General features: G+C 61.9%; 61 protein-coding genes and 2 pseudogenes (1 of these 63 running past the window's edge). 21 read left to right on the top strand and 42 right to left on the bottom strand.

What is annotated here, in order from left to right; genetic code table 11:
* Window positions 1–197: 197 nt before the first annotated feature.
* Window positions 198–338, top strand: a complete 141-nt coding sequence (locus HNH97_RS10285; RefSeq protein ID WP_171790817.1) for a hypothetical protein — start codon at window positions 198–200, stop codon at window positions 336–338.
* A 128-nt stretch (window positions 339–466) separates the two neighbouring features.
* Here HNH97_RS10285 and HNH97_RS10290 read toward each other — a convergent pair whose 3' ends face one another.
* The 3 genes and pseudogenes from HNH97_RS10290 to HNH97_RS10300 all read right to left on the bottom strand — a co-directional run.
* Window positions 467–1270, bottom strand: coding sequence for a hypothetical protein (locus HNH97_RS10290; protein ID WP_171790818.1), 804 nt, complete (start codon window positions 1268–1270; stop codon window positions 467–469).
* Window positions 1224–1730: a DUF488 domain-containing protein gene (locus tag HNH97_RS10295; protein WP_171790819.1), complete on the bottom strand. Its 507-nt coding sequence runs from the start codon at window positions 1728–1730 to the stop codon at window positions 1224–1226. Before HNH97_RS10295 ends, HNH97_RS10290 begins: the two co-directional genes overlap by 47 nt.
* Window positions 1731–1822: 92 nt before the next feature.
* A pseudogene (locus HNH97_RS10300) lies at window positions 1823–2077 on the bottom strand (IS5/IS1182 family transposase); the annotation flags it as partial.
* Window positions 2078–2086: 9 nt separating this feature from the next.
* On the opposite strand from HNH97_RS10300, the pseudogene HNH97_RS17955 reads away from it, so the two are divergent.
* Window positions 2087–2410 (top strand): annotated as a pseudogene (locus HNH97_RS17955) (hypothetical protein); the annotation flags it as partial.
* A gap of 539 nt (window positions 2411–2949) precedes the next feature.
* Here the strand turns inward: HNH97_RS17955 and HNH97_RS10305 are convergent.
* Window positions 2950–3183 (bottom strand): hypothetical protein, encoded by a 234-nt coding sequence (locus HNH97_RS10305; RefSeq protein WP_227744373.1) that lies wholly within the window; start codon window positions 3181–3183, stop codon window positions 2950–2952.
* Between the two features lie 286 nt (window positions 3184–3469).
* Here HNH97_RS10305 and HNH97_RS10310 point away from each other — a divergent pair, with 286 nt between their 5' ends.
* Window positions 3470–4027 (top strand): hypothetical protein, encoded by a 558-nt coding sequence (locus HNH97_RS10310; RefSeq protein WP_171790820.1) that lies wholly within the window; start codon window positions 3470–3472, stop codon window positions 4025–4027.
* A 43-nt stretch (window positions 4028–4070) separates the two neighbouring features.
* Here HNH97_RS10310 and HNH97_RS10315 read toward each other — a convergent pair whose 3' ends face one another.
* Together HNH97_RS10315 and HNH97_RS10320 are read right to left on the bottom strand one after the other, a co-directional pair.
* A complete protein-coding gene (locus HNH97_RS10315; protein WP_171790821.1) occupies window positions 4071–5162 on the bottom strand; it encodes a glycosyltransferase family protein in 1092 nt (363 codons plus the stop codon).
* Window positions 5163–5228: 66 nt separating this feature from the next.
* On the bottom strand, window positions 5229–5414 hold the full coding sequence (locus HNH97_RS10320) for a hypothetical protein (RefSeq protein WP_110912571.1): 186 nt from the start codon (window positions 5412–5414) through the stop codon (window positions 5229–5231).
* A gap of 316 nt (window positions 5415–5730) precedes the next feature.
* Between HNH97_RS10320 and HNH97_RS10325 the strand changes: the two genes are divergently transcribed.
* The gene (locus HNH97_RS10325; RefSeq protein ID WP_146220640.1) at window positions 5731–6207 is read left to right on the top strand and encodes a hypothetical protein; all 477 of its coding nucleotides are present in this window, start codon (window positions 5731–5733) and stop codon (window positions 6205–6207) included.
* A 90-nt stretch (window positions 6208–6297) separates the two neighbouring features.
* On the opposite strand, the gene HNH97_RS10330 is transcribed toward HNH97_RS10325, so the two are convergent.
* The 3 genes from HNH97_RS10330 to HNH97_RS10340 form a co-directional block, all read right to left on the bottom strand.
* Entirely contained in the window at window positions 6298–6567 is a 270-nt protein-coding gene (locus tag HNH97_RS10330; RefSeq protein WP_110912573.1) for a hypothetical protein, read from the bottom strand.
* 299 nt (window positions 6568–6866) lie between these two features.
* Window positions 6867–7037 (bottom strand): CsbD family protein, encoded by a 171-nt coding sequence (locus HNH97_RS10335; protein ID WP_110912574.1) that lies wholly within the window; start codon window positions 7035–7037, stop codon window positions 6867–6869.
* Between the two features lie 134 nt (window positions 7038–7171).
* A complete protein-coding gene (locus HNH97_RS10340) occupies window positions 7172–8569 on the bottom strand; it encodes a sugar porter family MFS transporter (protein ID WP_171790822.1) in 1398 nt (465 codons plus the stop codon).
* A gap of 240 nt (window positions 8570–8809) precedes the next feature.
* Here HNH97_RS10340 and HNH97_RS10345 point away from each other — a divergent pair, with 240 nt between their 5' ends.
* Complete coding sequence (locus tag HNH97_RS10345) at window positions 8810–10111, top strand: DUF6056 family protein (protein WP_338085470.1); 1302 nt, start codon at window positions 8810–8812, stop codon at window positions 10109–10111.
* A 113-nt stretch (window positions 10112–10224) separates the two neighbouring features.
* Here HNH97_RS10345 and HNH97_RS10350 read toward each other — a convergent pair whose 3' ends face one another.
* A complete protein-coding gene (locus tag HNH97_RS10350; protein WP_244949394.1) occupies window positions 10225–10512 on the bottom strand; it encodes a hypothetical protein in 288 nt (95 codons plus the stop codon).
* Window positions 10513–10671: 159 nt separating this feature from the next.
* Between HNH97_RS10350 and HNH97_RS10355 the strand changes: the two genes are divergently transcribed.
* Window positions 10672–10857 carry a hypothetical protein gene (locus tag HNH97_RS10355; RefSeq protein ID WP_110912577.1) on the top strand — a complete coding sequence of 62 codons (186 nt, stop codon included), beginning with the start codon at window positions 10672–10674 and terminating at the stop codon, window positions 10855–10857.
* A 90-nt stretch (window positions 10858–10947) separates the two neighbouring features.
* On the opposite strand, the gene HNH97_RS10360 is transcribed toward HNH97_RS10355, so the two are convergent.
* The 4 genes from HNH97_RS10360 to HNH97_RS10375 all read right to left on the bottom strand — a co-directional run bounded on the left by HNH97_RS10360 (window position 10948) and on the right by HNH97_RS10375 (window position 14684).
* Complete coding sequence (locus HNH97_RS10360; RefSeq protein WP_171790824.1) at window positions 10948–11250, bottom strand: hypothetical protein; 303 nt, start codon at window positions 11248–11250, stop codon at window positions 10948–10950.
* Window positions 11251–11434: 184 nt separating this feature from the next.
* Window positions 11435–12463: an alcohol dehydrogenase AdhP gene (gene adhP, locus HNH97_RS10365; RefSeq protein WP_171790825.1), complete on the bottom strand. Its 1029-nt coding sequence runs from the start codon at window positions 12461–12463 to the stop codon at window positions 11435–11437.
* Window positions 12464–12578: 115 nt separating this feature from the next.
* Complete coding sequence (gene metC / locus HNH97_RS10370) at window positions 12579–13805, bottom strand: cystathionine beta-lyase (protein WP_110912579.1); 1227 nt, start codon at window positions 13803–13805, stop codon at window positions 12579–12581.
* A gap of 24 nt (window positions 13806–13829) precedes the next feature.
* Window positions 13830–14684 carry a sulfurtransferase gene (locus HNH97_RS10375; protein WP_171790826.1) on the bottom strand — a complete coding sequence of 285 codons (855 nt, stop codon included), beginning with the start codon at window positions 14682–14684 and terminating at the stop codon, window positions 13830–13832.
* 116 nt (window positions 14685–14800) lie between these two features.
* Between HNH97_RS10375 and HNH97_RS10380 the strand changes: the two genes are divergently transcribed.
* The gene (locus HNH97_RS10380) at window positions 14801–15874 is read left to right on the top strand and encodes an AI-2E family transporter (RefSeq protein ID WP_110912581.1); all 1074 of its coding nucleotides are present in this window, start codon (window positions 14801–14803) and stop codon (window positions 15872–15874) included.
* Entirely contained in the window at window positions 15871–16575 is a 705-nt protein-coding gene (locus tag HNH97_RS10385) for an endonuclease/exonuclease/phosphatase family protein (RefSeq protein ID WP_110912582.1), read from the top strand. The genes HNH97_RS10380 and HNH97_RS10385 overlap by 4 nt, the downstream gene beginning before the upstream one ends.
* On the opposite strand, the gene cls is transcribed toward HNH97_RS10385, so the two are convergent.
* Window positions 16566–17984: a cardiolipin synthase gene (gene cls / locus HNH97_RS10390; protein WP_171790827.1), complete on the bottom strand. Its 1419-nt coding sequence runs from the start codon at window positions 17982–17984 to the stop codon at window positions 16566–16568. The two genes, HNH97_RS10385 and cls, sit on opposite strands and share 10 nt — an antisense overlap.
* Window positions 17985–18174: 190 nt before the next feature.
* Between cls and HNH97_RS10395 the strand changes: the two genes are divergently transcribed.
* Window positions 18175–18528, top strand: coding sequence for a YraN family protein (locus HNH97_RS10395; protein ID WP_244949395.1), 354 nt, complete (start codon window positions 18175–18177; stop codon window positions 18526–18528).
* Window positions 18529–18545: 17 nt separating this feature from the next.
* Here the strand turns inward: HNH97_RS10395 and HNH97_RS10400 are convergent, their stop codons facing one another.
* From HNH97_RS10400 to purB, 10 genes are all read right to left on the bottom strand, one after another.
* Window positions 18546–18878 (bottom strand): hypothetical protein, encoded by a 333-nt coding sequence (locus HNH97_RS10400; RefSeq protein ID WP_171790828.1) that lies wholly within the window; start codon window positions 18876–18878, stop codon window positions 18546–18548.
* Between the two features lie 157 nt (window positions 18879–19035).
* Window positions 19036–19371, bottom strand: a complete 336-nt coding sequence (gene grxD / locus HNH97_RS10405; protein ID WP_110093803.1) for a Grx4 family monothiol glutaredoxin — start codon at window positions 19369–19371, stop codon at window positions 19036–19038.
* Between the two features lie 52 nt (window positions 19372–19423).
* Window positions 19424–19657 (bottom strand): BolA family protein, encoded by a 234-nt coding sequence (locus tag HNH97_RS10410; protein WP_003620177.1) that lies wholly within the window; start codon window positions 19655–19657, stop codon window positions 19424–19426.
* A 28-nt stretch (window positions 19658–19685) separates the two neighbouring features.
* Window positions 19686–21896, bottom strand: coding sequence for a phosphoribosylformylglycinamidine synthase subunit PurL (purL, locus tag HNH97_RS10415; protein WP_171790829.1), 2211 nt, complete (start codon window positions 21894–21896; stop codon window positions 19686–19688).
* On the bottom strand, window positions 21893–22594 hold the full coding sequence (gene purQ, locus HNH97_RS10420) for a phosphoribosylformylglycinamidine synthase subunit PurQ (protein ID WP_171790830.1): 702 nt from the start codon (window positions 22592–22594) through the stop codon (window positions 21893–21895). The genes purL and purQ overlap by 4 nt, the downstream gene beginning before the upstream one ends.
* The gene (locus HNH97_RS10425) at window positions 22591–22980 is read right to left on the bottom strand and encodes a Rap1a/Tai family immunity protein (RefSeq protein ID WP_110912585.1); all 390 of its coding nucleotides are present in this window, start codon (window positions 22978–22980) and stop codon (window positions 22591–22593) included. The genes purQ and HNH97_RS10425 overlap by 4 nt, the downstream gene beginning before the upstream one ends.
* The gene (gene purS, locus HNH97_RS10430; protein ID WP_110093807.1) at window positions 22977–23222 is read right to left on the bottom strand and encodes a phosphoribosylformylglycinamidine synthase subunit PurS; all 246 of its coding nucleotides are present in this window, start codon (window positions 23220–23222) and stop codon (window positions 22977–22979) included. Before purS ends, HNH97_RS10425 begins: the two co-directional genes overlap by 4 nt.
* Window positions 23219–23983, bottom strand: coding sequence for a phosphoribosylaminoimidazolesuccinocarboxamide synthase (gene purC / locus HNH97_RS10435; RefSeq protein ID WP_110093808.1), 765 nt, complete (start codon window positions 23981–23983; stop codon window positions 23219–23221). Before purC ends, purS begins: the two co-directional genes overlap by 4 nt.
* Window positions 23984–24108: 125 nt before the next feature.
* Complete coding sequence (locus tag HNH97_RS10440) at window positions 24109–24876, bottom strand: NRDE family protein (RefSeq protein ID WP_110912587.1); 768 nt, start codon at window positions 24874–24876, stop codon at window positions 24109–24111.
* 54 nt (window positions 24877–24930) lie between these two features.
* Entirely contained in the window at window positions 24931–26283 is a 1353-nt protein-coding gene (gene purB, locus HNH97_RS10445; protein WP_110912588.1) for an adenylosuccinate lyase, read from the bottom strand.
* Between the two features lie 208 nt (window positions 26284–26491).
* On the opposite strand from purB, the gene HNH97_RS10450 reads away from it, so the two are divergent.
* The 4 genes from HNH97_RS10450 to HNH97_RS10465 are packed head-to-tail and all read left to right on the top strand — an operon-like array spanning window position 26492 to window position 30126.
* Window positions 26492–27091 (top strand): YjbE family putative metal transport protein, encoded by a 600-nt coding sequence (locus HNH97_RS10450; protein WP_110912589.1) that lies wholly within the window; start codon window positions 26492–26494, stop codon window positions 27089–27091.
* A complete protein-coding gene (locus tag HNH97_RS18295; RefSeq protein ID WP_265176049.1) occupies window positions 27088–29115 on the top strand; it encodes a lytic transglycosylase domain-containing protein in 2028 nt (675 codons plus the stop codon). Before HNH97_RS10450 ends, HNH97_RS18295 begins: the two co-directional genes overlap by 4 nt.
* Window positions 29115–29576, top strand: a complete 462-nt coding sequence (locus HNH97_RS10460; protein ID WP_171790831.1) for a phosphatidylglycerophosphatase A family protein — start codon at window positions 29115–29117, stop codon at window positions 29574–29576. The genes HNH97_RS18295 and HNH97_RS10460 overlap by 1 nt, the downstream gene beginning before the upstream one ends.
* A 43-nt stretch (window positions 29577–29619) precedes the next feature.
* Window positions 29620–30126 (top strand): CinA family protein, encoded by a 507-nt coding sequence (locus tag HNH97_RS10465; RefSeq protein WP_171790832.1) that lies wholly within the window; start codon window positions 29620–29622, stop codon window positions 30124–30126.
* Between the two features lie 96 nt (window positions 30127–30222).
* Here HNH97_RS10465 and HNH97_RS17965 read toward each other — a convergent pair whose 3' ends face one another.
* The 13 genes from HNH97_RS17965 to HNH97_RS10530 all read right to left on the bottom strand — a co-directional run bounded on the left by HNH97_RS17965 (window position 30223) and on the right by HNH97_RS10530 (window position 44122).
* Window positions 30223–30555: a hypothetical protein gene (locus tag HNH97_RS17965; RefSeq protein ID WP_227744369.1), complete on the bottom strand. Its 333-nt coding sequence runs from the start codon at window positions 30553–30555 to the stop codon at window positions 30223–30225.
* Window positions 30556–30589: 34 nt separating this feature from the next.
* Window positions 30590–31078 (bottom strand): type II toxin-antitoxin system RatA family toxin, encoded by a 489-nt coding sequence (locus HNH97_RS10475; RefSeq protein WP_110912592.1) that lies wholly within the window; start codon window positions 31076–31078, stop codon window positions 30590–30592.
* Entirely contained in the window at window positions 31078–32070 is a 993-nt protein-coding gene (gene lipA, locus HNH97_RS10480; protein WP_171790833.1) for a lipoyl synthase, read from the bottom strand. Before lipA ends, HNH97_RS10475 begins: the two co-directional genes overlap by 1 nt.
* Before the next feature lie 170 nt (window positions 32071–32240).
* Complete coding sequence (lpdA, locus tag HNH97_RS10485) at window positions 32241–33653, bottom strand: dihydrolipoyl dehydrogenase (protein ID WP_171790834.1); 1413 nt, start codon at window positions 33651–33653, stop codon at window positions 32241–32243.
* Window positions 33654–33663: 10 nt separating this feature from the next.
* Entirely contained in the window at window positions 33664–34956 is a 1293-nt protein-coding gene (locus tag HNH97_RS10490; RefSeq protein WP_171790835.1) for a pyruvate dehydrogenase complex dihydrolipoamide acetyltransferase, read from the bottom strand.
* Between the two features lie 12 nt (window positions 34957–34968).
* Window positions 34969–36330 (bottom strand): pyruvate dehydrogenase complex E1 component subunit beta, encoded by a 1362-nt coding sequence (locus tag HNH97_RS10495; protein WP_171790836.1) that lies wholly within the window; start codon window positions 36328–36330, stop codon window positions 34969–34971.
* Window positions 36331–36336: 6 nt separating this feature from the next.
* Entirely contained in the window at window positions 36337–37296 is a 960-nt protein-coding gene (pdhA, locus tag HNH97_RS10500) for a pyruvate dehydrogenase (acetyl-transferring) E1 component subunit alpha (RefSeq protein WP_390670744.1), read from the bottom strand.
* 135 nt (window positions 37297–37431) lie between these two features.
* A complete protein-coding gene (moaC, locus tag HNH97_RS10505) occupies window positions 37432–37929 on the bottom strand; it encodes a cyclic pyranopterin monophosphate synthase MoaC (protein WP_171790838.1) in 498 nt (165 codons plus the stop codon).
* Window positions 37926–38777: an indole-3-glycerol phosphate synthase TrpC gene (gene trpC, locus HNH97_RS10510; RefSeq protein WP_171790869.1), complete on the bottom strand. Its 852-nt coding sequence runs from the start codon at window positions 38775–38777 to the stop codon at window positions 37926–37928. Before trpC ends, moaC begins: the two co-directional genes overlap by 4 nt.
* 31 nt (window positions 38778–38808) lie before the next feature.
* Window positions 38809–39909, bottom strand: coding sequence for an anthranilate phosphoribosyltransferase (trpD, locus tag HNH97_RS10515; protein ID WP_110912599.1), 1101 nt, complete (start codon window positions 39907–39909; stop codon window positions 38809–38811).
* Window positions 39910–39915: 6 nt separating this feature from the next.
* A complete protein-coding gene (locus HNH97_RS10520) occupies window positions 39916–40518 on the bottom strand; it encodes an anthranilate synthase component II (RefSeq protein ID WP_110912600.1) in 603 nt (200 codons plus the stop codon).
* A gap of 86 nt (window positions 40519–40604) precedes the next feature.
* Complete coding sequence (gene trpE, locus HNH97_RS10525; RefSeq protein ID WP_171790870.1) at window positions 40605–42152, bottom strand: anthranilate synthase component I; 1548 nt, start codon at window positions 42150–42152, stop codon at window positions 40605–40607.
* A 38-nt stretch (window positions 42153–42190) separates the two neighbouring features.
* Window positions 42191–44122 carry a peptidylprolyl isomerase gene (locus tag HNH97_RS10530; RefSeq protein WP_171790839.1) on the bottom strand — a complete coding sequence of 644 codons (1932 nt, stop codon included), beginning with the start codon at window positions 44120–44122 and terminating at the stop codon, window positions 42191–42193.
* A gap of 301 nt (window positions 44123–44423) precedes the next feature.
* Between HNH97_RS10530 and tpiA the strand changes: the two genes are divergently transcribed.
* The 4 genes from tpiA (at window position 44424) to kdsA (ending at window position 48108) form a co-directional block, all read left to right on the top strand.
* Window positions 44424–45167, top strand: coding sequence for a triose-phosphate isomerase (tpiA, locus tag HNH97_RS10535; RefSeq protein ID WP_110912603.1), 744 nt, complete (start codon window positions 44424–44426; stop codon window positions 45165–45167).
* Between the two features lie 40 nt (window positions 45168–45207).
* A complete protein-coding gene (gene secG / locus HNH97_RS10540; protein ID WP_171790840.1) occupies window positions 45208–45522 on the top strand; it encodes a preprotein translocase subunit SecG in 315 nt (104 codons plus the stop codon).
* Window positions 45523–45646: 124 nt separating this feature from the next.
* A complete protein-coding gene (locus HNH97_RS10545) occupies window positions 45647–47278 on the top strand; it encodes a CTP synthase (RefSeq protein WP_171790841.1) in 1632 nt (543 codons plus the stop codon).
* Between the two features lie 8 nt (window positions 47279–47286).
* Window positions 47287–48108 (top strand): 3-deoxy-8-phosphooctulonate synthase, encoded by an 822-nt coding sequence (gene kdsA, locus HNH97_RS10550; RefSeq protein ID WP_171790871.1) that lies wholly within the window; start codon window positions 47287–47289, stop codon window positions 48106–48108.
* 104 nt (window positions 48109–48212) lie between these two features.
* Here the strand turns inward: kdsA and HNH97_RS10555 are convergent, their stop codons facing one another.
* Window positions 48213–48701, bottom strand: a complete 489-nt coding sequence (locus HNH97_RS10555) for a DUF3429 domain-containing protein (protein WP_110912678.1) — start codon at window positions 48699–48701, stop codon at window positions 48213–48215.
* Window positions 48702–48852: 151 nt separating this feature from the next.
* Between HNH97_RS10555 and eno the strand changes: the two genes are divergently transcribed.
* A complete protein-coding gene (gene eno / locus HNH97_RS10560; RefSeq protein WP_171790842.1) occupies window positions 48853–50133 on the top strand; it encodes a phosphopyruvate hydratase in 1281 nt (426 codons plus the stop codon).
* A 76-nt stretch (window positions 50134–50209) separates the two neighbouring features.
* Entirely contained in the window at window positions 50210–50539 is a 330-nt protein-coding gene (locus HNH97_RS10565) for an FtsB family cell division protein (protein ID WP_110912608.1), read from the top strand.
* A gap of 93 nt (window positions 50540–50632) precedes the next feature.
* On the opposite strand, the gene rpmG is transcribed toward HNH97_RS10565, so the two are convergent.
* Window positions 50633–50800, bottom strand: coding sequence for a 50S ribosomal protein L33 (rpmG, locus tag HNH97_RS10570; RefSeq protein WP_025813389.1), 168 nt, complete (start codon window positions 50798–50800; stop codon window positions 50633–50635).
* Window positions 50801–50959: 159 nt separating this feature from the next.
* Here rpmG and HNH97_RS10575 point away from each other — a divergent pair, with 159 nt between their 5' ends.
* A complete protein-coding gene (locus tag HNH97_RS10575) occupies window positions 50960–52162 on the top strand; it encodes a molybdopterin molybdotransferase MoeA (RefSeq protein WP_171790843.1) in 1203 nt (400 codons plus the stop codon).
* An 88-nt stretch (window positions 52163–52250) separates the two neighbouring features.
* Entirely contained in the window at window positions 52251–52955 is a 705-nt protein-coding gene (gene lexA, locus HNH97_RS10580; protein WP_110912610.1) for a transcriptional repressor LexA, read from the top strand.
* A 9-nt stretch (window positions 52956–52964) separates the two neighbouring features.
* Here the strand turns inward: lexA and bioD are convergent, their stop codons facing one another.
* The gene (gene bioD / locus HNH97_RS10585) at window positions 52965–54377 is read right to left on the bottom strand and encodes a dethiobiotin synthase (RefSeq protein WP_171790844.1); all 1413 of its coding nucleotides are present in this window, start codon (window positions 54375–54377) and stop codon (window positions 52965–52967) included.
* Window positions 54374–54413: the end of an alpha/beta fold hydrolase gene (locus tag HNH97_RS10590; protein WP_244949396.1), read on the bottom strand. It continues 608 nt past the right edge of the window; the window shows 40 of its 648 coding nt (coding positions 609–648); its start codon lies off the right edge, out of view — the gene reads right to left on this strand; its stop codon occupies window positions 54374–54376. The genes bioD and HNH97_RS10590 overlap by 4 nt, the downstream gene beginning before the upstream one ends.

Genomic DNA, 54413 nt, shown 5'->3' on the forward strand with positions numbered 1-54413 from the left:
CTCAAATGACGTCAATAACGACGTCGTTAACGACGGTAAGTTACCAGTCACAATCCTCAATCATAAGGCGGCCTCAAACGGCCGGTTACGGTCAAGGAAGCGATCGAGACCAGCAAAAGCACCACCGGCCCCACCCTGGCGGAGATCGAGGCGATCTACGCCAAGTGCAAGGCCGACAACGCGGCGATTCAGGCATCATGAGCATCTTCGTCGCGGGCCTGCTGGCCGGGTTCGCGGGCGGCTTCATCTCGGCTGGTGCCGGGGTGGGGCTGTTCCTGTGGCGTAGGCAGCGGCGGGCGCTGGCGGTGCGGATGGTGTTGGGAAATTCCGATATTTAAGAAATGGGGATGGTAATCTGGTGACGCTCTTGACATGGGGCGCGCGGCGGAAGACGACAGGGCGGCGCTGGTCGCTGCGAACGATTCCTATTTAAGAAATTAGGCGCTGAAATCATTACTAAAAATGGTTAAAATCCAAATCCCATTTGTAGATTATGATCCAGCCTGATCACTCCTACCAGTAACCACTGAGTTAATCTTCTAGAATGTGTCCCCAAAACAAAAGCCATACCCTTTTTCGGGTATTCTTCATTAAATGTTGTGCTCATTGACTCTAATGCTTTCTCGTCGCTACAAAGTTCCCTTTGTCGACGATAGAATGTAGCCGACGTCTCCCAATCATCACAGGTAGACTTATGCCTTGCTCCTTCTTGATCTATCCAATCGAAATGGAACGCGTAAGGGCAAGGCGTCATCTCGGCCAAATCTGGGTCTAAAAAAGATGTCTGAGTTGCAGCAGCTTTATACGCTGCCGCTTCTAGTTTGATTTGGTCTTGAGTCTTTTTTTTCCAATAAAACTTACTTTCCCTTGGTCTAACCAAGGCTAGGCTCATGTCATGCTCTATGGCCACCCTCGTAGAAGGCATTAAAATAGGTTCAAGAAAGCCATACCGGTCTTGTGGGGGCATAAGTTCTGCTGGGATTATTGTATCTTCTTGAACCCGTCTGCTTTCTTTTCGTTTATCTCCACTGCCCGGTGATATCCAATCATATTTAATCCATTGCCAGCGACGGAATTTCTTATCTTCTAGCTTTCTAAAATGGATTGGATATTGCCGTCTCCACTCACGTTTTCGGGTCAACCCCGCACAACATACTGTTTCTCCACGTTTTTGACCAACATGAGGAAGCGCTTTTACTAATATTACTACTTCTTCACATCCCTTATTCGGTGGGAGCGAACAGATTGGATTGCTTACTTTTTTCTGCAAGACCGGCCCTCACGCCCAGATGGCGAATTTTTATCGGGACAATATCAGAAAGCGCTTTAGCGACAATGGTACGATGACATGTTTTATAATCACGCTCATAGCATAGGAGGCATGCTGCAAATTGAGATACCATGTCTACAGCAGTCTTTAGATCTGCCTGGGCTCGCTCGGATAGCAAATGCCGACTGAAAACTGCTTGGAATTTTTTTATATCGCCTGCACGAGCAGCCATCCGTCCTTCTTTGGGATCGCCCAACCCTCGTAGATGAATATAATGAATACCAGCCATTTCAAGCGCCTCTGATAAACTACGCTTGGAAAAGCCTCGGCGCCTAGATATCGGCAATTCGCGGATATCAATAATGCATGTCACGCCTCGCGCACGCAGAGTTTCCAGAAAATCGGCCAAATCTGCGGATTCATAACCGATAGTGGAGAGAATATGCTGCGAATTAATCATGATACGATTATGTGTCTGTCCTGAGATTCAGTGTCAATTCAAGTTCCACGTATAGCTCATAAAAAAAGCCTACCATCCTCTGAGAGCCTGAATTAGAAGGCGATTTGATTGATTTTCCGCAGAACTCTCTGCGGATTGGGCGATTATCAACCATGTGCAGGATGACGAGATTGTTGCCTTCACATCCATCTTGAGGCGGTAGCAGCGTCCGAGCTACGCTCCACGATCCAGCGTTTTGGCAGGACGACGAAGCCTTCGGCCTGATCGCTGCGCTTGACGATCTTGATCGTCCAGCGGCCGAGTTCAGCCAACGCACCACGCAACTTCTCGCCAGCATCCCCGCCATCACGATCCTGAACGTCGGCGCGATCACCACAGCCCTGACCGCTGGCTTGCAGGGATCGGCCAGCCGGACGCGCACGCAGCAGGTCAGCCTGCCGGTCGCTTACGCCCCGTTGTCTTCCCTGCCGGATGTGGAGATGTCCCGGCAGGTCGGTTACGAGACGGAGCTGCTGGCGCAGAATGACGACGCGCGGCACGAGGAAGCTGCGCGGCTGATCGCGGATCGGCAGGTGCTGCGGGCACGGGTGATGGAGTTGGTCAGGAATTGGGATGCGGGTCAGTGTGCGCCGCGCGCGCCAGTCACGCCGTTTGTGGGCGCCCGGCACCAACCTATTTGAATGATGCAAGGAACGAATCGGGGATCGAATCGGATTTTATCGTTAGTCACTGTCAGAACGACTCGTTATTATTCTATATACAGCGTAGTCGTCTATTTGGGCTAACTACCTTGTTTCTATTGGATATATAGGAAAATCATAATCCCTTGGTCGGCGGTTCAAATCCGTCCGCCGCTACCATCCGCGTTAGGATTAATCCTCCTATCAAAACCAGATGTGTTTCCCCATTCGTGATGGCTCCCTTGCTATTGCGCTGTGGCACATCATTTCCCCCTGTTCTGGCACCCGTCATCCGGACGGTAACACACCGTCCTTTGCCTGCGCGTCGCGCGTTTATTGCGTCCGGATCATGCCACGCGCATATCTGCGATCCATGGCTGGACGGGGTCGTTTTCCAGTCCGGACCAGACCGGGGCATGGTCCGTCGATGGAAAATATCGATTTTTCCCACCTTATCATAAAAGCGCGCCTGATGGCGCTTCAGGCGCGCTGAAAAATATCCTGATTTGGATATGATGGCTTTTCCAATGGCGGGCCGCTCAGGACAGGCCCTTACGGTCTGTCGTCGCCATCGCGTGCGAAGCCAGGAAGCGGAACTGCGCCTGCTCCTCGGGATAGGCGGGAATGCCCTGCAGGGCATGGGACATCTTCCGGTGGTTTCTGAAACTGCCGCGCCGTTCCCACGGACGGTCGGGATGCTGCTGGTTCCAGATGCTCATCGCCAGCAGTTCAAGCTCGGGACTGGTCGTTCCCGGATCAGACTTCGTCGTCATATCCACCTCCCTGTGCATATCCTTGTGCATGTGCGGTGTTGGGGCGTTGGAACTTTCACGAGGTATCTGTGATATTGCATCGCTGCCTGCCTTCAACGCATCATGCCCGCACGGGTTCGGCCTTCATGTTTTCGTGTCTGCCGGCGCGTCGGCAACGCCGCGAAGGGAGTGGCCGGGCGAACGGATATTGACTGGTTGCGAAACGGCAGCAAAATCAATGCGGGTGTCATCAACCACCATCATGCAGCAACCCTTTTGACGAGATGGGGCGAAGGAGCCCTCTGCCATGTCCTCTTTCTCTTTGTGCAAGATGTTTCTGGTAAGTGCATGCAGCCTGCTGGTGACATGGGAGATCGCCGGCACGTCCCCGGCGATGGCGCAGGAGGCGGCGCGTCATGGCCCCACGGCGGAACAGAAGGCCGAACTGGAACGCGCGGTGCATGACGCGGTCCAGCATGACATGCAGACCGTGGCGCAATATCCCCTGCCCAAGGATTTTTTTGCCCGCATACTGCCACTGATGCAGCAGATCGAGCAGGCCCACCTTTCCCCGCCCACCGCGACTCCCAACACCACGCTGGCGATGACCATCCGCCGAACCGAAGCCATGCAGCAGCTTCAGCCGATCCTCCAGCGCTATGGCATGACGGCGCGCGACTTTGTCATGGGGATTACGTGCTTTGGCATGACCGAAGCACTGCTGCAGGAACATTCCAAGGCGCATGGGGAACTGCCGCACCTTAATCCGGCCAATGTCAGCCTGATCAAGGAGCATGACGGGCAGGCGCAGGAACTGATCCAGATGATGAGCGCCGAGGATGAGGAGGAAGAACGCGCCCTGTAACCCGTCCGGTACGAAATCGCCCCCTGCCCTTTCGCGGTATGGGTCAGGCCTGATCGCCGGCCTGCACCTCCTCGGTAAGCAGCACGGCGCCGCCGGGGGCGGAGGTCGCACCTTTCCTGCGGAACTGCAGGTATTTTTCCCTCAGGCGGTCTTTTACATGCCTGGCCCTGATGCAGGTGGCCGGTGGCAGGCAGGACAGGCCGTATTCGATCACGCCCATGTTTTTCACGAAACAGGACTGCCTGCGAAACCATGGTACGAGCCCGGATGCCGTGATGGATGTCAGCAGGTCGGGGGGAAGCCGGATTGCAACATCGCGGCCAAGCAGCAGGCGGCGCAGGAATACGAAATAGGTATCGTGGGCCGCCCCTTTTTCCTCCCACGGCTTGGATGTCAGCGCCGCATGGAGGATGAGCGGGGTATGCCCCTGAAAACGGCATTCCAGCGTATGTGGATTCCGCGTTTCCAGAAAACGGAAATCCCAGCGATAGACCTGTTTTTCAATGGGAGCGAGTGAGACTGCATCCGTTTCATATTCGCTCATCAGAATGGCATTGAGGGCGTCCTGATCCGACTGGGCCGTGGGCGAATCCCATTCGCTGCCTTCCTGGTAGGTCGGGTGGGAATGTATGGCCTCACATGCCTGCCACCAGCGTTCCAGCAGGTGAGGCCAGCGGTCGGTGGAAAAGGCCACGAACCCGGAACAGACATAGACCTGGCGGCGTGGGGGACGCTTCAGTGTAAAGATCTCCTCCCACTGGGCATACCACCGGTCGTCGATCGGGTTGGGAAAGGCGCAGATCCCCCCTCGCCGCGCTTGGGCGATCAGGGGGGCGAGCGATCCGGTCACGATCATGTCGGAATCAATAATTACGGCGATACCGGTTGCATTGGCGATATGGGCAAAGGCCTTGTACTGGCCCGGGTTCCTGATTTTCGCCGGATCAAGGGCAATAAGTTCCACCTGCCCGCAGGTCGCAAGCACCGCTTTCTGCGCCGGGGTCAGGCCGCAGTCCCCCACCCGGATGGTCTGGGTATGGCCGGTAAGGATCAGGGAATTGATCAGGGCGACAAGGCCGGGGAAATACGAGGCATTGCTTATTGTATAAAAGCAGACATCATCATCCGTCGCCATGTCTGTTCCCTTTGTTTATATGTATTTGAAATGAAAACGTCCGTTTTAATCATATCCCCGGAGAAGTTATATTTTGGGTAGCGGTATCTGTGGCGAAAACAGACATCCCAGCGCGATACCTGCCAGAAAAAGGATGACCATCATTGTGGTCAGCATGGCGTTTCTTCGCTCCAGAGGTGTGCCAAACGGCGGCTTGAGGCTTTTATCGGCCAAGGGCGGTGGTTCACCACTTTTCTTGAAATTGTTGCTCATCGGGCCTGCCTTTATTGGAAGTTTTGCCCGTCAACGTCATCTGTATGCTGAGAGTTTCCCGATATTCGGGAATATAATTGAGGATGTGGAATTTTAATTAATATAATTAATTAAGAATTATTTGCATATATTATGATCCTATCCCGGCCTTATGTGAGGAGGTACCTGCTGTCCGTTCACCGGGAAATATCCCGACGCGTTGCCCCTTTCCGGCATGCTGCGTGCCTGATCCGCCGCGCAGGCGTTTTGTCGCGGATTATAGATTGAGTGGTCTGGTTATTTTCCACAGAGACGGCTATGCCTCCTGTGTCGTTCCTTGCTTGATTTTCACATGGGCCTGTCAATGAAACACCGGTTACGAAACACCATCGTCACACCTTGTTCCAAATGGGTGGCGGCCATCGGCATCATGGTGGCTCTTGCTGGCTGTTCACACAACAAACCCTTCAACCGTGGGCCTTATCTGGCTTATGGGCTGGGGCCGAATACGGCTTATGTTCCGGTCGAACCTTACAATGCCGCGGAAAATATCCGGCGTGCGCTGGCGTGCAACAATCCCAGCACCAAGCCCTTCATGCGTCGGGACCTGCAGGAAGACCGGTTCATCATTTCAAATGCGGTTCTGCCGGGAACGACCAAAAGCTACGAAATCGTTGCGGCATGGTCGTTTACCGGGACATTGGTGCATATCAATTCGTCCGAGGCCGTGCCCACGGTTGTCAGTACCATCAGTGACTATGCGAAGCAGGGTGCAACCTGCCCTGCTGCAGCCCTGCCGAAAACCAGCAACTGATCTGGTCCCTGCCGCAATGCGCAAAAGGGGACGTGACAAGACACGCCCCCGCAGGATGCCAGATTTCAGGATGTCAGGTTTTTTGTTGTTTCAGGCGGATGGGTGTCTTGCCGCCGGGTAGGCCGCATGCTGGATGCAGGTGGCCGCCATCAGATGCCCATTGGTAAATGGCTGTATGCAGGGTTCGTCTGCGGGACAGGTTCCCAGCGTGTCGCACTGACTGTCCTCGGCCGCGGCCTTCTGCACGACGCCGAGCAGTCTGGCCTGCTGCATGGGTGTCAACATTTCCACCGCCGCCGCAAGGGCGTGTTCAAGGCCAGAGATATGGGCCTCATAGACCAGGATCTGTCTGGCAGACATGGGAGCGGTTTTTTTTTCAGTCATGGTGTTTATTGCCCCTGAGATATGGGCCGTCAGGCACGACCCATAATTTTCGTTACCTACCATAACTGTAATCGACGCATCCTGCATGTGAAAATCACCATGTCACCATGTATGATTTTCTGGCGGGAGGCGTTTAATACAGTATTTTTGATATAGCAAAAAAATTATTAATACAGGTTAACATACAGCGTTCCGCAGGGGGAGCACATTATTGTCATCCTGACGGGGCAGTATTGTGTTTTGACAGGTGCAGGATCTCCCTGCCCTGCCGCAGGTCAGTAGGCCGATGGCCGACTGGACGCGACTTTCTGCGCGTGGCCTTTCATTTCCTGCGCGATGCCACTGCGTGCGATTTTCCGGCTTCCCGTCACGTAACCGATTTCCTGCTTCAGTTGCCCGGCAATGATATTGGCCGTGCTGAAAACAATGTTCTTGAAATTCGTCATATAGTTATCCTCATCCGAGCATGACAATACGGCTCAGCACCCCGGACAGGAGGTGCGGGACGCACAGAAACATACCGCATATCAGGCATGCAAGGAGTAAATGAGGAACGGGACACGAACGAAATAATTGAAATCTATCGACCTATATTGCGCAACTTTTTTCCGGAAAGAAGGTTGGTTTCGATGGTTTCCAACGGGACATCCCGGGTTTCGGGAACAAACATCAGCGTAAACACGATGAAGACAACATTCATGAGGGCAAAGCCGGCGAATGTCTGGCCAAAGCCGATGACGGAGACAATGCTCAGGAAAGTGTTACTGACGATCCAGTCCGCCCACCAGTTGGCCAGCGTGGAACAGCCAACGCCAAAGTCCCTGCCCTCCAGCGGCTGGATCTCGGAACACAGGGTCCAGACCAGCGGGCCGGCCCCCAGGCCAAATCCGCCGACAAAGGTCAGCAATGCCGCCAGCAGGCACAGTGTCGCGGCGATGCTCGAAAGGTGAAGGCCGGTGATTACCGCGGCAACAGCCAGCGAAACCGCCATGATTGCGGCACTTGCACAGAGCAGCGGACGTCTGCCCCACCGGTTGACCAGAAAGATCGCGGCAATACCGACAACGGTGTTGATGACACCGATCAGGACAGTCGCCCAGGCCGCGCCAGACGTGCCGAAATGGGCGTTTTGCAGGATTTTCGGGGTATAGTACATGACGACATTGATCCCCGTCAGTTGCTGCATGACCTGAAGGCAGATGCCCAGCATGACGGAGCGACGGAAGTTTGGCTGCTGACGCAGCAGTTTCAGGCCGCTTGTCCGTCCCTTTCCGGTTTCGGCCTTGATGCTGGCGAACTCCGCATCGGCCTCCGCCGGGGTGTCACGCAGGGCGCGCAGGACGGTTCGGGCCTTTGCATCCTGCCCGCGTGCGATCAGCCATGATGGACTGGGCGGCAGGAGGAAGCATCCGATAAACAGAAGTGCTGCCGGCAGCATGGGCATGCTGACCATCCATCGCCAGTGCCCTCCGGAGGACAGGATGCCGCCTGCCAGATATCCGGCCAGGATGCCCGCAGATTGCAGCATGGAAAATGTTGAAACCATGCTGCCCCTCAGGTGGCCAGACATGGTTTCGGAAATATATAGCGGGGCGGTGAAGGTGCAGATGCCAATGGCAACGCCGATCAGCAGGCGTCCGGTCAGGATCTGCGGAATCTCCATGGCGTTGGCGCACAGGCATGCCCCTGCGAACATCAGCACCATGGCGGCCGTCAGCACCGTCCGTCGTCCGAAACGTGCGGAAAACGTCCCTGCCCCCAGCGATCCGACCGACGCGCCGAGCATCAGGACCGATACGATCCATTCCTGATCGCGCGTGGAGGCCCGGAAATCCATTCCGATAAACCCCAGTGCCTGGGAAATCAGGCCCGTATCAAGCCCGACCAGAAGGCCGGCGCAGGCCGTGATCAGGCCCGCACGAAAGGCTTTCCGCCCTGACGGTGATGGGGGTACTGGTGTTGCTGCGGTGGGAATCACGTTCCGTTTTCCTCCCGGCCGGGATGTTTCTGACGTCTATGTTGACGTCATAATGACCGATACGGCATCCATCCATGATGCAACACCGGGGCATGTCTTTTTCTGTCCGGTTTTCAGGGGAAAGTCATCGCATCCATGCGATGGCGGGTTATGGACGCATACGACGCCAGCGCACGGGCCATCATGGAGATGGGGCCATGCAGGAAGGATTTCATGAAAAATACGGATCTCGTGCGCTTCATGACCGCAGACAGGGCAAAGCTTTGTGCTTTGGGAATGATTTTTTTGTTTTCCCTGTGGGCCAATATTGTAACCCCGTTATGGGCGGATGATTATTGCCGGACCATTCCGGTCGATCTGAAGAATACGTTTCATATTGTATATGGGAATTATTTTTACTGGACCGGAAGATATTTCACGACACTGATTACATTTCTGGTGCTTGAATTTCATTCCTATGGATCAATTTTCATATTTGATGTCCTGAATGCACTTGTTTTCTGCGTTCTTGTCCATAATGTCTGCATGATATGCAGGGATACTGCTGATCCGGACAGGGACATGACAGCCGGATTTGCGGATATCATATTTGTATTCCTGGCCATCTGGTGGATACCACGCGATATTTCCGAAGTGGCACTCTGGAAGACCGGGGCGATCGGCTATCTGTGGCCCGTGACGGGGGAATTGTGGATCCTGCGACAGGTCCTTGCCCGACGCCTGCCGTCTGGTGTCCTTGCCTGTGGCTTTTCTTTTTTTATTGCAACATTTCTGGAACCCCTCTCCCTGCTGATGAGCATGGTGCTGATCGCTTTCGGAATCAGTCGCTATCGGGACGGAAGGCCTGTCGCCTGCCCCTTCATCGGGTTCCATCTGCTTGGCACCCTGTTCCTGTGGCTTGCGCCGGGGAATTATGTTCGCGCACGCACGATGGAGCATGACACGATCGTCAACCGTCTTGATGGTGTGCTGGGCAATGTCGGAAGCCTGTTCGATCTGTACTGGATCCCGTTTGTCATCATCCTGCTCCTCTGCCACGTTGCGGTGGTAAAGGACGGAGGACAATGGTCCCGGTCATGGAAAAAAATCGGGACATTTGCGGCACTTTCCCTGATCTACATGATGATATTGCTGCTGTTCCCGCGATCGTCGCTTGCCGCAAGGGTATCTTTTCCTGCCAGCATCTATCTGGTCTGCATATTGGCAACATTGTTCATCAATCGCCCGACGCCTGCAGGCGTGCGCAACTGGATGCTGGGGGCGGGAATTGCTGGTCTGGCCATCTGGCACATGTGGGTATGCGTGCCGGACCTGCTGGAACTCGCGCATGTCAGCGCCATGTGGAACCGGCAGACTGCCGCGCATAGCGCGGGGTTCGAAGATGTCACCCTGCCCCGCGTGACCATGGGGCCACGGCACAAACTTCTTTATGTGCACAAGGATATCCTGTTTGTGGGGATTTCACCGGATCCGCACAACATGATGAATGTCTGTTTCGCGCGTGCGCTGGGCGTCAAGAGTGTTCATTCCACACCGGAATGAATACTCCTGCTGGTTGACGGGGCAATGGCGGAAGAAGGAACACCGCTTTTTTGCAAAAAGGCGGTGCCCTGGAAGACTTAATGTTCTGTCAGCAGGTGATGGATAGGCAGTCCCTATCGGGATTCAGGGGCTGCGCCTGCATCCGGCGTGGCAGGTTGCGGCTGTGTTTCTTCCTGGTTCTTCTGTGCTGCTGCGGCCTTGCGGGCATTATGGCGCCGTACCATGCCGGCAGCACAGCCTGCGGCAGCCCCGCTTTTGGCATGGCCGCTTCCGACGAAATGCCCGGCGACACCACCGGCCATGCCGCCCTTGATACAGCCGCCCGGCTCGGCATGGCTGATTGCAGGGGAAAGCAGGAACCCGCAGACGAGTAACGGAAATGCAAGACGGTAATGGTTCATCGAGGTGTTTCCCAATCTGTTCAGAGGTAAATAGTGGGACCGGGTTCGCTTCATGCTGGATGTGACAGTTCCGTTTTCCCGGTATGCGGGGATAACAGTTGTCAGCGGCAGGGTTCCCTTCCATCGTGAATTATCTCAACAAAGGAAAGGAACCTGTTGATGAGTAAGGAACCGTCGGAAGCCATTCATGCCGCACTGATTCATGCGGCGGCAGTCCTGACCGCAGCAAAGAAGGAAGTGATTGAAAAGGCCTCCCCCACCGAGGTGAAGGCACATTTCAAGTCATTCCTGCACACGCTCGAAACCGGGTGGCGGGAGCATGAAGCCGGCGATCATCACAAATAAGGTATGAAGTGAGGCGGCATCCGCAGGTCATATCCTGTGGATGCCGCCCTGCCCCATCAGGCAGCCTGATGCGGCATTCAGTCGGCGGGATTATTTGCCCGTAAAAAACTTGTTCATGTCCGAACCGGTCTTGTGGCTCCAGCGGTCCATCTTGTGCCCGGTCTCGTGGCTCCAGTTATCCAGCGTCTTTCCGGTCCTGTTGCCCCAGTTCTTGACGTGCTGCGTATCCTGTGCGGCTTCGTCATGCGCCGCGTGGCCCGTATGGTCTATTTTCTTTCCCGCCACGCATGCATCATAATCCGAAGAGTTGGCGCAGTCATCGGCCAGTGCCGGTAAAGAGGAAATGCCCGTCAGGCCAATAATTCCCAGTCCAATCAATAATGATTTTCTCATATTTCCCAATATCCATCCTGTCGTATGGATATCCGCCGAAAACAGTCAGGCACGACAGGCAGATATCCTGCCCGCGCATGAAACGCGGGGCCGCGATAACTTATCCCCTTCCGTCATGGATTTGTTTTCCGTGACGGAAGGGTCTGTGTTTTCAACGTCGGGTGCGTCCTGGGGTTGCATATACTCAGTTACGAAAATCCAGAACAATCCGTCCCGCGACCTTTCCGTGCTGCAACCGGTCGAAAATATCGTTGATGTTTTCCAGTTTGTCGGCCGCAACGACGGTCGAGACCTTCCCTTCGGTAAAGAAGGACATCGCCTCGATCATGTCGAGGCGCGTACCGACGATGGAGCCACGTACCGTCGTGCCATTCATGACCATGTCGAAAATCGAGATCGGGAATTCCCCCGGCGGCAGGCCGTTGAGGACAATGGTCCCGCCCCGGCGGGCATAGCCGATGGCCTGGGTGAAGGCCGTGTTGGAGACGGCCGTGACCAGGACGCCATGCGTACCGCCGGTTTTCTGCTGGATATAGGCGACCGGGTCGGTGGTGCGCGCATTGACGGTCACGCTGGCGCCCAGCCTGCGGGCTTCGGCCAGTTTCCCGTCATCAATGTCCACCGCCGCGACATTCAGGCCCATGGCGACCGCGTACTGGATGGCCATCTGACCCAGTCCCCCCGCGCCGGAAATGGCGACCCATTCGCCCGCGCGCGTGTCGGTCATCTTCAGGCCCTTGTACACCGTCAGCCCGGCACACAGGACAGGCGCCGTGCGGATCGGGTCGATGTCCTTGGGCAGGTGCGCGACATAGTTCGGGTCGGCCACGACATATTCGGCAAAGCACCCGTTGACCGAATATCCCGTATCTTCCTGCTTCTCACACAGGGTTTCCCATCCACCCAGACAGTGTTCGCAATGTCCGCAGGCCGAATACAGCCACGGCACACCGACGACGTCGCCGGTCTTGATCCAGTCAACCGCGGCGCCGACTTCCACGACATGGCCGATCCCCTCATGCCCGGGGATGAAGGGCGGTTTCGGTTTGGTGGGCCAGTCGCCACGCGCGGCGTGCAGGTCTGTATGGCACACGCCACAGGCATCGACCTTCACCAGAATCTGGTTGGGGCGGATCGAGGGGATATCGAGTTCCTCGATACTCAGGGGTTTTCCGAATTCGCGGACAACCGCTGCTTTCATCTTACCGGCCATTTCACTACCTCATCACTGATGCGTGTGCCGCCCCATGGGGCGTGGATCACTGCTCCTGCCACAATGGCAGGGCAGTCTTTGGGGTGCATTGACATGTATCAGTATGAACGCACGCTCAGCCCTCTCCTTTCGCCAGTCCATCCAGCCCCTGCGCCAGATCGGCGATCAGGTCCTGCGTCTCCTCCAGCCCGATATGGATGCGAAAGGTCGGGCCTGCCTGCGTCACGCTGTCGCATGAACGGGTGATGCCCCGCGTCGTTGGCAGCACCAGGCTTTCATATCCGCCCCATGAGGCGCCGATGCCAAACATCCGCAGCGAATCAATCATGCGTTCCATCTGCGCCAGTGTGAATTCGGGACGCAGGACAACCCCGAACAGGGAGGACGCGCCCGAAAAATCCCGTTTCCAGAATGTGTGTCCGGGGCATGACGGCAATGCGGGATGCAGTACCCGGCTCACCTCTGGCCGGGACTGCAGCCACACGGCGACATCGATCGCCGACTGGGACTGCCGCTCCTGGCGTACGGGCAGGGTCCGTATCCCCCGCAGCGTCAGGGCGCAGTCGTCCGGTCCCGCGACCTGCCCGCTCTGGATGGCGGTGTCGCGCAGAAGACGCCAGTCCGCCTCGTTCCCGACGGAGACGGCGCCGATCACCGTATCGGCGTGGCCCGCGGGATATTTGGTCAGGGCCTGGATTGAAATGTCCGCACCATGGCGGAATGGCTGGAAGATGCCGATCCCCCATGTATTGTCCACGATCAGGCGCGCGCCATGCCCGTGGGCCACGCGCGCCAGCATGGGGATGTCCTGCACCTCGAACGAATGGCTGCCGGGACTTTCGGTCAGGATGACGCCCGTCTCCGCCCGGCACATGCGGCGCAGGTCTTCCTCGCTCGCGCATGGCGGGAAGTAGGAGATGTCCACGCCAAAGCGACGCAGCACCTTTTCCGCGAAGCGCCGCGTGGGGCCATAGACGGAATCGGACATCAGGCAGTGGCTGCCAGCATCAAGGAACGCCAGCAGGGGCAGCATGCACGCCGCAAGGCCGGAGGGCGCGATCTGGGTATGTGCCGCACCTTCGATCGTGGCGATCGCCTGTTCCAGCCGATACTGCAGCGGTGTTCCCATCGCGCCATAGATCAGTTCGTCATCATAGCGTTTGCGCCCGGCCTCCTCCATCGCCTCGAGCGAGGAGAACAGCACGGTTGACCCGCGTGCGACCGGCGGGTTGACGAAGACGCCCTGCCCGCCCTGCGGCACATCGCGCGCCACACGCACCGCAAGCGACGCCATCTCCCGCCAGCCGCGGGAGACGGCATGGCGCAGGTTTTCATGATCCATCGGTATGTTTCCCTCGCCCTTTTTCTATGCGTTCCGTGTCACGATGGGGGTGCCGGGGGTCGATGCCCATTCCGCCCATGACCCGTCATAGACGGCGTGCTGTCCCAGCCCCGCCGCCACCAGCCCGAGCGCCAGCACGCATGCGGTCATGCCGCTGCCGCATGTGCAGACGGCCTCCCTGTCGGGACGCATGCCCGCGGCGGCGAAGACCTGTCGCAGTTCATGGGGCGGCCGCATGCGCCCGTCGGCCGTCAGCAGCGTCGTATAGGGCATGCTGGTCGCGCCGGGCATGTGCCCCGAGGGCATGCCCGCGCGCGGTTCGGGCTGTTCACCGGTAAAGCGCCCATGGGCGCGCGCATCAAGGATCAGCGATGAGCCGGGCGCATGGACGATGTCGAGCATGTCCCCAAGCCCCTTCAGCCTGCGCATGCGGGGACGCGCGATAAAGGGCGGCGTGTCCTGCGCGGGCACCGGGGTCGGTCCTGTCTCCAGCCGCAACCCTGCTTCCTGCCAGGCGGGCAGGCCGCCATCGAGCACCTGCGTGCGGTCATGGCCAAACAGCCCCATCAGCCACCAGCCACGCGCGGCGCAGGCCACGCCCTTCTGGTCATAAAAGATGATGCGGGCCCCGTCATGCAGACCCAGCGCACGGGCCAGGCGGGTAAAGCGCGCCTGACCCGGCACCGTATGGGGCAACGGGGAGTCCGGGTCCGAAAATGCATCGATGTCAAACCGTCGCGCGCCGGGAATATGCCCCGACAGGAAACAGGTCTGCGGATCGAATTTCTGTCCCGGCAGGGCCTGCGTCGCGTCAAGTATGACAACATCGTCATGTGACAGGCAGCGGTCCAGGTCTTCGGCGGAAATCAGTGGGTGCATATCTGTGCCAACCTTTGGTGTTTCAGCGCTTTGCGATAAGGTGCAGCATATTGTGCCATGACGAAAGCGGGGTCACGCCTTCGCACGGATTGCCACGGGACGGATCGCGACGGATTATGGTCGAACGCATCATGATGGGGCTTATGCTGGGGGGAATCGCCTTCGGCTGCGTTCTCATCCTCTACCCATTCATGTCAGCCCTGCTGTGGGCGGCAATCCTGACATTTTCGACATGGCCGATCTATGTGCGGCTGCGGCGGCAGACTTCCCCGCTGATCGCCGCGCTGGGCATGACGGTCATGTCGGCGGTCGTGCTGGTGGTGCCGCTTACGCTTGTGGTCTCCAGCAGCATTGTCGAACTGCCCCAGACCCTGCCCGACGCGATCGACAGCATCACCACCTCCATCCACCTGCCGCCCCTGCCCGCATGGCTGGGACATATCCCGCATCTGGGCGCGCAACTGAACGAGACGTGGGAGAAGTGGCGTGTGGACGTGGGCAATATCGACCAGATGATACGTCCCTACAGCGGCCGACTGGTGCAATGGGCCCTTGCCGGGGTCATGCAACTCGCCAGCGGGCTTGCGCATCTGGGCATGGCGCTGTTCATGGCGTTTTTCTTCTGGCTGGGCGGGGAAGCACTTGGTGATACGTTCGTTGCCGTCGTGCGGCGCATCGCCGGGGTCTATGCGGATCGTATCCTCGGGATCATCGGGCGCACCATCCGGGGCACCGTCTATGGCATCATCGGCACCGCCCTGCTGCAGGGCGTGTTGACGGGGATCGGTTTCGCCATCGCGGGGATCTCCAACCCCATCCTGTGGGGCGGGATCACCGCCTTCATCTCCGTCCTGCCCATCGGCGCGCCGCTGATCTGGATACCGGCGGCGTTCTTCCTGTTCGTCGCCCACCATCCCGGCTGGGGCGTGTTCCTGCTGCTTTACGGGACCATCATCGTGTCGGGGGCCGATCATATCATGCGGCCCATGTTCATTGCCCGTGGGGCGCAGCTTCCCTATCTCCTGACGGTGCTGGGCGTTCTTGGGGGGATCTGGACGTTTGGCGGCCTTGGCATTTTTCTGGGGCCGGTGCTTATTGGTGTGGGATATACCCTGACGGCGGAATTCGCCGCAGGAGATCCGGGCGCGCGCCTGCCGCCCGAGGTCAGGGAGCCATTTGTCGAGCCATGAACCTTGCGCGTCCGTATCTGCGGCTGCCCGCCATCGTTGCCCAGCCGGGGACTTCTCCCCTGCCGGGATACCAGCCCGCGTTCCGTTCCGAAAACAGCATCAGGATCATCAGTTGGAACCTGTTGCGAAAGATCGGCGCCACGGTGCGCGATGTCGTGCACCTGATCCATCAGGAAAAGCCCGACCTGCTGCTGATGCAGGAGGCAACGATTGACATCGACGCCCTGCCCACGCTGATCGGGGGGCATTATGCGCGCTCCCCCCTGCCCGGCCGCATCCATGGCGTTGCATGCTGGAGCCCGTGGCCCTATCGCAGGCCGCCCATGACCTGCACCCTGCCGTCGGGGACGCTGATACGGCGCGTGGCGCAGATCATTGAATGTGGCCCGTTTGCCATCGCCAACGTGCACCTTTCGCATGGGCAGTTGCTGAACCGCCGGCAGTTGCGCCGCATGTCGCAGCTTCTGCCCTATCGTGCCGCGATCCTTGGGGATTTCAATCTTGTCGGCCCCACGCTGGTCCGGCATTTCCGTGATGTCGGCCCCCGTGCGCCCACGCATCGCATGGCCGATGTCCTGCCGATCCGGCTCGACCGGTGCCTGATCCGTGGCCTGTCGTGCGTGGAGCAGCGCGTGATCGACAATTACGCATCCGACCACCGCCCCATCGCCGTCCGGCTCGAACTCCTGCCTCAGAGATAGGGCAGGAGCAGCCGTGCCGAGGCATCGCGCAGCCTGACCGGCAGGGAACGCCGGTCGAGGTCGTGATGGGTCAGGCGTTCATGGCGATGGCGGATGATGAAATCGTCAATCGTGGCAGCCAGCGTATCATCATAGATTTCGAGGTTGATCTCGAAATTCAGCCGCAGGCTGCGCACGTCGATGTTCGAACTGCCCACGAACGACCAGTGCCGGTCCACGACCATGAGTTTCGAGTGGTTGAAGGGCGGTCGCGCCTGCCAGACCCTGCAACCGGAATCGAGGAAGCGCGGCAGGTTCGCCGCCCGTGCCCAGTCGATGAAGATATGGTTGCTGTGGCGCGGGACGATGATGTCCACCTCGATCCCGCGCAGCGCCGCAAGGGCAAGTTCCGTCAGGAACCTGTCATCGGGAAGGAAATACGGCGTCATCAGGCGCACGGAATGCCGGGCCATCGAAATGGCCTGCAGCATGGTGTATTCGATCTTCTCCAGGTCGGAATCCGGTCCCGCCGTGACAATGCGCGTCAGGCTGTCGCCATGGGCCTTCTGTTCGGGGAAGAACAGGTCCGCCAGCAGTTCCTCCCCCGTGGTGAAGGTCCAGTCGCGGGCGAAGGCCTCGCTCAACTGGTGGATGACCGGCCCGGCAATGCGGAAATGCGTGTCGGAGACGGGATGGGCCGGATGCAGCGCCGTCAGGTTTTCCCTGCCGATATTCAGCCCGCCCATGAACCCGGTCTGGCCATCGACCACCAGGATTTTCTTGTGATCGCGCATGTTGATGAACGGCATGCGCCACGGCAGCATCGAATGCATGAACCGCCCGACCGGCACCCCTGCCCGCGCCAGCCTGCTGGCGATCGCGCAATGGAAATAGCCGCTGCCCACGCCATCGACCAGCACCCGCACCTGTGCGCCGCGCCGGTGGGCCGCAATCAGCGCATCGCAGAATTTATGCCCGATTTCGTCTGGCCGGAAAATATATGAACACAGCAGGACCGTGCTTTGCGCCCCTTCAATCGCCGCGAGCATCTGTGGATACGCGCTGTCGCCGTCATGCAGCGGGGTGACAAGGTTGCCGGCCAGCAACGGACGCTGTGTCAGTTTCGTGACCATCTCCGCCAGCGGGGCGAAGCGTCCCTCCTCCCCCCTGCGCCAGCGCGAGGTCATGGTGCGGCTGTGCCATGGATGCAGGCCGACCAGGCGCTTTGCGCGCCGCCGCACACGGTTGATGCCGAACATCGAATACAGGATGCCACCGGTCAGCGGCATGAGGACCGTGACACCGATCCACCCGATGGAGGCCCCTACGTCACGTTTCGTCAGCAGCACATGGACGATGACAACCGCCACGATGCACAGGCGCAGCGCCAGCACGATCGGGGCAAGGAAAGTGACGTAAGTATAGATCATGATGCGGTCATTATTCCGTACGCGCCATGAAGGCATGAAAATTCGACACAGGCCGTCATGTTGGCTGCCCCGTGGGACCCGGATCGCGGTATTGCTGGTCCCTGCGCAGGCATCCCCGGGCAAAGGAAATGTAATGAAAGTCGCGACAACGCCAGAAGCCCCATCATCGCCATCATGGCGGAAGCGTTCCATGGGACGGCGATCCCATCACAGGGGGCTGGAAGCGGAACAGAAGGTTATGGAGCGGATGCGGTCGGAGGGATGGACCATCCTGGCGCAGCGCGCCCGCACGGCATGGGGGGAAATTGATATCGTCGCCATCCGTGACGGCATGCTGGTCTTTACGGAAGTGAAGGCACGTCCGTCGATCATGCAGGCAGGCGATGCCATCTCGCGCCGCACGATGCAGCGCCTGATGAATGCGGCGCAGGCCCTGTGCATGCTCAATACCGGATGGACCTATGACGAAATGCGCTTTGACGTGGTGGTAGTCCTGCCTGATGGCGACCTGCATCGCATCGAGGACGCATTCAGGATGGAGTGAGCCGCAATCCGGGACAATCAGGTCCGGTGATGGAGGCTCGTACGTGTCACGTGATGGATGGCGGTCGTGCCATGCGGGCGGTAGGACACTTCATGAACCAGGGAGTGGCGCACGTGCGATGACGTCGTGTGATGGGCGGATGCCACAACGACATGATGCCCGGCAACAGCACGGCGATAGACCACATGGCGCACCGGCGGCGGCGGCGCGGTCAGGGCGCTGAGTGTCAGGCGATCTGCTTCCATCTCTGTCATGGCATGGCTACGTGCCTGCGCCTGTGGCGTGACGCTGTAGAAGAAACCCGCGCAAACCACCGACAGGGTCGTGATTCGCAAGCACGTATGGCGCATCTAACACTCCAATTCAGTCATCGCAGCGAAGCTACGCAAAATCGGGTGCGCAAGGCAAGGCTCCGCACTGGCTGAAACAAAAAAAAGCGGAAGGGAGCCTGCGCTTCCCTTCCGCCTTCTGTTCCGGCTGTTACACCGGGGACCTGTCGGGCGCCGTTCAGGCAGATGCCGCGACAATGCCCTTTTCAGCCAGCAGCTTCTGCAGTTCGCCGGACTGGTACATCTCGGTCACGATGTCACAGCCACCGATGAACTCGCCCTTGACATAAAGCTGCGGCACCGTGGGCCAGTTCGAAAAATCCTTGATCCCCTGACGCAGGGCCGGATCTTCGAGGACATTGGCGGTCTTGAACGGCACGCCCAGATGCTTGAGGATCTGCACGACGCGTGCGGAAAAACCGCACTGCGGGAAGGTCGCATCGCCCTTCATGTACAGCATGACCGGATTGGCGTCGATCTGCGCCTGGATCTGCTGGGTGATGGTTTCGGCCATAATAATGGACTCCTCGTTCTGATGACCGGCTGCCTGCCCCGGTTCGGGGGGATCAGTCCGGTGTACTGGTCTGAAGGGCGAGTGCGTGCAGCTTGCCCCCCATATGCCCCTGCAACGCGTTATAGACCAACTGGTGCTGTTTCACGCGGGACAGGCCGCGAAACGCATTGCTGACAACCTTGCAGGCGTAATGGTCGCCATCCCCCGCAAGGTCGTCGATGTGGATCTGCGCATCCGGCAGCGCGCCACGGATGTAGGTTTCGATTTCCTGGGCCGTCATGGCCATCGGCTGTTCTCCTGCCTGTCCCTGGTGTTCAGCGATCCATGAGTCGCGGGAAGAATTCCTTGTTCACCGCGACGAGACGTGCCTTTGATATTGTGGAGCCATGGGGCAATGTCAAACCGTCACCGCCACTTTGGCCCAGCACGCGACACGGGACGGAGGCCTGCGCCGCCCGGTCCATGAACGCCTTGCCATCGCGGACCGCGACGATGTAGCGCGCCTGATCCTCACCGAACCAGAAGGCTTCGGGACGCATGCCCGCCTGCGGTGCCAGCAGGGTGCATCCGGCGTCGCCCGCCATGACCATTTCCGTCACGGTGACCAGCAGGCCACCATCCGCCACGTCATGACACGCAACGATGGTGCCATCGAGGATGGCCGCGCGCACGAAATCGCCATTGCGACGTTCGGCCTGCAGATCGACCGCAGGCGGTTCGCCATCCTGGCTGCCATGGATTTCACGCAGCCACAGCGACTGCCCCAGTTCGCCGCGTGTCTCGCCAATCACAATCACGTCACACCCGTCGGGCATACCCAGCCCCACGGCCTTCGTGACGTCATCAAGCACGCCAAGGCCGCCGATCGCAGGTGTCGGCAGGATGGAAACCGACTCCCCATCCGGGCCACGTGTTTCGTTGTAGAGCGAGACATTGCCGCTGACGACCGGGAAGTCGAGTGCGCGGCACGCATCGCCCATGCCCGCGATGGCATCGACGAACTGCCCCATCACCTCGGGTTTTTCGGGGGAGCCGAAGTTGAGGTTGTCCGTTACCGCCAGCGGACGCGCGCCGGTGGCGGTCAGGTTGCGCCATGCCTCCGCCACGGCCTGCGCGCCGCCGGTCCGGGCGTTCGCGCGGCAGTAGCGCGGCGTGCAGTCCGTTGTCATCGCAAGGCCAAGCGTCGTGCCCTCGACCTGTATGATGGCCGCATCGGCCGCGCCGGGGCGCCGGACGGTCTGGCCGCCCACGGTGCTGTCATACTGGTTCCACACCCATTCGCGCGAGGCGAGGTCGGGGCAGCGGATCAGCCGCAGCAGCGCCTGTTCGATCCCTACCGGGTCGGTAATCTGACCCAGCGGCACGGGCGGCAGGGCCGGTGCGGTCGGGCGGTGATAGACCGGGGCCTGGTCCGCCAGCGGCGCCAGCGGGATATCCGCCTCCGTCTGCCCCTTGTGGCGCAGGACGATGCGTCCCGTGTCCGTCAGGTGGCCGATGACGGCGAAATCCAGTTCCCACTTGTCGAAAATGGCGCGGGCCTGTTCCGTGCGGTCGGGACGGATGACGATCAGCATCCGCTCCTGGCTTTCCGACAGCATCATTTCATAGGCCGTCATGCCGCGTTCGCGCTGTGGCACCTGGTCAAGGTCGAGTTCGATCCCGACCCCGCCCTTGCCCGCCATTTCCACGGCGGAGGACGTCAGGCCAGCGGCCCCCATGTCCTGAATGGCGACGATCGCGTCGGTCGCCATCAGTTCAAGGCATGCCTCGATCAGCAGCTTTTCGACGAACGGGTCGCCCACCTGCACCGTGGGACGCTTGGCCAGCGCGTCCTCGTCAAACTCGGACGAGGACATGGTGGCCCCGTGGATCCCGTCACGCCCGGTCTTCGACCCGACATAGATGACGGGATTGCCCACGCCTGCCGCAGCCGACAGGAAGATGCGGTCCTGACGCGCGACCCCCACCGTCATCGCATTGACCAGCGGATTGCCGTCATAGGCGGGATGGAAGTTGATTTCCCCCCCGACGGTGGGAACGCCGACGCAGTTGCCATACCCGCCAACGCCACGCACGACGCCATCGACGATGCGCCGCGTCTGCGGGTTGTCGGGATCGCCAAAGCGCAGGGCATTGAGGTTCGCAACCGGGCGCGCGCCCATTGTGAAGACGTCGCGCAGGATGCCGCCAACCCCCGTTGCCGCCCCCTGGTAGGGTTCGATGAAGGAGGGATGGTTGTGGCTTTCCATCTTGAAGATGGCGGCAAGCCCCTGCCCGATATCGACGACGCCCGCGTTCTCGCCCGGTCCATGGATGACCCACGGCGCCTTCGTCGGCAGCGTCTTCAGATACGCGCGCGACGATTTGTAGGAGCAGTGTTCCGACCACATGACGGAAAAAATACCCAGTTCGGTCAGGCTCGGCGTGCGTCCCATGATGGACAGCACATTGCCGTATTCCTCTGCCGTCAGGCCGAATTCCTTCGCCAGCGCCTCGTTGACGGGCTTCTGTCCTGCTGTGCTCATCCGACCAGCGCCTCCACCAGACCTGTAAACAGCGGCTTTCCGTCTTCTCCGCCCATCAGGGGATCCACCAGATCTTCGGGGTGAGGCATCATGCCGCAGATGCGCAGGTTCTCGCTGAAGACGCCAGCGATGGCCCCCATGCTTCCGTTGGGGTTGAGCGTGTCATCCCCGGCATCAAGCCGTCCGTCCGCCGCGACATAGCGGAAGGCGACGCGGTTGGTGTCTTCAAGCATGCGGATCGTCTCGTGGTCGGCGATGTAATTGCCGTCCCCATGCGCCATGGGCGTGCGGAACACGTCATGGCGCTTCCAGTGGCGGGTGAACGGCGTGTCGTTGCGTTCAACGCGCAGGAAGCAGTCCTGCGACAGGAACCGCAGCGAGGCGTTGCGCAGCAGCGCGCCGGGCAGAAGCTGTGCTTCCGTCAGGATCTGGAAGCCATTGCACACGCCAAGGATATGCCCGCCCGCCTGCGCGAAGCGGCGGATGGCGGGCATGATCGGCGCATGGGCCGCCATCGCCCCGCACCGCAGGTAATCGCCATAGCTGAAGCCACCGGGCAGCACGACGAGGTCAAGGTCCGGCAGTTCCGTTTCGCGGTGCCAGATCATGCGGGGGGCGACGCCGGTCACGCTGCGCAGCGCGATCGCCATGTCACGTTCCCGGTTGGTGCCGGGAAAAACAACAATGCCCGCCTTCATTTGTGATCGCCGCAGGGATAGGCTTCATGAAGCGCGGTAAAGACCGCCTCCCCCGCCGGGCGGGAAAGCTGGTCGCGATGCGCCTTCATCCAGTCCACGACCTTGCCGCGCATGTCGGACAGGTTGGTCGCGGGCGCGATGCAGAACGCGGCGACATCGTGCTGGTCCTTTTCCGCGTTGCGCTCGAACAGGTGCGCAAGGGCCGCGGCATCCGCCACGCCGGAAATGTAGGAGTCACATAGCCCTGTGCCCGACGCGCGCGTGCACAGCGTGCCCAGCTGCGACGCGGGCATGCGCGACACCCGCTGCGCATGTGCATCCGAACGCGGCAGCAGGCCCACGCCAAGCGCGCAGGCCGCAAGGAAAATGCCCGTTGCCGTCTTCATTCCTCAACGACCTCCGCCGCGAAATCCTCGATCACGAGGTTGGCAAGCAGCGCGCGGGCCATTTCGTTGGCCTGCACGATGGCACGGGCCGGGTCGCTTTCGGAGAGTTCGAGGTCGATCACCCGCCCGATGCGCACGTCACCGACATTCTTGAAGTCGAGCACATGCAGCGCATGTTCCACCGCCTTGCCCTGGGGGTCGAGCACGCCGTCCTTGAGCATGACCGTCACGCGTACTTTCATTGCATTACCTCCGGTCCCTTCATGTCGGAATTCGTCGCCTCGGGCAGGATGCCAAGGCGCATGGCCACTTCCTGATAGGCTTCCTCGACCTTGCCCATATCCTGACGGAAACGGTCCTTGTCGAGCTTCTGGTTGGTCTTGGCATCCCACAGGCGGCAGTTGTCGGGCGAAATCTCGTCCGCCAGCACGATGCGCATGTTGTCGTTTTCCCACAGGCGGCCGAATTCAAGCTTGAAGTCCACCAGCGTGATCCCGATCCCCACGAACAGGCCGCACAGGAAATCGTTGATCCGCATGCTTAGCGAAACGATGTCCTCAAGGTCATGGGCGCAGGCCCAGCCAAAGGCGGTGATGTGTTCCTCGCTGACCATCGGGTCGTTGAGGCTGTCGTTCTTGTAGTAGAATTCGACGATCGGGTGCGGCAGGCGGGTGCCTTCCTTGATGCCGAGGCGCTTGCTGAGGCTGCCTGCGGCGACATTGCGGATCACGACCTCAAGCGGGATGATCTCCACCTCGCGGATCAACTGCTCGCGCATGTTCAGCCGGCGGATGAAATGGGTGGGGATCCCGATTTCATGCAGGCGCAGCATCAGGTGTTCGCTGATCCGGTTGTTCAGGACGCCCTTGCCGGTAATGACGCCCTTCTTGGCGCCATTGCCCGCACTGGCATCGTCCTTGAAATACTGAACCAGGGTTCCCGGTTCCGGACCCTCGAAAAGGATCTTCGCTTTTCCTTCATAAAGCTGGCGGCGGCGGCCCATACTCGTCCTTCACATACGGCTGTGGGAAGCATGCCGCAGGCATCCTCCCCTGCGGGTCCGCAACAGGACCCAGAATGATGCGCATGCAATAGCAGCGATTGCGCGTCGAAGATACCATAACGTTTCTATGTCGCCGCCATGCCCGCATCGGGGCGGCGGGCGTTCAGGTCCACCGGGGCATAGCCCACGCGGTCCGGCGCGCCGGCGGCAAAGAACCATGACCGCCCGCCGGGTGCGCCGGGATCGCGCGAGACGCCCAGCGCGGAGGAACTGCAGGTGCCAAAGCCCGAACGCGGCGGGATGTTGAGTTCACTGCCGGCAGGAAGCGAACGGTCGGCCAGCAGCGTGGTCCAGCTTTCCCATGCGGGCGGGATGGGGCGTGGCGCGGCGCGGAAGCGTGGCAGGTGGCGTGCGATCCGCGGCATCGACATGTCATCGGGATCCGTGGTCGCGATCATGTGCGTCCCCGCCTCCAGCGCGATGACCTGTGGCGTGCCGTAACCGGGGCCGCGGATGAAAAACGCGTCCGTGCCGTCACCCACGATCATGTTGAAGGAGCGCCATTCCCCGGCATCAAGGGTCGCGATCTGCGCGATGGCGTCGCGTGCGCACAGGTGATCCCCCACCATCAGCGGAAGTTCCCCGCGTGAACGCTTGCCCGGCGCGGGGCCAAGGCTGCCGACGCGGTTCATGATCGCCCCGATGACGCCCGCGTCATTCATGGTCAGCCACGAGCCACCGGCCACACAGTCACGTCCCCCCACGACCGTGGGATGTTCGCTCCAGTGGCGCGACGGTGGCTCCCACGGGCGGTCAAGGCGTTCATCACGGTTGGCCGCCAGCAGCAGCGGCCATGCCTCGTCCGGTTGGTGGGAGATAACGACAGTACACACGCCATTGATCCTGTATGTATGGGCCCGTGGCCGGGTCCGTTGGCTGTCCGGTCCCTATGCCTGGTGGGGGCCGGTTTCCCCGAAAACGCGATGGTAGGTGTGGTTCAGGTGACGCAGGTGCGCCTTGCTGTCCATCGCCGCGTCCAGCACCTCCGCCGGGACGCGTCCCGCGACTTCGGGATCGGCGTCGAGGTTTTCACGGAACGTCCGCCCGTCAGGCTGTCCCAGCTTGGTCCACGTTTCCATCGCGTTGCGCTGCACGATGCGATAGGCATCTTCACGCAGGATGCCCGCGCGTGCAAGCGCAAGCAGCACTTCGCCCGAATGGACGACACCGCCAAGGCTTTCGATATTTGCCTGCATGCGGTCGGGATAGACCACCAGCTTTTCCATCATCCCCGCAAGCCGCACCAGTGCGAAGTCAAGGCCGATCGTGCCATCGGGGCAGATGTTGCGCTCCACGGACGAATGGCTGATGTCGCGTTCATGCCACAGCGCCACGTTCTCCAGCGCCGGGATGACATGCGAGCGCACGAGGCGCGCAAGCCCGGTCAGGTTTTCCGACAGCACGGGGTTGCGCTTGTGCGGCATCGCGGACGACCCCTTCTGCCCCGGATGGAAGAACTCCTCCGCCTCGCGCACTTCGGAGCGCTGCAGGTGGCGGACTTCGACCGCAAGGCGCTCGATCCCGCTTGCGATCACCGCCAGCGCGCAGAAATAGGCGGCATGGCGGTCACGCGGGATCACCTGCGTGGAGACGCCCTCGGGCTTCAGGCCAAGCTTGTGCGCGACATATTCCTCCACGCGCGGGTCGATATGGGCATAGGTGCCGACCGCGCCTGAAATCGCACACACGGCAATCTCCTCCCGCGCACGGACAAGGCGTTCGCGGTTGCGGGCGAATTCCGCGTAATGTCCCGCAAGCTTCAGCCCGAACGACGTCGGTTCCGCATGGATGGCATGGCTGCGCCCGATCGTCAGCGTGTGCTTGTGCTCGAACGCCCGCGCCTTCAGTGCGGCGAGCAGCCTGTCGAGATCTTCGAGCAGCAGGTCGGTCGCCTGCACCATCTGCACCGACAGGCAGGTGTCGAGCACGTCGGACGAGGTCATGCCCAGATGGACGAAGCGGCTGTCGGGGCCGACCTTTTCCGCAAGCCATGTCAGGAACGCGATGACGTCGTGGCGGGTGACGGCCTCGATCTCGTCGATACGGTCAAGGTCGGCCTGCGTGAACGCCGCCATCGCCGCGTCGCCCTTTTCGCGGATGGTGCGCGCGGACTCTTCGGGGATGGCGCCGTACCTGGCCATGGCCTCACACGCGAGGGCCTCGATCTCGAACCAGATGCGGTACCGGTTTTCCGGGGACCAGATGGCGGCCATCACCGGCCGGGTATAACGCGGGACCATAGGGTTGGATTTCCTTAACAAAATGCGCGACAGGGGAATGTGGGACCCTTTCCTAGCCAATTCCGCGTCGCGCGTCTTCCCTTTCATGCATATTTCAAATCCGGATGCGCATGATTGCATGGCATCCGCATCCCACGGCATATACTGGGGCAGACCGACTTCATTTTTCATGTCCCTGCCGGACAGTGCAACAGGATGTCCCTGCTTCATGTCATTTGCCGTTTCCGCCTCCTCGCTTTACGCGCTTGGTCAGGTTGTCCTCATTGATCTTACGCTGGCGGGCGACAACGCGATCGTTGTCGGAATGGCGGTGCGTGGCCTCCCCGCCCCGCAGCGCAGGGTCGCGATCCTGTCGGGCGTGCTGGGTGCCGCACTGATCCGGATCTGCCTGGCGCTGGTGGCGGTGCGTCTGCTGGCCATCATCGGCCTGACGCTGGCGGGGGGGATGCTGCTGCTGTGGGTGTGCTGGCGGATGTATCGTGAAATGCGGGGGGCGGGCCACGCGGATGCCGATGCCGCCCCTGCCCCCGGTTCGCTGCGCAATGCCATCATCCGCATCATTGTGGCCGACCTGTCCATGAGCCTTGATAACGTCCTCGCGGTGGCGGGGGCCGCGGGCGAACATGTCGGCGTGCTGGTGACCGGACTGGTGGTTTCGGTGCTGATGATGGCCATCGCGGCCTCGCTGATCGCCCGACTGCTGGAGCGGTTCCGCTGGATTTCATGGATCGGGCTGCTGGTGGTGCTGGCGGTGGCCATTGAACTGATCGTCAAGGGCGGAGGTGAAGTGTGGACCCATCTTTCGTGACAGGCGGCCATGGATGGCGGGATGTGCGCCGCAGGATGGGGCGTGGTGGCCGTGTGGCGTCCATGGTGGCCGCATTGTGGATGTCATGCCCGGCCTGTAACGTTCATGCGGAAGTTCCCGCCATTCCCCCTTCCTCCGCATGGCCCACGCAGCGTCAGGCGGATACCGGCAATGCCGATGACAGTCCGGTTGCCGCCCGCCTGACGGTCTATCTGCGCCTGCTGTCCCCCGCCGGGGGAAGCGCCGATGAATATGCCAACTTCCTGACCGAAAGCGCCACATGGCCGAAGCGTGCCGTCATGCTCGCCAAGTTCGAGCATGCCCTGGCGCAGGAACAGGATCCCGCCACACTCGCGCGGTTGTGCGCGCGCTGGCAGTTGAGCGGCGCGCAGGCGCTGGCGCACTGTGCCACCGCCGCCACGCCACCACCTTCGCAGATAACGCAGTGGGCGCGCGCGGGATGGGTTTCCGGGGCCGATCAGCCTGCCGATGCGCACCTGATGCAGCAGCAGTTTGGCGCGGCCTTCACCGCGCAGGACAACTGGCAGCGTTTTGACCGGCAGGAGCGTAATGGCCGCCTTGCCGCGGCCGATGCCCAGATCGCATATCTCGACCCGCAGCAGCAGGCCCTTGCCCGTGCGCGGCTTGCCTTGCGTCGCAATGACGCAGGTGCGCAGGATCTGCTGGCGGCGGTTGCCGACGGCCAGCGCGATGACACCATGCTGGTCCTAGACCAGTTGCGCTGGCTGGATCATGCGCAACGCCTTGATGAGGCCATTGCCCTGTGGAAGCGCAGGGGTTTCGCCATAGAGCGGCAGCAGGACAGGACGGGCGCCGCCATGTTCTGGCATGCGCGTGACACGCTGGCGCGTGACCTGCTGATGCAGGGGCGCAACCGCGATGCGCTGCTGATTGCCGATGACCAGTCGGGCCTGCCGGAGGTTGCGTCCTATGACGCGCAGTTCCTCAGTGGCTGGATCCTGCTGCAGCGCCTGAAGCAGCCGGCAAAGGCGCTGGCGCGCTTTGAGCCGTTGACCCGCGCCACCGCACTGATCACCCGCAGTCGCGGACTGTACTGGAGCGGGCGTGCACAGGCGGCGCGTGGCAACCGTGCGGCGGCGCGTACCGCGTGGGAAGAGGCCGCGCAGTTTGCCAATACCTTTTACGGGCAGATGTCGATTGCCTGCCTGCGCAATGATGGGGTCAACGGGCTGCTGACCCCCGGACAGGCCGGGCAGTCCGTGCGCGAATACCTGATGCGGTTGCGCACGCCCGAACCCACGGTGGAGGAATCCGTGCGTTTCGATACGTCGGACCTTGCGCGCGCGGCCCAGATCCTGGTGTCATGGAACGATTTCCATCATGCCCGCGATTTTGTCATCAAACTGGATGAAGAAGCGACGCGGCCGGTGGAACATGTGCTTGCCGCCCGGCTTGCCACCCGTCTGGCGATGCCAGATGTCGCGGTGCTGATCGCGCGTCGCGCGGGGCGTGACGGGCTTGCGCTGGTGGATGATGGATGGCCCCGCCCCTTCGTGCCCTCGGAACATGACCTGCCGCAGGGGCTGGAACTGGCGGTCATGCGACAGGAAAGCAGCTTTGATCCCACCATCGTCAGCGGCGCGCATGCCGTCGGCCTGATGCAGTTGCTTCCGGCCACCGGACAGGAACTGGCCCGTCGTACGCACCAGCCCTATACCACCGTGACTGCGGCCATGCTGACCAATCCGCAGGTGAACATGACGCTGGGGGCAGCCTACCTCCAGCAGCTTATGGAGCGGTTCGGCGGCAGTGTCCCCTATCTGCTTGCCGCCTATAACAGCGGGCCGCACCGGGTCGATACATGGCTGGCCTCGCTTGGCGATCCGGCGCGCGATCATGCATCGGGCGAGGTCATACTGGACTGGGTGGAAAGCATCCCGTTCGAGGAGACGCGCAATTACGTGGAACGGGTGCTGGAAAACATGGTGATCTACCAGGCGCGCGCGGCCGGGACGGCAACAGGGACGGAGGCCGCACGATAATGCGTTCCTTCGCACGCATGATCGCCAGTTTTGGTGGCAGTGGCTTTGCCCCCCGCGCACCGGGGACGGTTGGATCGCTGGCCGCGCTGGTGGTGGGGGTTCCGCTGCTGCAGCATGTGGCATGGATGGGAATGGCCATCGCGGTGTGCTGCGTCATCGGATACTGGGCGACGGCCATGGTTTCGGATGGGGAAGACCATGGCTGGATCGTCATTGACGAGGTCGCGGGCATGTGGCTGTCGATGTGGCCGCTCGCCCCGCTGCATGTCTATGCCCTGCGTGGTGCGGATTTCCTGTGGCTGGCACTGGCGTTTGCCCTGTTCCGGCTGTTCGATATCACGAAGCCCGGACCGGTGGGCTGGTTTGACAGGCGACATGATGCCGTGGGTATCATGGGCGATGATATCGTGGCGGGCATGGGTGCCGGGCTGATTGTCATGGCCCTGCATGCCATCGCCTGACCCCGGTGCGGGACATGCAGCCGCAAAAACAGGATGAAAGCATATGGAACCGTCATTATCCGCCCGGATGACGCAGGGCGCGCTTGTGCTGCTGGAGGAACTGGCCCGGCAGGGGCGCCGGATCGTCGTGGCCGAAAGCTGCACTGGCGGCCTGCTGGCCGGATCCCTGACACAGCCGCCCGGTGCGTCCGAATTCGTGGCGGGCGGGTTTGTGACCTATTCCAATGCGATGAAGGTGCGGCTGCTGGATGTGCCGTCTGTCCTGCTTGACCTGCGTGGCGCGGTCAGCAGCGAGGTCGCCGCAGCCATGGCGGAAGGTGCCGTGGCCGTCGCCCCCGATGCTGATATCGCGGTATCGATTACGGGAATCGCAGGTCCCGGTGGGGGAAGCGCCGAAAAGCCGGTGGGTCTGGTGTGGTTCGCCGTGGCGGTGAAGCAGCAGTTGACGCGGACGGTCTCGGTCGTGTTTTCCGGGGACCGGGATTCGATCCGGACGCAGGCCGTGATCCATGCCCAGACACTGGTGATCGAAGCGTTGCAGGCCGGCTGAAACAAAAACGCGATCAGGTGGGATGACCTGATCGCGTCCGTGATGGTTAAAGCCCGATAGAATGAATGTTATTGGTCAATCCGATAGCTTCATGCCTTAATAGAATGCGACCGTATCGGTGGTTTCCGGCACACGGATCGGCGGGGACGTCGTTCCGGTGCCTGCGGCCTGAACCGGCTGCGGTTTGCCATTCGCGACCGGACCCTTCGCCGCAGGTGCCGGGGTCGCAGGTGCTTGGGCGTTCAGGCTGGCCCGCGCTTTTTGCAGGCTGAGGGCATTGAGATCCGCCGTTTCGGCGTTGCTGCCCGGTGCGGGCGCGTGGCTGTCCGATGTCTGGTGACGTGCATGCGTCGCAGCCAGTGACGCATGCGCCGTTCCTGCCCCCGCCAGTCCAGCCAGCAGGAAGATCAGGAGAGAGGAATGTTTCATTAGACCATTTTCCGGGAAGTAGGCATGCCCGCTATTATGCGTTTCCCATCTTGGCGGGCATGGTCGAGGGATTGGCGGGCGGTACTATCGTGGGTGGACCATAGATGTCACGGGCCCGCCGGATAAAGGCCGACACCATCAGGCGAACGGCCTCGTTGAATACAACGCCGATTGCCGCCTGCAGCAGGCGGGAGCGGAATTCGAAATCGACGAAGAAATCGATCAGGCATCCCCGTTCATCAGGGGTAAAGGTCCAGACATTGTTCAGGTAGCGGAACGGACCTTTTTCATAGGTGACACGGATGGTCCGTGGCTGATCGAGGGTCACGCGACTGGTGAAGGTTTCACGGAACGGACCAAAACCGATCGACAGGTCCGCCACCAGCAGCGTGGCGGTGCGGCTTCTGACCCTGGCGGCCACGCACCAGGGCAGGAACTGCGGATACTTTCCGACATCGGCGACCAGATCGAAAAGCTGATCCGGAGAATAGGCGATCAACCGACGTTCGGCATGGGTGGGCATCACTTCGTCTCCATCGCGCCGTTCTGGGTTTCCAGACGCTTTTGTCGTGCGGCACGCAATTCCGCAAAATCAGAGTCCGCATGATACGACGACCGTGTCAGTGGCGACGAACTGACCTGAAGGAATCCCTTGACCCGGGCCATGGCGGCGTAGTCGGCGAACTCCTCCGGCGTGACAAAACGTGCCACCGCAGCATGCTTGACCGTAGGTTGGAGATATTGCCCCAGGGTGATGAAATCAACGTCCGCTATACGCAGGTCATCCATGACCTGAAGTATTTCGGGCTTCTCCTCCCCCAGTCCCAGCATCAGTCCCGACTTGGTGAAGATCGACGGATCGAGGCGCTTGACGTCATCAAGCAGCCGCATCGACTGGTAATAGCGCGCACCGGGCCGGATGGAGGGATACAGGCGCGGCACGGTTTCAAGGTTGTGGTTGAACACATCGGGCCGTGCCCTGACCACGATTTCCAGCGACCCGGGCTTGCGCAGGAAATCGGGGGTCAGGATCTCGATGGTCGTGGTGGGGGCCGCCTCGCGTATCGCGGTGATGACACGGGCAAAATGATGCGCCCCGCCGTCCGGCAGGTCATCACGGTCCACGGACGTGATGACGACATGACGCAGGCCCAGCTTTGCCACCGCTTCGGCCACGCGCTGCGGTTCATCGGCATCCAGCGCGTGCGGCAGTCCGGTCGTGACATTGCAGAACGCGCAGGCACGGGTGCAGATTTCGCCCATGATCATCATGGTCGCGTGGCGTTGCGACCAGCATTCGCCGATATTGGGACAGGCCGCTTCCTCGCACACCGTCACCAGTTTCTGGTCACGCATCAGCTTGCGCGTTTCGTGATAGACGGGGTTGTTGGGCGCGCGGACACGGATCCAGTCCGGTTTCCTGGCAATGGGGTTGTCAGGCCGGTGTGCTTTTTCCGGGTGCCGCGCCGCAGGCGACCCTTCCTTGCGATGATCGATCAGGACACGTACGGACATAAGCGGTAAAACCCCGAAAAACAGGCAGATATCCACAAGTGGAACGCGCCGTTCCATGCGTCAAGCATTCTTGCGTGCCGGAACCTGATGGGCAATCACAAGGTCGGGAAAGGCACGCGGTGCAGCATACCTCCCCCGTTCATGGTGCATGAAAGCGGCCGCTGCAAAGTTCAGAAATGCAGCGCCCCGTCATAGGCGGCCAGCACGGCCTCATGCATGGTTTCGGAAATGGTGGGATGCGGGAACACCGTTTCCTTCAGCTCTTCATCCGTCAGTTCCGATGTCCGGGCGATGACATAGCCCTGGATCATCTCCGTCACCTCGGCCCCGATCATGTGCGCGCCGAGCAGTTCGCCCGTCTGCGCGTCAAAGATGGTCTTGACCAGCCCTTCCGGCTCTCCCATCGCGATGGCCTTGCCATTGCCGATGAAGGGAAAGCGCCCGACCCGGATCTTGTAGCCCGCCTCCTTCGCCCGTGCCTCCGTCATGCCGACCGAGGCCACCTGCGGACGGCAGTAGGTGCATCCGGGGATGTTCAGCGGATCCATCGGATGGACCTTCCGCCCGGCGATCATCTCCGCGCACATCACGCCTTCATGGCTTGCCTTGTGGGCAAGCCACGGCGGCCCGGCAATGTCCCCGATGGCATAGACCCCCTTCTCCGCCGTGCGGCAGTAGGGATCGACCTTGATATGAGTGCGCTCGACCTCGATCGCGGTGCCTTCCAGCCCGATATTCTCGACATTGCCGACGATACCGACGGCCGAAATGATGCGATCGACCGTAATCTCCTGCGTCTTGCCGCCTGCCTCGACCTTCAGGGTCACGGTATCGGGACCCTTGGAGACGGACACGATCTTCGCCCCCGTCAGGATCTTCATGCCCTGCTTTTCGAATGCCTTGCGTGCAAGGCCGCTGATTTCCTCATCCTCTACCGGCAGGATGCGTTCGGCAACCTCAACAATGGTCACTTCGGAGCCCATGTTGCGATAGAACGAGGCGAACTCGATCCCGATCGCCCCGGACCCGATCACCACCAGGCGCTTGGGCAGTTCCGTCGGCACCATGGCCTCGCGATAGGACCAGACCAGTTTCTGGTCCGGCTCCAGCCCCGGCAGCACGCGCGCCCGCGCGCCTGTCGCGATGATGACATGCGGGGCCAGCAGCGTCGCCGCGTCTCCCCCGCCTGTCGGGGTGACCGAAACCCGGCGTCTGTCGCCCTCGCTCCCGTCAAGACGGCCGAAGCCGTTGATGACGGTTACCTTGTTCTTCTTCAGCAGGTGTCCGACACCCGCCGAAAGCTGTGCCGAGACCGCGCGGGAGCGTTTGACCACTTTCTCAAGATCAAAGCGCACATTGTCCGCCGCGAACCCGAATTCCCCAAGGTTATGCAGCAGGTGGTTGATTTCCGACGCCCGCAGCAGCGCCTTGGTCGGGATACAGCCCCAGTTGAGGCAGATGCCGCCAAGCTGCGCGGCTTCCACCACCGCGACCTTCAGGCCAAGCTGCCCCGCGCGGATCGCGCTGACATATCCGCCGGGACCACCACCGATGATGATGACGTCAAATTGGGAAGAGTTCATGCCAGCGTCCTCAGACCACAAGACTTAGTGGGTTTTCCACCACGGAGCGGAAGACCGAGACCCATTGCGCGGCAAGCGCGCCATCCACGACGCGATGATCCACCGACAGTGTCACGGTCATGACGGTGGCCACGCGGATTTCCCCGTCCTTTACCACCGGGCGGGCTTCTCCCGCCGCAATGGCGAGGATGGCGGCCTGCGGCGGGTTGATGATGGCGGAGAACGCCTTCACCCCCATCATCCCCATGTTGGAGATGGAGAACGTGCCGCCCTGGAATTCATGGGGCTTGAGCTTCCCCTCACGCGCGCGCCGGATCAGGCCGCGCGTCTCCGTGCTGATCTGGCAAAGGCTTTTCAGGTCGGCCTGCCGGACGATGGGCGTGATCAGCCCGTCAGGGATGGAAACCGCCATCGAGATGTCGATATTGTCGTAATGGACGGTCACGTCGCCCGCATGGGAGACATTGACATCGGGCACCCGGCGCAACGTGATGGCCGCTGCCTTGATGAGCATGTCGTTGACCGAGATCTTGTAGGCCCCTGCCCCGTCCGCAGGCGATGCCGCGTTCAGTTGGGAACGCAGGGCCAGAAGCGCGTCGAGTTCGACATCCATCTCCACATAGAAATGCGGAATGGTCGATTTCGCTTCGGTCAGGCGACGGGCGATCACCTTGCGCATCGTCGAATTGGCGACGGTGTGATGGGGGGTATCGGCCGCGATCGCAACGCCCTGCATTGCGGGCGGCTGTGCTGGCGCTGCGGGCTGTGGCGGTGCGGCAGGTTGTGCCGCGGCCTGTTCGACATCGCGACGGACGATCCGCCCGTTCGGACCACTGCCCTTGAGCGTGGACAGGTCGATCCCTTTCTGGCCGGCGATGCGGCGTGCCAGCGGAGAGGCGAAAATACGCTTCCCCTTCGCCGGTCCGGCTGCCGCAGGCGTCGCAGGGGCAGCCGATCCGGATGTGCCGGTCACAGGCGAAGCCGATGCCGTGGGGGCCGGCGTGGGCGCCGGGGCCGCTGCCGCTGGTGCAGGTGCGCCGGGCGCATCGGGCACGGCCTCGCCTTCGGCGACGAGGATGGCGATCGGCGTGTTGACCTTGATGGCCTCGGCCCCCTCATCCACCAGGATGCGGCCAAGCACGCCCTCGTCCACGGCCTCGACTTCCATCGTGGCCTTGTCCGTCTCGATCTCGGCGACGACGTCGCCCGCGCTGACCGCCTCGCCTTCCTTCTTCAGCCAGCGCAGCAGCTTGCCTTCCGTCATGGTGGGAGACAGGGCCGGCATCAGGATATTCGTGGACATCGCGTTGCTCCCTCAGACAATCTGCCGGACGGCGTTGAGGATCCACTCGACATTGGGCAATGCCAGCTTTTCAAGGTTGGCGGCAAACGGCATCGGCACGTCGGCACCGGCCACGCGCACCGGCGGGGCGTCAAGGTAGTCGAACGCATGTTCGATCACCTGCATGGCAATCTCCGCACCGATCCCGGCGAAGGGCCAGCCTTCCTCGACACAGACAAGGCGGCTGGTCTTCCTGACGCTGTTGACGACAGTTTCGGTGTCAAGGGGACGGATCGTGCGCAGGTTGATCACCTCCGCGCTGATGCCCTGTTCCGCAAGCTTTGCCGCCGCCTCAAGTGCGACACCCACCATGATGGAGAATGTCACGATGGTGACGTCGCTGCCCTCGCGTTCGACCTTTGCCCTGCCGATGGGCAGGATGAAATCCTCATCCACGGGACAGGGGAATTTCTGTCCGTACAGGATCTCGTTTTCAAGGAAGATGACCGGGTTGGGATCGCGGATCGCGGCACGCAGCAGGCCCTTTGCATCGGCGGCGGACCACGGGGCCACGACCTTCAGGCCGGGGACATGGCCATACCAGCTTGCATAGCACTGCGAATGCTGTGCCCCCACCCGCGCCGCCGCACCGTTGGGACCACGGAAGACGATGGGGCACGACATCTGCCCGCCCGACATGTAGCGCGTCTTGGCGGCGGAATTGATGATCTGGTCAATGGCCTGCATGGCGAAATTCATGGTCATGAATTCCACGATCGGCTTCAGCCCCGTAAGGGCCGCGCCAATCGCCATGCCGGTGAAACCCTGCTCGGTGATCGGGGTGTCGATGACCCGCTTTTCACCGAATTCATCCAGCAGCCCCTGCGAGACCTTGTACGCACCCTGATACTGTGCGACCTCTTCACCAATCAGGAACACATCCTCATCACGGCGCAGTTCCGCCGCCATGGCATCGCGCAGGGCTTCGCGCACCGTAATCTCGCTCGTCTCGCCCCAGTCCTTTTCGATGCCGACCTGCGCTACTGGCGCGGGCCGCGTGGGGGGTACTGTGGCGGGAGTTGTCGCCACGGGGGCGGCACCTGTGCTCGGCGCGGGTTCGGCAGGCGTCGCATCGGCGGCGGAACTGTCCTCCCCGGGGGCAAGGAGGATGGCGATGGGCGTGTTGACGGCGATGTTTTCCGTCCCTTCGGGCACCAGCACCCGACCGATGGTTCCCTCTTCCACGGCCTCGACTTCCATCGTGGCCTTGTCGGTCTCGATCTCGGCAATCACGTCGCCGGGGGCCACGTCTTCCCCGGTATTCTTCAGCCAGCGGGCCAGCTTCCCTTCCGTCATCGTGGGGGACAGGGCGGGCATCAATATCTGTATGGGCATCTGTGTTCAGCTTTCGACAAGCACATCGGTCCACAGTTCGGACGGATCTGGTTCGGGGCTGGTCTGGGCGAAGTCACTGGCATCGGTCACGATGGCCTTGACCTTGGTGTCGATGGCTTTCAGTTCGTCTTCCGTGGTGCCCATGGCCAGAAGTTCCTTGCGCGCACGTTCGATCGGATCGTGGTTCCTGCGCATTTCCTCCACTTCGGAACGCTGGCGGTATTTGGCCGGGTCGGACATCGAATGACCGCGATAACGGTAGGTATCGACCTCCAGCAGCACCGGCCCCCTGCCCGCGCGGCAGTGGGCGACGGCATCGCGCGCCGCATTGCGCACGGCCTCCACATCCATGCCATCGACATGGAAGCCGGGAATGCCCCACGGTTCGCCATTGCGCCACAGTTCGCGCGAGGCGGAGGCGCGCTCCACGCTGGTGCCCATTCCGTAATGGTTGTTTTCAAGGACGAAGATGCACGGCAGTTTATGCAGGGCGGCAAGGTTGAAGCTCTCGTAAACCTGCCCCTGGTTGGACGCGCCCTCGCCATAATAGGTGACCGAGACCTCGTCCGTGCCGCGGTACTTGTTGGCGAAGGCAAGGCCGATGCCCAGCGAGACCTGCGCGCCGACGATGCCGTGGCCGCCATAGAAGTTCTTCTCGCGGGAGAACATGTGCATCGATCCCCCCTTGCCATGGGAATACCCGCCTTCACGCCCGGTCAGTTCCGCCATGACCCCGCGCGGCGTCATGCCCGCGGCCAGCATCTGCCCATGGTCACGGTAGGAGGTGATGATCTTGTCCCCGTCCTTGAGTTCCATCTGGATGCCGACCACCACGGCTTCCTGCCCGATATACAGGTGGCAGAAACCGCCGATCAGGCCCATGCCGTAAAGCTGTCCCGCCCGCTCCTCGAAACGGCGGATCAGGACCATCTGGTAATAGGCTTCCTGCAGTTCGGCCTGGGTCATGGCCTGGCTGTTGCGGCCGCCTGCGACATCGGAAACTTGTTTCTCACTCATTGAGTGTCCTTGCCTTCTTACATGACGTACAGACCGGGCCAGACCAGAGGATCGCGCGGCAGCACCGGCTGATGCAGTCTCTGGTTATCTGGAGGGCGGTGCCGTCCTTTCATAAAGCCCTGATGCGCCGCCGGATTTATGATGCAGGCAAATTTGACCGATCTCCATGTCGCGATCGACGGCCTTGCACATGTCATACAGTGTCAGTCCGGCCACGCAGACAGCCGTCAGGGCCTCCATTTCCACACCTGTCGGACCCGTGGTGCGGACGCGGGCAGTAATCTCGATGCCGGTGTCATCGGCCACGGGGGCAAGGTCCACCTTGACCGAGGACAGTGCAAGCGGATGGCAGAGCGGAATGAGGTCCGACGTCTTCTTTGCCGCCATGATGCCAGCGATCCGCGCAGTGGCCAGCACGTCCCCCTTTGGCGCGGTGCCGGACAGGATCATGTCGAGTGTCGTGCGACGCATGGTGATGCGGCCCTTCGCCACGGCTTCGCGCAGGGTCGTCGCCTTGCCTGATACATCCACCATCGTGGCATTGCCCGCCGCGTCGAGGTGCGAAAGGGTTGCCCCCGTCATGCCGGGGCGGTGCCCAGCAGCGTGCGGACCGCGTTTTCGAGGTCATCCGCGCGCAGCAGGCTTTCCCCCACAAGGAAGCCGCTTGCGCCCACGGCATTCAGCTTCACGATGTCCTCATGCGTGCGGATGCCGCTTTCGGAGACGATGATCCTGTCGGGCGGGACCATCGGCGCGAGTTCGATCGTCGTGTTCAGGTCGGTCTTGAGCGTCTTGAGATTGCGGTTGTTGATGCCGATCAGGGAAGTATCGAGCGCGAGCGCACGGTTCAGTTCCTGCTCGTCATGCACCTCCACCAGCACATCCATGTCCAGTCCCCGCGCGATGTCGAGGAGTTCCGCGGCCTCCGCATCCGTCAGGATCGCCATGATCAGCAGGATGCAGTCCGCGCCGATCAGGCGGCTTTCATGCACCTGCCACGGGTCAAGGATGAAGTCCTTGCGCAGGATCGGCAGCTTGCACGCCTCCCGCACGCGGGTCAGGTCTTCGGCGCTGCCGTGGAAGCACGACCCTTCGGTCAGCACGGAGATGCACGCGGCACCCGCCTGCTCGTACTGCTGCGCGATCAGGGTTGGCTGGTAATCCGCACGCAGGATGCCGGCGGAGGGAGAGGCCTTCTTTATTTCCGCGATCAGCCCGATCTGGTGATCGGCCGTGCGCTGCTTGAGCGCCTGTCCGAAGCCGCGCGGCGGGGTTGCCACCTCACGCGCCCGCGCGGTGATTTCCTTGAGCGGCGTGACGGTCGCACGCTGCGCCACATCCACCCGGGTGCGGGCGCAGATACGGTCGAGCACATCGGGCAAATCATCGGCATCCAGGTCCGGGACAGAATCGGTCTGTTGCGGCATCATTGGCGTGTCGTTCATTTTTTACCCTGTTACTCTATTCTGGCCTGTCCGCCCGGCATTCACGAACGGCTTGCAGCACGGCATGCGCCGCGCCATTGTCAAGAACGCTGGCGGCCAAGGCAACGTTCGTACGCAGGGCGACAATATCCAGCCTGTCGCCCTGAATGATATTTCCCCGCCCCGCCACATGCAGCGCAACGGCCGCATTCAGCAGCACCGTGTCGCGATAGGCGCCATGTGCGCCGCACAGCAGGTCGTTCAGCGCCCGGGCATTGTGCCGGGGCGTGCCCCCGGCGATGGCCTCGATCGGCGCGGGCGGCAGTCCCGCGTCCCCGGCCGTCACGACCCAGTCGCGGATGACCCCGCCATCAAGCGCGCAGATGCGGTTTTCCCCCGCCAGGGTCAGTTCATCGACCCAGCGCCTGTCGCCGCACGCGCCACTGACGCTCCAGACACAGTGCGATCCCTCATCCCGCAGGGTCTCGACCATCGGGCGCTGCCAGCGCGGGTCGAACACGCCCACCAGTTGACGGCGCACATGGCCCGGATTGCACAGCGGACCGACAAGGTTGAAGATGGTCCGGAACCCGAGTTCACGCCGGACCTGTCCCACATGGCGCAGGGCGGGATGGTGGTTCGGCGCGGCAAGGAACGCAACCCGGCAGGCATGGACCTGTGCGCGGATGTCGTCATGCCCGTCCGGCAGGCCAACCCCGAGTTCAAGCAGTACGTCCGTCGCCCCCGAGCGTGAGGACAGTGCCCGGTTGCCATGCTTGATGACCGGTACCTCGAGCGCTGCCAGCACAAAGGCCACGGCAGTGGAGACGTTGAAGGTGCCAAGCCCGTCGCCCCCGGTGCCGCAGACGTCGATGGCCCCGTCCGGCAGGTCCTTCACGCCGATCATGCGTGCGCGTATCGCGCTGACGGCGGCGCGCAGTTCACCCGCCGTCTCGCCCTTCATGTGAAGGGCGGTAAGGAACGCGGCGAGACGGATGTCGGAGACCTGCCCGTCCATGACCTGCGCGAAAATCCCTTCCGCCACCGGAAGCGGAAGGTCATGGCCAAGCAGCAGGTCCTTCATCACGGAGCGGAAATCGGCGACCACAGGGGCGGACGGGCCGGATGACTGTGTCATGGCCGCTCAGGCGGCCCGGGATTTGGACGGTACGCTGCCGGTGCGCGCGATGGACAGGAAGTTGGCCAGGATATCGTGGCCGTGTTCCGAGGCGATGCTTTCGGGATGGAACTGCACCCCGAAGATCGGCAGGTCACGATGCCGCAGTCCCATGATGACCCCGTCGGCCGTCCATGCCGTGGGCACCAGCGTATCGGGCAGCGTGTCGGGATCGACGGTCAGGCTGTGGTAACGGGTGGCGCGGAACGGGTCCGGCAGGCCGGTGAAGATGTCCGTCCCGTCATGCATGACGGGCGAGACCTTGCCATGCATCGGGATGGGGGCGCGCACGACCTTGCCGCCAAAGACCTGGCCAATCGACTGGTGGCCGAGGCAGACGCCAAACATGGGGATTTCCCCTGCCGCGCGCGCGATCAGGTCGCAGCAGATTCCGGCTTCGTTCGGGGATCGGGGGCCGGGTGAAAACACGATCGCCTCGGGCTTGAGGCGCATCGCCTCATCGACGCTCAGCGCATCGTTGCGGCGGACGTCACAGCGTTCCCCCAGATCCCCCAGATAGTGGACAAGGTTGAAGGTGAAGCTGTCATAATTGTCGATCAACAGGATCATGACGATATCATGACCTTCCGGCGTGGCAGGGTCAAATCCCTGTTGGGGGGATCGGTAAAATAAATGTGTATATTCCCGTACAACATTTATTCACCCGCCCGGTCTGGCTGTTCGCGACTGGCGAAGCGGACGGCCTCCTCCGCCGCGCGGAACAGGGCACGGGCTTTCTGGCGGGTTTCCTCGTATTCGGCCTCGGGGACGCTGTCGGCGACGACACCGCACCCGGCCTGCACATACATCCTGCCGTTCTTGACGACCGCCATGCGCAGCCCGATGCAGGTATCCATCTGTCCTTCGGGACCGAAATAGCCGATGCACCCGGCATAGGTCGCCCGCCGTGTGGGTTCGACCTCGTCGATGATTTCCATGGCCCGGATCTTGGGCGCGCCGGTGAGCGTGCCCGCAGGAAACCCCGCCATCAGCGCATCAAGCGCTTCAAGCTCCGGCCGGATGGTTCCTTCCACATTGGAGGAGATGTGCATCACATGGCTGAACCGTTCGATGACGAACTGTTCCGTCACCCTGACGGAGCCAAGTTCGCACGCCTTGCCCACGTCGTTGCGGCCAAGGTCGATCAGCATGAGATGTTCGGCACGTTCCTTGGGGTCCGCCAGGAGATCCTGCTCCAGCGCCATGTCTTCGGCGGCGGTGCGCCCACGCGGGCGTGTCCCGGCAAGAGGGCGCACCGTCATCGTGCCATCGCGCAGCCTTACCAGTATCTCCGGTGAGGAGCCGACAAGGCTGAACCCGTCAAGGTCGAGGTAAAACAGGAACGGCGCGGGATTGATCCGGCGCAGCGCGCGGTACAGCGCGAATGGCGGCAGCGTGAATTCCGCCTCGAACCGCTGGCTGGGCACGACCTGGAACGCATCGCCCGCAGCGATGTAGTCCTGGATGCGACGCACCACCGCGCAGAATTCTTCCCGCGTGAACGGCGACGTGGGTACCGGCGGGGCAATGGTCCCCGTCTCCGGTTGCGGCGTGGGCAAAGGCGTGGCCAGCGCCGCGCCGGCCTGTCGCAGGAGATCCTGCCCCCTGTCCCATACCGCCTCGGCCGGGATATCGGCGTCGGGGCGCAATGGCACCGCCAGCAGCAGTTCGTCGCGCACCGTGTCGAAAATGGCGAACAGGCCGGGGCGGATCATGATCCCCTCGGGCAGGTCGAGGTCATCGGGCGGAATATCTGGCAGGTATTCCATCTGCCGGATCATGTCATAGCCGAGATAGCCGAACACCCCACCCGTCATCGGGGGAAGATGGTCCGGAAGTTCGATGCGGCTGGCGTGCAGTACGTCACGCAGGGAGTCCAGTGGCGGACGCTCATCAGGGCGGAATTCATGCCGGGCGGCGGACGGGTCCGTACACAGGCTGGCGCGGCCGTCATGGCAGCGCCAGATCAGGTCCGGCAGCAGGCCGATGACCGAATAGCGCCCGCGCGAGACCCCGCCCTCCACGCTTTCAAACAGAAAGGCGTTGCGTCCACCCGTGCCGCCGCCATGACGCTTCGCCAGTGGTGACAGGTGCAGGAAGGCTGCGACCGGTGTCAGCAGGTCCGCAGGTTCCACCCGCCATGCGACCGTCGCCTTCCCGGCGCGCAGCAGGGCCAACGCCGCTTCCCGGTCGGAAGCAGGCATTGCCCGGAACGAAGGGATGAACTGCGAAGGGTCTGTACTCACTGTCCTGCCTCTGGATTGCCCTTGCCGGAAACGGCGGACATGACGGCGTTGATGGCGCTCGGGTTGGGTTTGGGTTTCACGATCGCCTGCAGCGCCTGAGCATAGCTCATCTCCACATCATCGGCCACGGCCTGCGACAGGGTGGTGCGGATGCGATCGAACAGCATGCGCTGCGCCGCCGGGTCGGGGGAGGAAACATCCGTCAGCGTCGCGACATAGAAGGCCCCGTCCGCCTCCACCATCAGGCTCTGCCCCACATGGTCAAGACGGAAGGCGATTTCCGCGACATCATGCGGAACCTCGTTCACGTCATGCGCGCGGGAGAAAGGTGCGCTGTGCACCAGGTCGGGCACGGCGGGCTGGATATGGGCAAGGCCACCACCATCCTGCGCCTGCGTGTAAAGCGTGGTCGCCGCCTGATCGGCGGCATGGCGGCGGGCATCGTCCATCCATGCGTCCCGCACCTTCTGCGCCGCGTCCTCATACGACAGCGGGCGGGCGGGCGTTTCCCCATCGACGGAGACGGCGTACCACGTCCCTTCCGGCGCCTGCAGCAGTTCGGGGCTGCTGCCCCTGGGCTGGGAGAAGACGCGTGCGACGATCGCCTGGCGCACGGCGTTGCTGCCGGGAATTGGGGCGGGGTTGCCTTCCTGCGTCATGCCATGGGCATCAACGTTGCCCGCAACCGCCACGGCGCCAAGTTCGGAGGGAATGGAATCCAGCCCACCGCCAGCGATGGCGTCCTGCAGTTTCTGCACCCGCTCACCGATCTGCGCCTGAACCCTCTCGGCCAGGGCCTGCGCCTGCAGGGCGGGACGTGCGGAGTCAAAGTCGGAAATATGGGCCGGGGTCACATGGATGACACGGAAGATGGCCCAGCCACCATCCGTATGGACGGGCGGCGACACGGTATCGGACGGGGCCGTGAAGATCTGCCGTGCGAGGTCCTGCGACGGGATGGAGGAGATGCGGATGTCATCCATCTCCACGCTTGCGCTGTCCTTGCCCGCGCTTTTCTGCATCGCGTCCCAGTTCGCCCCGCCCTGCCACATCGCCAGCAGTTCGCGGGCGCGCGCCTCGGACGGGGCGGTGATGACCTGTACGGAGCGTGTCTCGGGCGTGTTGAAGCGCTGGGCCTGCTGTTCATACATGTGGTGCAGGTCCGCGTCGGGAATGGTCATGGAATGCGCCACGGTCTCGGGCGAAAGGACCACGATTCGCGCGTGCCGGTAGGCCGGGGCCTCGAACAGCCAAGGGTGGTTGGCATAGAAGCGGCGGGCCTGCGCATCCGTGGGGGCCCCGGGCGTCTGCGCGGCAAAGGGCACGCGCACGATGTCCACCCTGCGGGTCTGGGCCTCCAGGTCGAAGATGCGGCGCGTCAGGATGGCGGGCGCGCCCGCGCCATTGCGAATCGGCTCCATCAGCGCCTTCGACGCCTGCTCGGCACGGACGAGTTCAATCAGCCGTGCCTCGGTCATGCCGCTGCTGCGCAGCCGGGTGTTGAACAGGGCGCGGTCGAACTTCCCGTTCTTGTCCTGGAAGGCCGGGATGGCGAAGATTTCGGCGCGGACCGCGCTGTCGGGGACCAGCAGGCCGTGCTGGCGGGCGGCGAGCGCCACCTCGTCCTGCAGGATCAGGCGCTGGAGGACCTGCTGCGCGATCTGTTCGCGCGTGGCGGCGGGGATCTGCGACGGATCGTCAAGGTGCATCTGCTGCGCGATCTGGGGCATTTCCGTGCGCAGCGCCTGTTCATAGGCCGGCACGAGGATCGGGTCAGGCCCGACGCGCGCCACCACATCGGCGCGTTCGGTGCCGATGTTCATCAGGACATCCCCCACGCCCCACCCGACGAACGTCAGGAAAAACAGCCCCACGACAACCCTGCCGACCCAGGAATCGACAAAAACACGGCACAAGAATGATAACATGCAGACACCAGACCCAGACGAAAATCGGCAAGTAGACGCGGCATGACCCATGCGCGCATGGCATGGATGGGCCACTTTTTCAGCAGCGGCACCATACGGCCCCCCCGCGCGTTTGACCAGTCGGGCGTTTGCGCGCAACGCCGTCCCCCACGTCCCTGCCCCACCGTGCGGACGGGTTGCCACCCGGCAGGCGGCATGGTGTAGGTTGGAGCGAGCATCCGCGCCGCCCGGCCATCATCAGGCACGGGCCGGCCCACGGTATGAAAAAAGTCCAGCAAGTGCAGTAACCGGAAAAACAACAATGAAGCAGATCATCGTCGGCAACTGGAAGATGAACGGCATGACCGCGGACGCCGCCAAGGCGGTCGACGACATGGGCGCGGCCATGGGACAGGATGTTTCTGGCGCGCAGGTGGTCATCTGCCCGCCCTTCACGCAGTTGGCGCTGCTGGGGCCGAAACTGCGCGAACACGGGATCGCGCTGGGGGCGCAGGACTGCCATCAGGATCCCTGTGGCGCGCATACCGGCGACATCGCGGCCAGCATGCTGCGTGACCTTGGTGTTGAATACGTGATCCTCGGCCATTCCGAACGTCGCCGCGACCATAACGAACTTGATGAAACCGTGCGTGAAAAGGCGGTCGCGGCCGCGGCGGCGGGCCTGACGCCCATCGTGTGCGTGGGCGAGAATGCCGACCAGCGTTCCACCGGGGATTCGCAGGAAACCGTCGGATGGCAGATCCAGGGATCCCTGCCGCAGGGATTTTCCGGTATCGTGGCGTATGAACCCGTCTGGGCGATCGGGTCGGGCACGGCCGCGTCACAGCAGGATATCGCCGACATGACGCAGTTCATCCGCGAGGAACTGGTCCGGCAGTTTGGCGATGCTGGTAAAACCATAAAAATCCTTTATGGTGGGTCGGTCAACGGACGTAACGCCGCCGATATCCTGCCCATCGCCAATGTTGGCGGCGCGCTGGTCGGCAATGCCAGCCTGGCGGCGGAGACGTTCATGCCGATCGTCCGTGCGGCGGTCGATATCTGATTTCATCGGCCCCGTCCGCAGGGGATAGCTGGGAACAAGTATGATCACGGTCCTTCTTTTGTTGCATCTGTTTGTCACGGTGGCACTGATCGGGACGATCCTGATCCAGCGCAGCGAGGGCGGTGGCCTCGGGATCGGAAGTTCGCAGGGAATGGGGTCATTCATGTCGGGCCGGGGCACGGCAACGCTGCTGACGCGTTCGACCGCCATCCTCGGCACGATCTTCATGGTGCTGTCGCTGACGCTCGCGATCATGAACCGCGGTGCGTCGTCGGGTGTCGGGCATGACATCCTGGCGCAGCCTCCCGCCCCGTCATCCCCGGCCGCACCCACGGGCACGCCCGCGACCAAATGACGTATGTGACCGGCCCGGCGGACTGCGTGCAGGATGCCGGGCCGGAGATTTTTCTGCCCATGCGTGAATGACCCCGTCAATTGGGTCTTTCATGCCGGGCGCAAGCAGTGTAGGAAGGCCCTCCATGACGCGGTTTGTATTCATCACCGGCGGCGTGGTGTCCTCCCTTGGCAAAGGTATCGCTTCGGCTGCCCTTGCCGCCCTCCTCCAGGCTCGTGGCTATCGGGTCCGGTTGCGCAAGCTCGATCCCTACCTGAATGTCGATCCGGGGACGATGAGTCCCTATCAGCACGGCGAGGTCTTCGTGACCGACGACGGTGCGGAGACGGATCTCGACCTTGGGCATTACGAGCGTTTTACAGGCGTACCCGCGACCAAGGCAGACAATGCCACGACGGGCCAGATCTATTCCGATGTGATTGCACGGGAACGGCGTGGCGAATATCTCGGCGCGACGGTGCAGGTCATTCCCCACATCACCAACGCAATCAAGGAAATGATCGTCGCGGGGACCGAGGACGTCGATTTCGTCCTTGTGGAGATTGGCGGCACGGTTGGCGATATCGAAAGCCTGCCCTTCCTTGAATCCATCCGTCAGCTACGCAATGACCTTGCGCCCGAGCAGACGATGTTCATTCACCTGACGCTGCTGCCATGGATCGCGGCGGCCGGTGAACTCAAGACCAAGCCCACGCAGCATTCGGTCAAGGAACTCCAGAATGTCGGCATCCAGCCGCAGATGCTGGTCTGCCGTTCCGACCGGGAGATCCCGACCAACGAGCGGCGCAAGATCGCCAGTTTCTGCAACGTCCGGCCCGAGGCGGTCATCGCCGCGCGCGATGTCGATACGATTTACGCCTGCCCCATTTCCTATCACGCCGAAGGCATGGATACCGAGGTGCTGCGCCATTTCGGCCTGCCCGCGGACCAGGAACCCGACCTGTCGCGGTGGGAACATATCGTCGATGCGATCCGCCATCCCGAACGGGAGGTGACGATTACGGTCGTGGGCAAGTACACCGCCCTGCTCGACAGCTACAAGTCCCTGATCGAGGCGCTGCACCATGGTGGCATCGCCCATCGCGCCAAGGTGCGCCTGAATTGGGTCGAGGCCGAGGATTTTGAAAAGTCCGACGCCAGCCTGCAGGCGCTTGCACGGTCCGACGCCATCCTCGTCCCCGGCGGTTTCGGGGAGCGTGGCTCGGAAGGCAAGATCCGCGCGGTGCAGTTCGCCCGTGAAAACAACATCCCCTTCCTTGGCATCTGTTTCGGCATGCAGATGGCGGTGATCGAGTGCGCACGCAATCTGGCGGGCCTGCCCAAGGCGTCGTCCACCGAATTCGGCCCGACGGAGGAACCCCTTGTCGGCCTGATGACGGAATGGGCGCGTGGCAACGAACTGCTGCGCCGGCGTGAGGGTGGTGAACTTGGCGGGACGATGCGGCTTGGCTCCTACCCGGCCCGGCTTGCGGAAGGTTCGCATGTGGCGAAAATCTATGGCCGGACCGACATCCGTGAACGCCATCGTCACCGTTACGAGGTGAACGTCCATTACCGCGAGCAACTGGAAAAGACGGGCCTGCGTTTTTCCGGCATGTCGCCCGACGGCATCCTGCCGGAGATCGTGGAATATCCCGACCATCCGTGGTTCGTTGCGGTGCAGTACCACCCGGAACTGCTGTCGAAGCCGTTTGACCCGCATCCGCTGTTTTCCGGACTGGTTGGTGCTGCGTTGGAGCGGAGCGCACGCCAGTGAACGCACCGGTGTCAATCCGGGTCGGGGATCTGGTGATCGGCAATGACCGGCCGTTTACCCTGATCGCCGGTCCCTGCCAGATCGAATCGGAATCCCATGCCATGGAGACCGCCGATTCGCTGCAGGCCATCGCGCGTCGTCTGGGAATCGGGCTGATCTACAAAAGCTCCTTCGACAAGGCGAATCGCACCAGCCTGAACAGTGCGCGCGGAATCGGGGCGGGTCGCGGGCTGGAAATCCTTGCCCGCGTGCGGGAGCGTTTCGACATTCCCGTACTGACCGATGTCCACCTGCCGGAGCAGTGCGCCCCAGCGGCCGAGGCGGTGGATGTGCTGCAGATCCCCGCCTTCCTGTGCCGCCAGACCGACCTTCTGCTTGCGGCGGGTCAGACGGGTGCCGCGATCAACGTGAAGAAGGGGCAGTTCCTTGCCCCGTGGGACATGGCCAACGTGGCGGCGAAGATCGCCTCGACCGGTAATGAGCGCATCATGCTGTGCGAACGCGGGACGTCATTTGGCTACAACACGCTGGTCAATGACATGCGTGCCCTGCCGATCATGGCGCAGACCGGGTTTCCGGTGGTCTATGACGCGACCCATTCCGTGCAGCAGCCTGGCGGTCTGGGAAGTTCGTCGGGAGGGCAGCGGCAGTTTGCCCCGGTGCTGAGCCGTGCGGCCCTTGCGATCGGGGTGGCCGCCGTGTTCATCGAAACCCACGAAGATCCGGACAACGCGCCGAGCGATGGTCCCAACATGATTCCTCTGTCACAGATGGAAGGCCTGCTGTCCGGTCTGCAGCGTTATGACCGCCTGACCAAGGAGACGGCCTGAATTCCGGATGCCGCCTTTTCTTAAAAAAGGCGGTGTTCGTCTGAAGCAAAAAGCCTCACCAAAAAGCTTCTATGACTTACGGGCTGTGCCATGGGTGGTTGGCGTCATGCGCTATATTTCCATGACAGGGCCATGACCGTGACCGCAAGCAGGCAGACCTCCACCACCGTCACGACAATCCATTGCAGGGTCATGTAGCCGCGCGGCATTGCCCCCCTGCGCCATGCCATGCGTTCCACCACCACCACGCCGGCAAACCCGGCCATCAGCATCAGTACCGCCGCGAGTTCATGGAACATGGCCGCACACAGCGACAGCCAGCCGATACCGGCAGGCACGCCGCCCAGCAGCAGGCGGTAAGTGCTGATTTTCCCCGTCTCCTGTCCCGGCGTGATGATGGCGGGCGTCTCCAGCGCCAGTCCCCAGTGGACGGCCCCCATGAAGGACAGCATCACCGCCCCGTATCCCACCGTGACCTCCAGCATGCGTGGCGTCACGGCCGGCGAGAGGAAGATGATCGCACAGGTGCACCCCACGATCGGGAGCAGGCTGGCGATACCCATGATAATGGCCAGAAGGGGAAGGCGTTTCACGACAATGGGCACTCCTTGCTAGTTTTCATCTTATCGCACTGAGACATGTGACACGTCATATGTTTCTGGTATCGTCACCTGCATCGGGTATCGGGAGCATGTCCGGTTTTCGATACCTCAATAAACTCTGGAAAAAGAGGAAACGGATATCATGAGCGCCATTATCGACATCATCGCCCGCGAAATTCTCGACAGCCGTGGCAACCCGACCGTGGAAGTGGACGTGGAACTGGCATCCGGGGCCAAGGGGCGCGCGGCAGTTCCCTCCGGCGCGTCCACCGGCGCGCATGAGGCCGTGGAACTGCGTGATGGCGACAAGTCGCGTTATGGCGGCAAGGGCGTTCTGAAGGCCGTCGGCAATGTCGAAAACGAAATTCTTGGCGCCCTGCAGGGTGTCGAGTCCAGCGATCAGGTCGCCATTGACGAGGCGATGATCGACCTTGACGGGACGCCGAACAAATCCCGCCTCGGCGCGAACGCCATCCTTGGCGTTTCGCTGGCGGTGGCGAAGGCCACGGCGGAAGAACTGCAGGTGCCTTTCTATCGCTATGTGGGGGGCGTTTACGCGCGTACGCTGCCCGTGCCGATGATGAACATCATCAATGGCGGCCAGCACGCGGACAATCCCATCGACATCCAGGAATTCATGATCCAGCCAGTGGGTGCGCCCACGGTGACCGATGCGATCCGCATGGGCTCGGAAATCTTTGCACAGCTTAAAAAGAGCCTGTCCGGCGCAGGCTACAACACCAATGTCGGGGATGAGGGCGGGTTCGCCCCGGCCCTGAAATCCGCGGATGAGGCGCTTGGCTTCATCAGTCGCGCGGTGGAGGCTGCGGGCTATCGCCCCGGTGATGACGTGACGTTCGCGCTCGATTGTGCCGCGACCGAGTTCTATCACGATGGTCGCTATGAACTGAAAGGCGAAGGCAAGTCGCTCGATGCGGGGGGAATGATCGCCTACCTTGCCGATCTTGCCGCGCGTTATCCCATCGTCTCGATCGAGGACGGACTGGCCGAGGATGACTGGGAAGGCTGGGCCGAACTGACCGCGAACCTCGGGGGAAAGCTGCAACTGGTGGGGGACGACCTGTTCGTGACCAACCCGGACCGCCTGCGTCGCGGGATCAAGGCTGGCGTCGCCAATTCCCTGCTCGTCAAGGTCAACCAGATCGGCACGCTGAGCGAAACGCTCGAGGCCGTGCAGATGGCGCAGCATGCGGGCTATACCGCCGTCATGAGCCACCGTTCGGGCGAGACGGAGGATTCCACCATCGCCGATCTGGCGGTTGCGACGAACTGCGGGCAGATCAAGACGGGCTCCCTCTCCCGCTCCGACCGGACGGCGAAATACAACCAGTTGATCCGAATCGAAAACGAACTGGCAACCGCGGCGCGCTATGCTGGCCGCACGATCCTCAGGGCGGGCTGAAGCCGCGTGGATCCCGGTGGCGTCCGTGCGATGCGGATGCCATCACTGACGCACAAAGACGGATACCGGATAACAGATGCGGATTGGCAAGATCATCAGGCGGGTTGTCGGCAGCGCCCTGCCCCCTGCCCTTTTCATCGGGCTGACGGCCTATTTCGGCTGGAACGTGATGCGTGGCGAACATGGCCTGCACAGCTATGCCGCGCAGTTGCGCCTGCTTGATGAAGCCAACAGCGCGCAGAAGGACGCCTATGCAGAGCAGCAGGTCTGGCTGCGCCGGGTGCGGGGGCTGAAGGAAAACACCCTCGATCGTGACCTGATGGACGAACGCGCCCGTTCGATGGAGAACCTTGCGCGGCAGGACGAGATCGTCGTTCCCTACGGGCCACATGACCGGTTGTACTGACGCCATCCGGGCCAGTCGCGGATACGGATACGAAAAAACCCCGGCCCAACTGAATGGACCGGGGTTTTTTCATACCGACACAGGGTCGGAAGGTTACTTGATTTTCGCTTCACGGAACGTCACGTGCTTGCGCGCGACGGGGTCATACTTGCGCATTTCCATCTTGCCGGTCTGGGCACGGGCGTTCTTTTTCGTGACGTAGAAATAGCCGGTATCCGCCGTGGAAACGAGCTTGATCTGAATGGTGTTGGTCTTTGCCATGATATCCTCAGCACTGCTCCGCCGCTGCTGGAACACTTGGGTGCAGCAGTGGTTCAAGTTTGGCGGAAAATGCGCATACAAGAGGCTGAGGTCAAGCTTTTAGTCTTGATATTCGCCTTCAAAATCCTCTTAACCGGCAAAAAAGGAGTCCGGCCTGCCATGTTGAGCGTTTCAGAAGCCCGCGAACGTATCCTCCAGGGGCTTCGCGCCACCGCGCCGGAGATCGTCTCCCTCTCCTGCGCTTCGGGCCGTGTGAGCGCATCGCCGGTGTTCGCGCGGCTTGATAACCCGCCTGCCGATATTTCCGCCATGGATGGATATGCCGTGCGCGCGGCGGACCTGTCGGGCGAAGGCGTGCAACTGCGCCTGATTGGTGAAAGCCCCGCCGGGCATCCCTTTGGCGGCACGGTGGGGGCTGGGGAATGTGTGCGGATCTATACCGGCAGTATCGTGCCCGCCGGGGCGGATGCGATCGTGCTGCAGGAAAATGCATCACGCCACGATGACATCATGACCACGACGCAGGTTGCGCAGGCCGGCCTGTATGTGCGCAGGCGGGGACAGGATTTCGCCCATGGGCGGGAAATCATCCCGTCGGGCCGGCGGCTTGATGCCCGCGCCATCGGCCTTGCCGCCGCGGCCAACCATCCATGGCTCAGCGTTTATCGCCGTCCGCGTGTCGCCATTGTCGCGACGGGGGATGAACTTGTCCTGCCGGGTGAACCGATGGGGCCGGGCATGATCGCCAATTCCAATACCCTGATGCTCGAGGCACTGATCCGCGCCGCAGGGGCGGAACCCGTGATGATGCCGGTTGCGCGTGACCGCATGGAGGACCTCATCGCGCTGTCACGCATGGTTGAGGGCATGGACATGCTGGTCACGATCGGGGGCGCCAGCGTGGGGCGTTACGACCTTGTGCAGGAGGCCCTGAAGCGGATCGGCGTGGAGATGGATTTCTGGAAGATCGCCATGCGTCCGGGCAAACCGCTGATGCATGGTCGCCTGGGGGCGATGCCGGTGATCGGACTGCCCGGCAATCCGGTTGCTGCGTTTGTCTGTGGAACGCTGTTTGTGGCCCCTGCGTTGCGGCGTCTGATGGGACAGGATGCGGTCGGCCCCGAAATCGGGATGGCGATCCTTGGCGCGGATGTGGAGGCCAACGACCAGCGCGAAAGTTACCTGCGCGCACGCCTGCGTCATGATGCGGCGGGCCGGTTGATCGCCCTGCCCTTCCCGCAGCAGGATTCCGCGATGCTGCAGGTCCTGTGTGACAGTCAGGCGCTGGTCATACGCGACGCAAAGGCTGCGCCCGCACGAAAGGGAGATGCCTGCAGGATCATCCGCCTTGATATTCCCTGAGACAGGGAGTTGACCTGGGAGCGGGAACTAACATAGAACGAAGGATAAGTTTTCTGGTTTTGTTCCTTGGTGGCGGGAGATATCCTTCATGCTGACGCGTAAACAACATGAACTCCTGCTCTATATCGACCGGCACCTGAAGCAGACAGGATTCTCCCCTTCCTTTGACGAGATGAAGGATGCGTTGGGCCTGCGTTCGAAATCCGGCATCCACCGCCTGATTTCCGCGCTGGAGGAACGCGGGTTCGTGCGGCGCAAGCATCACCGCGCCCGTGCGCTGGAGGTTGTGCAGATCCCGCAGATCGAGGCGGCGGACACCGCCATGCGTGGCGCCGATGCGTTTTCCCCCACGGTCATCAAGGGGGACTTCACCCCCATCCTTCCCGCCGTGCAGGTTGCGGCCACGGTCGATGCGGTCCGCGTGCCGTTTCTGGGCCGTATTGCCGCAGGTCACCCGATCGAGGCGATCAGCGATACGACGAACCTGATTGATGTCCCGGCGGGCCTTGTCGGGGCCGGAACCTATTACGCCCTGGAAGTCTGCGGCGATTCGATGATCGAGGCCGGGATCCTTGATGGGGATACCGTGATCGTGCGGCAGGACCGCAATCCCGAAAACGGGGAAATTGTCGTCGCCCTGATCGAAGGGCACGAGGTGACCCTCAAGCGCCTGCGCCGCAAGGGCAGCACCATTGCGCTGGAACCGGCCAACGCACGGTACGAAACGCGCATCATCCCCGCCGACAAGGTCGCCATACAGGGCAGCCTTGCCGGCCTGATACGGCGTTACTGAGGAACCGGATCAGGCGGTGGGATGCCGCAGCGTCTCCCATCGCGGAACGCGGTGGGCCAGTTGGGCGATGGCCGGGGCATTGACGTCTTCCAGCATCGGAAACTCCGCCAGGATCCGGACCTTGCCATGCCGTTCAATTGCGCTGCGGGCGCAGGCGTTCTCCGGCCCGTTCAGGATGACGCCCATGACCGGGATATTGCGCTGCCGCAGCATGGCGAGGCTGAGCAGTGTGTGGTTGATCGTGCCCAGCGTACTGCGCGCCACCACCACCACCGGCAGGGCAAGGCGTTCCATCAGGTCGAGCATCAGGAAATCGGGACTGATCGGGACCATGACGCCCCCGGCCCCTTCCACGATCATGGGGCGGCCGGATGGATCATGCGGCATGACGATCCGGTCGGGATCGATGACCTCCCCTTCGCAGGCCGCCGCATCCTCGGGTGAAAGTGATGCGGCATAGACCCCGGCGGGCGGGTGCAGGCGCGCGGGAGGAAGTCCCGCCAGCGTCGCGACACTGCTGGTATCGGCGGGTTCGTCCGCGATGCCGCTTTGCAGGGGTTTCCAGTATGAGGCATCCCAGGCCCGCGCCAGTACGGCGGATACCAGTGTCTTGCCCACCCCGGTATCGGTTCCGGTCACGAAAACGCCGGAATGTGGGGTGCGCCGGAAGATCCCGAAGGCGATATTGTAATTCACGCTGAACGTGGCGTCGCTGTCGGCCCGCTTCAGGACACGACGCAGACCCTCTGCGCGTGCATCATGTGTGGGGACGGGCACATCCGCCCCGATGGCGCGCAGTTCACGCACGAAGGTAAGTGCCGATTGCGGAACCTCGACGATGGTTTCGCGTGTCCATGTCCCCCTTCCCGTCTGGGGCCAGTCCTGCTCCAGCGTCGCGAGGTCGGGATAGGCCGCCATCGGGCAGGGCAGGTCCAGCGCTGCGTAATGGCCCCGCCATTGCGCAAAGCTGCCTTCGCATAATGTGGAGAGCGCCAGCACGCCCGCGGGGGAAAGCAGCGCGGCAAGCCGTCCGATGGTGTCACGTCGTGCGACGAACCACTGTGCGGCCATGCTGGAGCAGATCAGGTCGAACGGCCCCGTCAGGTCAGGCTGCTCCGCATCCATAAGGTGATAGGTAATGTGCGGGTCGTCGCGGAATCTGGCCCGTGTCTGATCCAGCATCCCCGGCGCGATATCCGTGGCCACGATCCGCGCCGTGGGATACAGCAGGCGCAGATGCCCCGTCAGGAAACCGGTTCCGCATCCGACCTCAAGGATGCGTTTCGGTCCCGGAGGCGGACAGGCCCGTTCGATCCGCTGCGCCAGGTGGCCTGCGGCAATACGCTGGACGCGTGCTGCGGCATCATAGCCTGAGGCCGCGTCAAACCTGCGGGCGATACGGTGCTTATGCGAGGGGGTCACGGCGTTATACGTTCCATCATGCGGTCAATCACGTTC

The sequence above is a fragment of the Gluconacetobacter entanii genome, from assembly GCF_013155425.1.
GTDB lineage: Bacteria > Pseudomonadota > Alphaproteobacteria > Acetobacterales > Acetobacteraceae > Novacetimonas > Novacetimonas entanii.

What these genes read in the sequence shown, in the direction of transcription:
- HNH97_RS10285 (WP_171790817.1), top strand. Translation starts at nt 198, where the DNA reads ATGAGCATCTTCGTCGCGGGCCTGCTGGCCGGGTTCGCGGGCGGCTTC.
- HNH97_RS10295 (WP_171790819.1), bottom strand. Translation starts at nt 1,730, where the DNA reads ATGATTAATTCGCAGCATATTCTCTCCACTATCGGTTATGAATCCGCA.
- HNH97_RS10305 (WP_227744373.1), bottom strand. Translation starts at nt 3,183, where the DNA reads ATGACGACGAAGTCTGATCCGGGAACGACCAGTCCCGAGCTTGAACTG.
- HNH97_RS10310 (WP_171790820.1), top strand. Translation starts at nt 3,470, where the DNA reads ATGTCCTCTTTCTCTTTGTGCAAGATGTTTCTGGTAAGTGCATGCAGC.
- HNH97_RS10315 (WP_171790821.1), bottom strand. Translation starts at nt 5,162, where the DNA reads ATGGCGACGGATGATGATGTCTGCTTTTATACAATAAGCAATGCCTCG.
- HNH97_RS10320 (WP_110912571.1), bottom strand. Translation starts at nt 5,414, where the DNA reads ATGAGCAACAATTTCAAGAAAAGTGGTGAACCACCGCCCTTGGCCGAT.
- HNH97_RS10330 (WP_110912573.1), bottom strand. Translation starts at nt 6,567, where the DNA reads ATGTCTGCCAGACAGATCCTGGTCTATGAGGCCCATATCTCTGGCCTT.
- HNH97_RS10335 (WP_110912574.1), bottom strand. Translation starts at nt 7,037, where the DNA reads ATGACGAATTTCAAGAACATTGTTTTCAGCACGGCCAATATCATTGCC.
- HNH97_RS10345 (WP_338085470.1), top strand. Translation starts at nt 8,810, where the DNA reads ATGACCGCAGACAGGGCAAAGCTTTGTGCTTTGGGAATGATTTTTTTG.
- HNH97_RS10350 (WP_244949394.1), bottom strand. Translation starts at nt 10,512, where the DNA reads ATGAACCATTACCGTCTTGCATTTCCGTTACTCGTCTGCGGGTTCCTG.
- HNH97_RS10355 (WP_110912577.1), top strand. Translation starts at nt 10,672, where the DNA reads ATGAGTAAGGAACCGTCGGAAGCCATTCATGCCGCACTGATTCATGCG.
- HNH97_RS10360 (WP_171790824.1), bottom strand. Translation starts at nt 11,250, where the DNA reads ATGAGAAAATCATTATTGATTGGACTGGGAATTATTGGCCTGACGGGC.
- adhP (WP_171790825.1), bottom strand. Translation starts at nt 12,463, where the DNA reads ATGGCCGGTAAGATGAAAGCAGCGGTTGTCCGCGAATTCGGAAAACCC.
- metC (WP_110912579.1), bottom strand. Translation starts at nt 13,805, where the DNA reads ATGGATCATGAAAACCTGCGCCATGCCGTCTCCCGCGGCTGGCGGGAG.
- HNH97_RS10375 (WP_171790826.1), bottom strand. Translation starts at nt 14,684, where the DNA reads ATGCACCCACTGATTTCCGCCGAAGACCTGGACCGCTGCCTGTCACAT.
- HNH97_RS10380 (WP_110912581.1), top strand. Translation starts at nt 14,801, where the DNA reads ATGGTCGAACGCATCATGATGGGGCTTATGCTGGGGGGAATCGCCTTC.
- HNH97_RS10385 (WP_110912582.1), top strand. Translation starts at nt 15,871, where the DNA reads ATGAACCTTGCGCGTCCGTATCTGCGGCTGCCCGCCATCGTTGCCCAG.
- cls (WP_171790827.1), bottom strand. Translation starts at nt 17,984, where the DNA reads ATGATCTATACTTACGTCACTTTCCTTGCCCCGATCGTGCTGGCGCTG.
- HNH97_RS10395 (WP_244949395.1), top strand. Translation starts at nt 18,175, where the DNA reads ATGGGACGGCGATCCCATCACAGGGGGCTGGAAGCGGAACAGAAGGTT.
- HNH97_RS10400 (WP_171790828.1), bottom strand. Translation starts at nt 18,878, where the DNA reads ATGCGCCATACGTGCTTGCGAATCACGACCCTGTCGGTGGTTTGCGCG.
- grxD (WP_110093803.1), bottom strand. Translation starts at nt 19,371, where the DNA reads ATGGCCGAAACCATCACCCAGCAGATCCAGGCGCAGATCGACGCCAAT.
- HNH97_RS10410 (WP_003620177.1), bottom strand. Translation starts at nt 19,657, where the DNA reads ATGGCCATGACGGCCCAGGAAATCGAAACCTACATCCGTGGCGCGCTG.
- purL (WP_171790829.1), bottom strand. Translation starts at nt 21,896, where the DNA reads ATGAGCACAGCAGGACAGAAGCCCGTCAACGAGGCGCTGGCGAAGGAA.
- purQ (WP_171790830.1), bottom strand. Translation starts at nt 22,594, where the DNA reads ATGAAGGCGGGCATTGTTGTTTTTCCCGGCACCAACCGGGAACGTGAC.
- HNH97_RS10425 (WP_110912585.1), bottom strand. Translation starts at nt 22,980, where the DNA reads ATGAAGACGGCAACGGGCATTTTCCTTGCGGCCTGCGCGCTTGGCGTG.
- purS (WP_110093807.1), bottom strand. Translation starts at nt 23,222, where the DNA reads ATGAAAGTACGCGTGACGGTCATGCTCAAGGACGGCGTGCTCGACCCC.
- purC (WP_110093808.1), bottom strand. Translation starts at nt 23,983, where the DNA reads ATGGGCCGCCGCCGCCAGCTTTATGAAGGAAAAGCGAAGATCCTTTTC.
- purB (WP_110912588.1), bottom strand. Translation starts at nt 26,283, where the DNA reads ATGGTCCCGCGTTATACCCGGCCGGTGATGGCCGCCATCTGGTCCCCG.
- HNH97_RS10450 (WP_110912589.1), top strand. Translation starts at nt 26,492, where the DNA reads ATGTCATTTGCCGTTTCCGCCTCCTCGCTTTACGCGCTTGGTCAGGTT.
- HNH97_RS10460 (WP_171790831.1), top strand. Translation starts at nt 29,115, where the DNA reads ATGCGTTCCTTCGCACGCATGATCGCCAGTTTTGGTGGCAGTGGCTTT.
- HNH97_RS10465 (WP_171790832.1), top strand. Translation starts at nt 29,620, where the DNA reads ATGGAACCGTCATTATCCGCCCGGATGACGCAGGGCGCGCTTGTGCTG.
- HNH97_RS17965 (WP_227744369.1), bottom strand. Translation starts at nt 30,555, where the DNA reads ATGAAACATTCCTCTCTCCTGATCTTCCTGCTGGCTGGACTGGCGGGG.
- HNH97_RS10475 (WP_110912592.1), bottom strand. Translation starts at nt 31,078, where the DNA reads ATGCCCACCCATGCCGAACGTCGGTTGATCGCCTATTCTCCGGATCAG.
- lipA (WP_171790833.1), bottom strand. Translation starts at nt 32,070, where the DNA reads ATGTCCGTACGTGTCCTGATCGATCATCGCAAGGAAGGGTCGCCTGCG.
- lpdA (WP_171790834.1), bottom strand. Translation starts at nt 33,653, where the DNA reads ATGAACTCTTCCCAATTTGACGTCATCATCATCGGTGGTGGTCCCGGC.
- HNH97_RS10490 (WP_171790835.1), bottom strand. Translation starts at nt 34,956, where the DNA reads ATGTCCACGAATATCCTGATGCCGGCCCTGTCTCCCACCATGACGGAA.
- HNH97_RS10495 (WP_171790836.1), bottom strand. Translation starts at nt 36,330, where the DNA reads ATGCCCATACAGATATTGATGCCCGCCCTGTCCCCCACGATGACGGAA.
- pdhA (WP_390670744.1), bottom strand. Translation starts at nt 37,296, where the DNA reads ATGACCCAGGCCGAACTGCAGGAAGCCTATTACCAGATGGTCCTGATC.
- moaC (WP_171790838.1), bottom strand. Translation starts at nt 37,929, where the DNA reads ATGACGGGGGCAACCCTTTCGCACCTCGACGCGGCGGGCAATGCCACG.
- trpC (WP_171790869.1), bottom strand. Translation starts at nt 38,777, where the DNA reads ATGATGCCGCAACAGACCGATTCTGTCCCGGACCTGGATGCCGATGAT.
- trpD (WP_110912599.1), bottom strand. Translation starts at nt 39,909, where the DNA reads ATGACACAGTCATCCGGCCCGTCCGCCCCTGTGGTCGCCGATTTCCGC.
- HNH97_RS10520 (WP_110912600.1), bottom strand. Translation starts at nt 40,518, where the DNA reads ATGATCCTGTTGATCGACAATTATGACAGCTTCACCTTCAACCTTGTC.
- trpE (WP_171790870.1), bottom strand. Translation starts at nt 42,152, where the DNA reads ATGCCTGCTTCCGACCGGGAAGCGGCGTTGGCCCTGCTGCGCGCCGGG.
- HNH97_RS10530 (WP_171790839.1), bottom strand. Translation starts at nt 44,122, where the DNA reads ATGTTATCATTCTTGTGCCGTGTTTTTGTCGATTCCTGGGTCGGCAGG.
- tpiA (WP_110912603.1), top strand. Translation starts at nt 44,424, where the DNA reads ATGAAGCAGATCATCGTCGGCAACTGGAAGATGAACGGCATGACCGCG.
- secG (WP_171790840.1), top strand. Translation starts at nt 45,208, where the DNA reads ATGATCACGGTCCTTCTTTTGTTGCATCTGTTTGTCACGGTGGCACTG.
- HNH97_RS10545 (WP_171790841.1), top strand. Translation starts at nt 45,647, where the DNA reads ATGACGCGGTTTGTATTCATCACCGGCGGCGTGGTGTCCTCCCTTGGC.
- eno (WP_171790842.1), top strand. Translation starts at nt 48,853, where the DNA reads ATGAGCGCCATTATCGACATCATCGCCCGCGAAATTCTCGACAGCCGT.
- HNH97_RS10565 (WP_110912608.1), top strand. Translation starts at nt 50,210, where the DNA reads ATGCGGATTGGCAAGATCATCAGGCGGGTTGTCGGCAGCGCCCTGCCC.
- rpmG (WP_025813389.1), bottom strand. Translation starts at nt 50,800, where the DNA reads ATGGCAAAGACCAACACCATTCAGATCAAGCTCGTTTCCACGGCGGAT.
- HNH97_RS10575 (WP_171790843.1), top strand. Translation starts at nt 50,960, where the DNA reads ATGTTGAGCGTTTCAGAAGCCCGCGAACGTATCCTCCAGGGGCTTCGC.
- lexA (WP_110912610.1), top strand. Translation starts at nt 52,251, where the DNA reads ATGCTGACGCGTAAACAACATGAACTCCTGCTCTATATCGACCGGCAC.